The organism is Nocardia sp. NPDC003963, from assembly GCF_053605105.1.
In genome coordinates, this window is record NZ_JBSGIP010000041.1 from 1 (window position 1) to 49,905 (window position 49,905).

Annotated in this window: 44 protein-coding genes; 20 read left to right on the plus strand and 24 right to left on the minus strand. The window is 67.7% G+C overall.

Annotation, left to right across the window (positions count from 1 at the left end):
- Positions 1 to 75 precede the first annotated feature (75 nt).
- The 8 genes from hisG to metH form a co-directional block, all read right to left on the minus strand.
- Complete coding sequence (gene hisG, locus ACWEWT_RS32285) at positions 76 to 927, minus strand: ATP phosphoribosyltransferase (protein WP_452564632.1); 852 nt, start codon at positions 925 to 927, stop codon at positions 76 to 78.
- A 37-nt stretch (positions 928 to 964) separates the two neighbouring features.
- A complete protein-coding gene (locus ACWEWT_RS32290) occupies positions 965 to 1,228 on the minus strand; it encodes a phosphoribosyl-ATP diphosphatase (RefSeq protein WP_452564633.1) in 264 nt (87 codons plus the stop codon).
- Positions 1,229 to 1,636: 408 nt separating this feature from the next.
- Complete coding sequence (locus ACWEWT_RS32295; protein ID WP_452564634.1) at positions 1,637 to 3,451, minus strand: choline/carnitine O-acyltransferase; 1,815 nt, start codon at positions 3,449 to 3,451, stop codon at positions 1,637 to 1,639.
- Between the two features lie 46 nt (positions 3,452 to 3,497).
- The gene (locus ACWEWT_RS32300; RefSeq protein ID WP_452564635.1) at positions 3,498 to 4,319 is read right to left on the minus strand and encodes a class I SAM-dependent methyltransferase; all 822 of its coding nucleotides are present in this window, start codon (positions 4,317 to 4,319) and stop codon (positions 3,498 to 3,500) included.
- Positions 4,320 to 4,366: 47 nt separating this feature from the next.
- The gene (locus ACWEWT_RS32305) at positions 4,367 to 5,227 is read right to left on the minus strand and encodes a HalD/BesD family halogenase (protein WP_452564636.1); all 861 of its coding nucleotides are present in this window, start codon (positions 5,225 to 5,227) and stop codon (positions 4,367 to 4,369) included.
- 206 nt (positions 5,228 to 5,433) lie between these two features.
- Positions 5,434 to 6,132: an HAD family hydrolase gene (locus ACWEWT_RS32310; protein ID WP_452564637.1), complete on the minus strand. Its 699-nt coding sequence runs from the start codon at positions 6,130 to 6,132 to the stop codon at positions 5,434 to 5,436.
- 128 nt (positions 6,133 to 6,260) lie between these two features.
- Positions 6,261 to 7,850, minus strand: coding sequence for a serine/threonine-protein kinase (locus ACWEWT_RS32315; protein ID WP_452564638.1), 1,590 nt, complete (start codon positions 7,848 to 7,850; stop codon positions 6,261 to 6,263).
- A gap of 317 nt (positions 7,851 to 8,167) precedes the next feature.
- Positions 8,168 to 11,764: a methionine synthase gene (metH, locus tag ACWEWT_RS32320; RefSeq protein WP_452564639.1), complete on the minus strand. Its 3,597-nt coding sequence runs from the start codon at positions 11,762 to 11,764 to the stop codon at positions 8,168 to 8,170.
- A gap of 143 nt (positions 11,765 to 11,907) precedes the next feature.
- Here metH and ACWEWT_RS32325 point away from each other — a divergent pair, with 143 nt between their 5' ends.
- Entirely contained in the window at positions 11,908 to 12,795 is an 888-nt protein-coding gene (locus ACWEWT_RS32325) for a PAC2 family protein (protein WP_452564640.1), read from the plus strand.
- Positions 12,796 to 12,826: 31 nt separating this feature from the next.
- On the opposite strand, the gene ACWEWT_RS32330 is transcribed toward ACWEWT_RS32325, so the two are convergent.
- Complete coding sequence (locus ACWEWT_RS32330) at positions 12,827 to 13,132, minus strand: hypothetical protein (protein WP_036513657.1); 306 nt, start codon at positions 13,130 to 13,132, stop codon at positions 12,827 to 12,829.
- Positions 13,133 to 13,347: 215 nt separating this feature from the next.
- On the opposite strand from ACWEWT_RS32330, the gene ACWEWT_RS32335 reads away from it, so the two are divergent.
- On the plus strand, positions 13,348 to 14,580 hold the full coding sequence (locus ACWEWT_RS32335; protein ID WP_452564641.1) for an XRE family transcriptional regulator: 1,233 nt from the start codon (positions 13,348 to 13,350) through the stop codon (positions 14,578 to 14,580).
- Positions 14,581 to 14,645: 65 nt separating this feature from the next.
- On the opposite strand, the gene ACWEWT_RS32340 is transcribed toward ACWEWT_RS32335, so the two are convergent.
- From ACWEWT_RS32340 to ACWEWT_RS32365, 6 genes are all read right to left on the minus strand, one after another.
- Complete coding sequence (locus ACWEWT_RS32340; RefSeq protein ID WP_452564642.1) at positions 14,646 to 15,173, minus strand: M15 family metallopeptidase; 528 nt, start codon at positions 15,171 to 15,173, stop codon at positions 14,646 to 14,648.
- A gap of 110 nt (positions 15,174 to 15,283) precedes the next feature.
- Positions 15,284 to 16,033 carry an HpcH/HpaI aldolase family protein gene (locus ACWEWT_RS32345; RefSeq protein ID WP_452564643.1) on the minus strand — a complete coding sequence of 250 codons (750 nt, stop codon included), beginning with the start codon at positions 16,031 to 16,033 and terminating at the stop codon, positions 15,284 to 15,286.
- Positions 16,030 to 16,842 carry an SDR family NAD(P)-dependent oxidoreductase gene (locus ACWEWT_RS32350; protein ID WP_452564644.1) on the minus strand — a complete coding sequence of 271 codons (813 nt, stop codon included), beginning with the start codon at positions 16,840 to 16,842 and terminating at the stop codon, positions 16,030 to 16,032. Before ACWEWT_RS32350 ends, ACWEWT_RS32345 begins: the two co-directional genes overlap by 4 nt.
- The gene (gene hisD, locus ACWEWT_RS32355; protein ID WP_452564645.1) at positions 16,806 to 18,128 is read right to left on the minus strand and encodes a histidinol dehydrogenase; all 1,323 of its coding nucleotides are present in this window, start codon (positions 18,126 to 18,128) and stop codon (positions 16,806 to 16,808) included. Before hisD (ACWEWT_RS32355) ends, ACWEWT_RS32350 begins: the two co-directional genes overlap by 37 nt.
- A complete protein-coding gene (locus ACWEWT_RS32360) occupies positions 18,119 to 18,853 on the minus strand; it encodes an alpha/beta fold hydrolase (protein ID WP_452564646.1) in 735 nt (244 codons plus the stop codon). The genes hisD (ACWEWT_RS32355) and ACWEWT_RS32360 overlap by 10 nt, the downstream gene beginning before the upstream one ends.
- Position 18,854: 1 nt before the next feature.
- The gene (locus ACWEWT_RS32365; RefSeq protein WP_452564647.1) at positions 18,855 to 19,994 is read right to left on the minus strand and encodes a cupin domain-containing protein; all 1,140 of its coding nucleotides are present in this window, start codon (positions 19,992 to 19,994) and stop codon (positions 18,855 to 18,857) included.
- Between the two features lie 327 nt (positions 19,995 to 20,321).
- Between ACWEWT_RS32365 and ACWEWT_RS32370 the strand changes: the two genes are divergently transcribed.
- From ACWEWT_RS32370 to ACWEWT_RS32400, 7 genes are all read left to right on the plus strand, one after another.
- Positions 20,322 to 21,326 carry a LacI family DNA-binding transcriptional regulator gene (locus ACWEWT_RS32370; protein WP_452564648.1) on the plus strand — a complete coding sequence of 335 codons (1,005 nt, stop codon included), beginning with the start codon at positions 20,322 to 20,324 and terminating at the stop codon, positions 21,324 to 21,326.
- Positions 21,327 to 21,805: 479 nt separating this feature from the next.
- Entirely contained in the window at positions 21,806 to 22,729 is a 924-nt protein-coding gene (locus tag ACWEWT_RS32375) for a carbohydrate ABC transporter permease (RefSeq protein ID WP_452564649.1), read from the plus strand.
- Positions 22,726 to 23,613, plus strand: coding sequence for a carbohydrate ABC transporter permease (locus tag ACWEWT_RS32380; protein WP_452564650.1), 888 nt, complete (start codon positions 22,726 to 22,728; stop codon positions 23,611 to 23,613). The genes ACWEWT_RS32375 and ACWEWT_RS32380 overlap by 4 nt, the downstream gene beginning before the upstream one ends.
- The gene (locus tag ACWEWT_RS32385; RefSeq protein ID WP_452564651.1) at positions 23,610 to 24,998 is read left to right on the plus strand and encodes an ABC transporter substrate-binding protein; all 1,389 of its coding nucleotides are present in this window, start codon (positions 23,610 to 23,612) and stop codon (positions 24,996 to 24,998) included. The genes ACWEWT_RS32380 and ACWEWT_RS32385 overlap by 4 nt, the downstream gene beginning before the upstream one ends.
- A gap of 36 nt (positions 24,999 to 25,034) precedes the next feature.
- A complete protein-coding gene (locus tag ACWEWT_RS32390) occupies positions 25,035 to 26,063 on the plus strand; it encodes an ester cyclase (RefSeq protein WP_452564652.1) in 1,029 nt (342 codons plus the stop codon).
- A 1-nt stretch (position 26,064) separates the two neighbouring features.
- A complete protein-coding gene (locus tag ACWEWT_RS32395) occupies positions 26,065 to 27,147 on the plus strand; it encodes an ABC transporter ATP-binding protein (protein WP_452564653.1) in 1,083 nt (360 codons plus the stop codon).
- Positions 27,148 to 27,468: 321 nt separating this feature from the next.
- Positions 27,469 to 28,452: an ester cyclase gene (locus ACWEWT_RS32400; RefSeq protein WP_452564654.1), complete on the plus strand. Its 984-nt coding sequence runs from the start codon at positions 27,469 to 27,471 to the stop codon at positions 28,450 to 28,452.
- Here ACWEWT_RS32400 and ACWEWT_RS32405 read toward each other — a convergent pair.
- Complete coding sequence (locus tag ACWEWT_RS32405; protein ID WP_452564655.1) at positions 28,446 to 29,387, minus strand: LysR family transcriptional regulator; 942 nt, start codon at positions 29,385 to 29,387, stop codon at positions 28,446 to 28,448. The genes ACWEWT_RS32400 and ACWEWT_RS32405 overlap by 7 nt on opposite strands.
- A 391-nt stretch (positions 29,388 to 29,778) precedes the next feature.
- The gene (locus tag ACWEWT_RS32410) at positions 29,779 to 30,231 is read right to left on the minus strand and encodes a hypothetical protein (protein WP_452564656.1); all 453 of its coding nucleotides are present in this window, start codon (positions 30,229 to 30,231) and stop codon (positions 29,779 to 29,781) included.
- Between the two features lie 192 nt (positions 30,232 to 30,423).
- Here ACWEWT_RS32410 and ACWEWT_RS32415 point away from each other — a divergent pair, with 192 nt between their 5' ends.
- The gene (locus tag ACWEWT_RS32415; RefSeq protein WP_452564670.1) at positions 30,424 to 30,681 is read left to right on the plus strand and encodes a DUF6336 family protein; all 258 of its coding nucleotides are present in this window, start codon (positions 30,424 to 30,426) and stop codon (positions 30,679 to 30,681) included.
- Here ACWEWT_RS32415 and ACWEWT_RS32420 read toward each other — a convergent pair.
- On the minus strand, positions 30,659 to 31,117 hold the full coding sequence (locus tag ACWEWT_RS32420; protein WP_452564657.1) for a hemerythrin domain-containing protein: 459 nt from the start codon (positions 31,115 to 31,117) through the stop codon (positions 30,659 to 30,661). The two genes, ACWEWT_RS32415 and ACWEWT_RS32420, sit on opposite strands and share 23 nt — an antisense overlap.
- Before the next feature lie 352 nt (positions 31,118 to 31,469).
- Here ACWEWT_RS32420 and hisD (ACWEWT_RS32425) point away from each other — a divergent pair, with 352 nt between their 5' ends.
- Complete coding sequence (gene hisD / locus ACWEWT_RS32425; RefSeq protein WP_452564658.1) at positions 31,470 to 32,798, plus strand: histidinol dehydrogenase; 1,329 nt, start codon at positions 31,470 to 31,472, stop codon at positions 32,796 to 32,798.
- A gap of 190 nt (positions 32,799 to 32,988) precedes the next feature.
- Here the strand turns inward: hisD (ACWEWT_RS32425) and ACWEWT_RS32430 are convergent, their stop codons facing one another.
- Positions 32,989 to 33,909, minus strand: a complete 921-nt coding sequence (locus ACWEWT_RS32430; protein ID WP_452564659.1) for an alpha/beta hydrolase — start codon at positions 33,907 to 33,909, stop codon at positions 32,989 to 32,991.
- Positions 33,910 to 33,961: 52 nt separating this feature from the next.
- On the opposite strand from ACWEWT_RS32430, the gene ACWEWT_RS32435 reads away from it, so the two are divergent.
- Positions 33,962 to 34,567 carry a TetR/AcrR family transcriptional regulator gene (locus ACWEWT_RS32435; protein ID WP_452564660.1) on the plus strand — a complete coding sequence of 202 codons (606 nt, stop codon included), beginning with the start codon at positions 33,962 to 33,964 and terminating at the stop codon, positions 34,565 to 34,567.
- Between the two features lie 271 nt (positions 34,568 to 34,838).
- Complete coding sequence (rph, locus tag ACWEWT_RS32440) at positions 34,839 to 37,457, plus strand: rifamycin-inactivating phosphotransferase (RefSeq protein WP_452564661.1); 2,619 nt, start codon at positions 34,839 to 34,841, stop codon at positions 37,455 to 37,457.
- A gap of 73 nt (positions 37,458 to 37,530) precedes the next feature.
- Here rph and ACWEWT_RS32445 read toward each other — a convergent pair whose 3' ends face one another.
- From ACWEWT_RS32445 to mftE, 5 genes are all read right to left on the minus strand, one after another.
- A complete protein-coding gene (locus tag ACWEWT_RS32445; protein ID WP_452564662.1) occupies positions 37,531 to 38,847 on the minus strand; it encodes an acyltransferase in 1,317 nt (438 codons plus the stop codon).
- A gap of 168 nt (positions 38,848 to 39,015) precedes the next feature.
- The gene (locus ACWEWT_RS32450) at positions 39,016 to 39,849 is read right to left on the minus strand and encodes a scabin-related ADP-ribosyltransferase (RefSeq protein WP_452564663.1); all 834 of its coding nucleotides are present in this window, start codon (positions 39,847 to 39,849) and stop codon (positions 39,016 to 39,018) included.
- A gap of 107 nt (positions 39,850 to 39,956) precedes the next feature.
- A complete protein-coding gene (locus ACWEWT_RS32455; RefSeq protein WP_452564671.1) occupies positions 39,957 to 41,633 on the minus strand; it encodes a fumarate hydratase in 1,677 nt (558 codons plus the stop codon).
- 281 nt (positions 41,634 to 41,914) lie between these two features.
- Positions 41,915 to 43,132 (minus strand): pre-mycofactocin synthase MftD, encoded by a 1,218-nt coding sequence (gene mftD, locus ACWEWT_RS32460; protein ID WP_452564664.1) that lies wholly within the window; start codon positions 43,130 to 43,132, stop codon positions 41,915 to 41,917.
- Positions 43,129 to 43,827: a mycofactocin biosynthesis peptidyl-dipeptidase MftE gene (mftE, locus tag ACWEWT_RS32465; protein WP_452564672.1), complete on the minus strand. Its 699-nt coding sequence runs from the start codon at positions 43,825 to 43,827 to the stop codon at positions 43,129 to 43,131. Before mftE ends, mftD begins: the two co-directional genes overlap by 4 nt.
- Positions 43,828 to 43,973: 146 nt before the next feature.
- Here mftE and mftR point away from each other — a divergent pair, with 146 nt between their 5' ends.
- From mftR to ACWEWT_RS32500, 7 genes are all read left to right on the plus strand, one after another.
- The gene (gene mftR / locus ACWEWT_RS32470) at positions 43,974 to 44,591 is read left to right on the plus strand and encodes a mycofactocin system transcriptional regulator (RefSeq protein WP_452564665.1); all 618 of its coding nucleotides are present in this window, start codon (positions 43,974 to 43,976) and stop codon (positions 44,589 to 44,591) included.
- A gap of 116 nt (positions 44,592 to 44,707) precedes the next feature.
- Positions 44,708 to 45,607: an STAS domain-containing protein gene (locus tag ACWEWT_RS32475; RefSeq protein WP_058855554.1), complete on the plus strand. Its 900-nt coding sequence runs from the start codon at positions 44,708 to 44,710 to the stop codon at positions 45,605 to 45,607.
- Between the two features lie 12 nt (positions 45,608 to 45,619).
- Positions 45,620 to 46,012 carry an STAS domain-containing protein gene (locus ACWEWT_RS32480; protein WP_058855553.1) on the plus strand — a complete coding sequence of 131 codons (393 nt, stop codon included), beginning with the start codon at positions 45,620 to 45,622 and terminating at the stop codon, positions 46,010 to 46,012.
- Positions 46,002 to 46,415, plus strand: coding sequence for an anti-sigma regulatory factor (locus tag ACWEWT_RS32485; RefSeq protein ID WP_452564666.1), 414 nt, complete (start codon positions 46,002 to 46,004; stop codon positions 46,413 to 46,415). The genes ACWEWT_RS32480 and ACWEWT_RS32485 overlap by 11 nt, the downstream gene beginning before the upstream one ends.
- Positions 46,408 to 47,055: a SpoIIE family protein phosphatase gene (locus ACWEWT_RS32490; RefSeq protein WP_452564667.1), complete on the plus strand. Its 648-nt coding sequence runs from the start codon at positions 46,408 to 46,410 to the stop codon at positions 47,053 to 47,055. The genes ACWEWT_RS32485 and ACWEWT_RS32490 overlap by 8 nt, the downstream gene beginning before the upstream one ends.
- 16 nt (positions 47,056 to 47,071) lie before the next feature.
- On the plus strand, positions 47,072 to 49,408 hold the full coding sequence (locus ACWEWT_RS32495) for a SpoIIE family protein phosphatase (protein ID WP_452564668.1): 2,337 nt from the start codon (positions 47,072 to 47,074) through the stop codon (positions 49,406 to 49,408).
- Positions 49,409 to 49,451: 43 nt separating this feature from the next.
- Positions 49,452 to 49,790 carry an STAS domain-containing protein gene (locus ACWEWT_RS32500; RefSeq protein WP_452564669.1) on the plus strand — a complete coding sequence of 113 codons (339 nt, stop codon included), beginning with the start codon at positions 49,452 to 49,454 and terminating at the stop codon, positions 49,788 to 49,790.
- The last annotated feature ends 115 nt before the right edge of the window (positions 49,791 to 49,905 follow it).

Consider the following 49,905-nt stretch of genomic DNA (forward strand, 5'->3'; position numbering starts at 1 on the left):
AGCGACTGAGCGGCGGAGTGAAGAACCGGGGTTAATAGGGCCCCACCCCGCGGCGCCGAAGGCGCCGCCGATATCTCAGAAGGCGCGGCAGGAGCGGATATCGGTGGCCAGGATGGCCCGGGCGCCGAGTTCGGCCAGTTGGTCCATCAGTTCGTTGCCCTTCCGGCGGGGTACCAGCGCGCGTACCGCCACCCAGCCGGGGTCGGCAAGAGGGGCGACCGTCGGGGATTCCAGGCCGGGGGTCAGTGCGGCGGCCCGTTCCAGCAGGCTCTTGGGGCAGTCGTAGTCGAGCATCAGATACTGCTGAGCGAACACCACACCCTTGACCCTGGCGATCAGCTGGTTACGGGCCCGGTCGCGCTGGTCGGAGCCGGCGCGTTCGATCAGGACGGCCTCGGAATCGCACAGCGATTCGCCGAAGGCGACGAGATTGTGCTGGCGCAGGGTGCGGCCCGAACCGACCACATCGGCGATCGCGTCGGCGACCCCGAGCTGGATGGAGATCTCGACGGCGCCGTCGAGTCGGATCACTTCGGCTTCGATCCCGCGCCGGAACAGATCGGCCAGCACCAGGTTCGGGTAGGAGGTGGCGATCCGTTTGTCCTGTAGGTCCTCGACCTTCCAGTCCTGGCCCTGGGGGGCGGCGTAGCGGAAGGTCGAGCCGCCGAACCCCAGGGAGAGCCGTTCCTCGACGGGGGCGCCGGAGTCCAGCGACAGGTCCCGGCCGGTGATACCCAGATCGAGTTCGCCGGAGCCGACGTAGATGGCGATGTCCTTGGGCCGGAGGAAGAAGAATTCCACCTGGTTGGCCGGGTCGAGCACCGTGAGATCGCGGGAGTCGGTGCGTTTGCGGTAGCCGGCCTCGGTGAGGATGGCGACCGCGGATTCGGAGAGTGCGCCCTTGTTGGGTACTGCGACGCGCAGCATGGCTGGTCCTTTCGGGTGGGAGGGATGGTCGGGGCGTCTACAGATGTCGGTAGACGTCCTCCAGCCGCAGCCCACGGCCCACCATCAGCACCTGCACCCAGTAGAGCAGCTGCGAGATCTCCTCGGCGAGCGCCTCGTCGCCTTCGTGTTCGGCGGCCAGCCACACCTCACCGGCCTCCTCCAGCACCTTCTTGCCCTGGGTATGGACACCCGCGTCCAGCGCGGCGACGGTACCCGACCCGGCGGGACGGGTGGCTGCGCGATCCTGGAGCTCGGCGAACAGGGTCTCGAAAGTCTTCACGGCAGGTCATTGTTTCAGACGGTGTCGATGGCGCCGCCTCCGGCGTCGCGTGCCGGGGCCCTGTCGACCCCGGTTCTTCACTCCGCCGCTCAGTCGCTCCAGAACCGGGGCGGGCCCCGACTCCATTGACGGCGCCGCCTGCGGCGTCGCGTCGGGGCCTTCGTGACCCCGACTTCGGATTCGGACCATCAGGAGTAGACGGACGGTGTTCGTGAGGTGCGCCTCGGTCACCGTAGGGAGGCGCACGACTCTGCCGGTGCTCGATACTCACCGATCCGTGGACGGCCCGCTGCTCACACTCGGTCGCTTCGGAAAAGCGGGTCGGCCGTACCACCCGCGATACGACTCCGCCCGGGTGGCCACCACTGTGTCGTGGTGGCCACCCGGGCGGGTGGATACGGGACCGGGTCAGGTTTCGGAGAGCAGTGCCTCCAGCTCGGCGACCGCGGCGCGCAGGTGTCCGGCGAAGGCGTGCATCTCGTCGGCGACGGCGGTCGGAGTGGCCAGGTACAGGTTCCACCGGTCGGGCAGCAGCACGTAGGCGATACCGATACATTTCGGGCTGGTGGAGCCGAATCCGAAGTAGCTGATGTTCACCGACGGCGCGGAGCTCGTGCTGAGGTAGTCGTCGCGCATGACGGTCCAGCCCGGGCTGCTGTACAGCGGGATCGGCTCGGTGACCCCCAGTTCGGCGCCGCGGCGCCGCTGGATCCATTCCAGCTCCCACAGGTGCTGTTCGGGCGCTGCCCCCGATTGGCACTGTTTGGCGCGTTCCACATGCGCGGTGGCCGCAGCGCGGGCGGCGGCCAGCTTCGCGGCGGTACCGGCTGCCGGGTCCTGCAGGGTGTCGGCGAAGGTCACCATCTCCGGGGTCACCACCCGCATCGCCTCGGTGCGGCCGTTGCGGTACTGCCTGGTGGCGATGGATTCGTAGGTGGCGCCGGTGCGGCCCTTGCTGCGCCGGTGCGCGAGCTGGTAGCTCAGCTGGGCGAAGGCATCCGGGGAGATACCGAGCTGTTTGGCGCGTGCGGTGCCGAAATCCTCGAACGATACGGTGGTGGTGGCGTTGTCGGCGGCGTACTGCGCGAACGCCGCTCCGGCCGCGACCACTTCGGCCTGCTGGTCGGCGTCCAGCCGGAATTCGATCTGTTCGGCCGAGGGCAGTCCCTGACTCCGGGCCCCGGACCGCTCGGCGTGGTCGCCGACCGATGTTTCCAGCAGGGTGTCGACGAAGGACAGGATGGTGGTGCCGTCCAGTCCGCAGTGTTCGACATTGATCCCGGCGCGGCCGTCGGCGAAGACGATGAACGACACCGATTTGTCGAACCACCGGTTGGCGCTGTCACCGTGCAGCAGCGTATCCGCGGCGTGCAGATCGTCGCGCGGGGCGAAATCCTCGAGGCAGACGGCGAACAGCGCGGTTTCGATGGTGTCGAGGGCCGCGGCATTGTGCGGATCGCTGAGCAGCCGGGCGCGGGCCCGGGCCCAATCGGCACGCGCGGCGGTGGTCAGCTGCCCGACGGCGGTACCGGCCGGGGCCGGTTCGGTGGCGGATTTCAGGATGGCGCGCAGACCGGCGGTCACATCCGCGAAGGCGTACGGATCGCCCTCCGGGCCGACGACCTCCAGCCGGAATATCGACCCGCGGTGCAGGACGAGGATATGCCGGGCCGTCGACGGCCCGGGCTCGGCATCGCTGTAGGGCACCCGCACGGTGTCCTGTTCGGTACCCGGGATCCGGGTCTCGGAGAACAGGTACTTGTTCTGCCACATGGACAGGCGCTGCCCCCGCTGGGTGACCGGCGGGATCTCCTCGCGGTCCAGGGCCAGTTTGTAGTCGACCGCGGCGGAGACCAGGGCGGCGGCGCGCTCGGCCTGGTCGGCCGCGGTCGAACTCGCCAGCGCGGTGTCGTCGCGGAACAGGAAGAAGAAGTTGGCGTTCAGCGCGATCCGGTCCCGCCGGCCGAGATAGCGCGACGGCCAGAACCGGTCCAGCCAGCTGCCCACACCCGGGGTCTCGTCGTATTCGCGCAGCGCGTCGTGCAGGACGCGGCCGGGACCGCCGGGTCGCAGCAGATCCGCGACGGCGTCCTCGGTGACGGCCAGTTGCTCCGCGGTGAGCAGGGGCGTACACCACTGGACGAAACGCGTGCAGCTGTCCTCGAGAGTCGGCAGCGGGACCCTCGGGAGCTGGTCCTCGGCGGCGAAGGTGGGTTCGGTCAAGTCGTTCTCCGGTTCGGTCGTCGGTCGTCGGGTTGCGCCCGGCGGGCTATTCGAGGGATGCGGGCGACGAAAGCGGCCGGGACACATAGAGATTCGCATACAGCCGGCCCTCGTCCTCCAGGCCGGTCGTATCGATCCCGTTATCGGCCAGCGTACCGAGCACCTGTTCGCGCTCGGCCGTCGAGGCGAAGCGGCGCTGGGCGAATTCACCGGGTATCCGCTCGGTGCGATAGCCCAGCGCGTCCAGTTCCGCCTCGATGGGTTCGAAACCGTACATACGCAGGACGAAATGGGCCATCCAGGGGCGCCGCTCGGGATGCGAGGTGGCGATCCGCACGAGCGTCTTCTCGGTGACGTACCCGATACAGCCGGTCGAGATCACCAGATCCGCCGAAGCCAGGACGGCGCGCTGTTCGTCGGTGGGGTCGGTGGCCTCCAGATCGGCGTGGACCACCGCGTCGAGCAGACCCGCCGCGTGCGCGTAGTCCAGCGCGGGTGCGGAGGCATCCATACCGATGAACCGCACCCCCGGCAGTTCGTCCGCGACGGTCAGCCGGGCCCGGTCCCGGGCGGCGAACTCGTCGGTCCCGGTATCCGGGTCCGCATAGGATTCGGCCAGTTCGGCGAGGGTGGTGTCCAGCCGCAGCAGCGCCGCGTTCACACCGTAGGAACAGCCGATGTCCAGCACGCTGGGGGCCGCGCCGGTGGCGGCGCGATATTCGGCGATCTGGGCGCGCAGATGCGGTTTCGCCAGTTCCGGGATGCGGTAGTCCAGTTCCGACATCCGCGCGTAGTAGTCACGAGGATCGGGTCTCGAGTAGATATCGTCGAAGGAAGCTTTCCCGGTGGTGTGCAACGGAACTGGCACGTGGTGTTCCTCTCCTCGGGCTGTATCCGCTCGATCGTGTTCGGAGATCAATCGAGCAGCCGGTCACCCCGGACGGCAGTGGCCGCCGCGTGGTGATCGGTGAGCACCCGCCCGAACAGTTGGCGGGTGCGTTCCACGGTGCCGATGACACCGGGACGGTCGCTGTAGGCGAAGATCGCCGTATGCCGGGCGGCCGCGCCCTCCACCGGGGAGACCCGGTGCAGCGAGAAGCGGCCCTGGAACAGTTGCAGGTCGCCGGGACGGAGTACCAGCCGCCGGACGAGGTTCTCCCCCGATCCGGTCAGTACCGCGTGCACATCCGTCAGGTTTTCGGCCTGCGGCGAACGGATGCCCGGACAGTATTCGAAGACACCGCCCGATTCCGGGGTGGCGGTGAGCATGCTGACGGTGAATTCGTTGGTATCGAAATGCCAGGGATGGGACTGCCCCGGCGCGACCACATTGAGCACCAGTCCCGCCAGCGGATCGGCGAATTCGTGCAACCGATCGCGGCCGAAACAGTCGGCGAGGAACCGCTGGAACAGCTCGTCGGTGTAGAGGCGGTGGATGAGCGCGTCGGCGGGGATCCGATCGCGCGGAACGAAGGCGTTACCGCGTTCGAACACGATCCGGCCGGGGTGATCGTCGGGGAGTTCGCTGTCGAGCGGAATGTTGTAGGCGTTCACCTGCTCGGTGCGGTAGTAGGCGTGCGGTGCCATCCGCTCGCCCTGTTCCGCGAGCAACGCGTGCAGTTCGGGCCGGATGAATTCGCGCAGGACGGTACAGCCGTCCTCGGCGAGATCGGCCCGCGCGGCCGCGACCGCGGCGCGCCACCCGGGCGCACCGGGCTCCGCGAGCGGGTAGCGGGAAGTATCGACGATTTCGTCCAAGGTCACCGTGGCGGCCATAGCGATATTGTTATCGGGCTGTCTGCGACACGCCCGGTATTTGCCGGAGACAGCAGGTGAGTCCGGTCACGGACCGTTCGGTCTTGTTGATGCGCAACACTGTTCGCGCGCCTCCGTTGTCATTGTTCACCGTCGTCAGCGGGTGTACCGCCGAAAAGCAGCCCATGATCGGATGATTCGGCGCGAACTCGGAGAATCGCGGTATATCAGGAGGCAGCGATATCGCCCGCGGCGAATGCGCGGGCAGTCCGCAACACCTGATCGAGATCGGATCGCTCCAATCCGATCAGGCTTTCGCGATGGATCCGGGAGGGATCGACCGGTACCGGTATCTCGCACGGCACCACCAGCACTCCACAGCCCGCGGCGGCGGCCGCCGCCACCCCGGTCACGGAATCCTCCACGGCCACACAATCCCCGGGCGTGAGACCGAGCAGTTCCGCCGCCCGGAGGTACACCGCCGGATCCGGCTTACCGTGCGGCACCTCGTCACCGCAGACCGATACCTCGAACCGGTCGCGCCCCAGCGTCTCGAGGGCCAGTTCGGTCAACGACCGCTTCGTATTGGTCACCAGCGCGCAGGGCAGGCCCGCGGCGCGCACCATCTCCAGCGCCTCGACCGCGCCCGGTCGCCACGGGATCGGCCCGGTCATGAGTTCGGTGACGCGCCGCTCCAGGAAATGCCCGGCCTCGGTCACGGCCGCCGGCTCCAGCGGCAGACCGAGTTCGGTGAACATGATACGCAACGCGTTCGCCCCGGACGCCCCGATGAGCGCGTGCCGGATCTCCTGGGTCATCTCCCGGCCCAACTCCTGGGCCAGCTCCCGGACTCCGATATCCCAGAGCTTCTCCGAATCGAGGAGGGTGCCGTCCATATCCCACAGCACTCCGGCCAGCGGGGTCATCGGTAAGACCTTTCGTCGCGGTGGTTCACGTCACCTGCACCGGCGTCGGCGGCCGGTACGCGAACAGCTACTCCCGGCCGACCGTATCGGCACCGGGGAAACGGATCCGCACCGGCCCGCGACCGGGCTCACTGCAACTGGGACGCGGCGATCACCAACTGCCCGCTCTGCGGCTCCACCTGGAACGACCGGCTCTCCGACTGCGTCGAGCCGTTGCTCATCGTATAAGTGATCGTGGCCACGGCCGCGCCGTTGCCCGCGGGGGTCACCGCACCGACGCTGACGGCCGCGAAGCCCGACCAGAAGCGGGTGTACTCGGCGTAACCTCCGGTGCTGGCCTGGTACGCCGGTGACAACTGGGCCCAGGCGGCCGAGGGATCACCGGGCAGCAGGCCGTAGTAGCCGCGGACGAACTGTTCCACCCGGGCGGGCGTCGGTGTGCCGGTCTCGGCCGGAGTCGTGGTCGGCGGCGCGGTGGTCGTGGTGGTCGAGCGGGCCGTGGTGGACGTATCGGCTTCGGAGGTATCCGGGGCGGGCGCCTGCGAGGTACCGGGAGCGAGCGCGGCCGGATCGTCGGTGTCGCCGCCGGTGAAGTTCGCCAGCGCCAAGCCCGCGATCACCACCAGGACCAGCGCGGCCGCACCCGCCAGTAGCGCGGTCCTGGTGCGTTTCCGGGAGACGTCATCGGCCGGTGGATGTGACGTCGTGGTCGCCGCGGCACCGGGGACGGCGGGACCACTCACACCCTGCCGGGGACCGCGGAAGGCGGGCGGGGTGCCGCCCGGCGGCGGGACCGGCGCCGCTGCCGGAGCATCCGGAGACAATCGAGTGGTCGCGGCCGGCTCGGCGGGCAGGATCTTCGTGGCCGCGGGCGCCGCCGGTTCGACCGGTACCGGAGCACGTCCGGCCGCCACCTCCTCGAGCATCACCTGGGCCTCGTGCATGGTGGGCCGGGTCGCGACCTCGGTGGCCAGCAGCCGCATCAGCACCGGCCCCAGCGCACCCGCCCCGGCGGGCGGTTCGACCTGACCACCGGCCACCGCGTGCAGTACCGCCAGCGGATTGTCACCGTCGCCGAAGGGGGGACGACCGGTATGCGCGTGGTACAGCGTCGATCCCAGTGCGAAGACATCCGAGGCCGGAATGGGCTGTTCGCCGCGAGCGACCTCGGGGGCCAGGTAGGCGGGGGTTCCGGCCAGGAATCCGGTGGCCGTCACGGTGACATCGCCGGTGGCCCGCGAGATTCCGAAATCGGTGATCTTCAACGTACCGTCGTCGCCCACCAGCAGATTCGCCGGTTTCACATCGCGGTGCACGATTCCGGCGTCGTGCGCCGCGGCCAGCGCGGCCGCCGCCTGGGCACCGAGTTTCGCCACCTCCAGTGGGCCCATCGTGCCGTCGAGGTTCAACCGGCTCGCCAGACTCGGAGCGTTCATGTACTCCATGACCAGCCACGGCTGACCGTCCTCGTCGGCGACATCGAACACCGAGATCGCGTTGGGGTGGTGCAGGCGTGCGGCGATACGCCCCTCGCGCAGTGCGCGTTTACGAGCTTCCGAGGTCTGCTGCTCGGTCAGGTTCGGTCCGAGCAGAACCTGTTTGACCGCGACGATGCGCTGGAGCCGGATATCGAGCGCCCGCCACACCACACCCATCGCGCCGGTGCCGATGGGATCCGTGAGCCGATACCGTCCGGCGATCAGCCGATCCTTGGTCATCTCTGTCGTGGCCCCTTCTGTTCGCCGCCGAGTCTTCCAGCACTCCGCGCGTCACAGGCGGCTGCCTACGGCTCCGCTCCGGCCCGGCACGACCGAACTGCCCGACAGCGTTGTCGAGACTTGTGACTCGGCCGAGTTTCTCAGCGGAAATTCCCGGGAATCTTACTCTCCGACACCCGGAAGCCGTGCGGGCAGTAGGGGTTTACCGACGCCCGCGAACCGCGCTCACCTGCTGTTTCGATATCCGGCACGGGCCCGGACCGGCCAGGCGGACCAGGAAGTGAGCACAATCACATCAGGCAAAGGTTTACCCGGACTCAGACATTGAAGTACTTCGCCTCCGGATGCAGCAGGACGAACGCGTCGGTGGACTGTTCGGGATGCAGCTGGAGTTCCTCCGACAGAGTCACCCCCAGTCGCGCGGCGTCGAGCAGGTCCACCAGTTTCGCGCGATCCTCGAGGTCCGGGCAGGCACCGTAGCCGAACGAGTAGCGCGCACCGCGGTATCCGAGTTTGAAGTACTCCGCGACCTCGGTGGGATCGGTCTCGGCGATCGCGTGGCCGTCGAGGGTGAGTTCCTCGCGGATCCGCCGATGCCAGTACTCGGCGAGCGCTTCGGTCAGCTGGACACCGATCCCGTGCACCTCCAGATAATCCCGGTAGTTGTCCGCGGCGAACAGCTCGTTGGCGTAGTCGGCGATCGGCTGCCCCATGGTGACCAGCTGGAAGGGCAGGACATCCACCTGCCCGGTCGCCCGGGCGTGGTCGCGCGAGCGGATGAAATCCGCGACGCACAGGAATCGGTCGCGCTGCTGCCGCGGGAAGGTGAAGCGGTACCGCTGCGGGGCATCGGCTTCCGGTTCGGTGAGTACCACGACATCGTCGCCCTCGGAGACCGCGGGGAAATAGCCGTACACCACCGCGGCGTGCTGCAGCACCCCCTGGGTGCTCAGCTCGTCGAGCCAGGAACGCAATCGCGGCCGACCGTCGGATTCCACCAGCTCCTCGTAACTCGGCCCGTCGCCGCCGCGCTGGCCGCGCAGCCCCCACTGGCCGAGGAACAGTGCCCGTTCGTCCAGCAACCCGGAGTACTCGTGTACCGGCAGGCCCTTGATCACCCGGGTACCCCAGAACGGCGGTACCGGTACCGGCACCTCGGCGGCCACATCCGAACGCGCGGGCACCTCGATCGGCACCTCGGACGCACGGCGCTGTTCGGCGATCCGGCGCGAACGTTCGTGGCGCGCCTTGCGTTCGGCCGCCTTCTCACGTTCGGCCACGGCTTCCGGGCTGTCCGGGTCGGGACCGTCGCCACGTTTACGCGACATGATCTCGTCCATCAGGCGCAGGCCCTCGAAGGCGTCGCGGGCGTAGTGCACATCGCCTTCGTAGACGTCGGTGAGATCGTTCTCCACATACGAACGGGTCAGCGCGGCGCCGCCGAGCAGGACCGGGAACTGGTCGGCCACACCGCGGGAGTTGAGTTCTTCCAGGTTCTCCTTCATGACCACGGTGGATTTCACCAGCAGCCCGGACATTCCGATCACATCGGCCTTCTTGTCCAGTGCGGCGTCGAGGATGGTCGCGATGGGTTGTTTGATCCCGAGGTTCACCACCTCGTAGCCGTTGTTGGACAGGATGATGTCCACCAGATTCTTGCCGATATCGTGCACATCACCCTTGACCGTGGCGAGTACGACGCGACCCTTGCCGCTGTCGTCGGTGGCCTCCATATGCGGTTCCAGATGGGCCACCGCGGCCTTCATGACCTCGGCCGACTGCAGGACGAACGGCAGCTGCATCTGCCCGGATCCGAACAGTTCGCCGACGGTCTTCATCCCCGACAGCAGGGTTTCGTTGATGATCTTCAGCGGCGGGACCTCACGCATCGCCTCGTCGAGGTCGGCCTCCATACCGCCGCGCTCACCGTCGACGATGCGCCGCTCCAGCCGGTCGAACAGCGGCAGGGCGGCCAGTTCGTCGGCCCGGGAGGCCCGGGAATCGGCCGCGGACACGCCTTCGAAGAGCTGCATGAGTTTCTGCAGTGGGTCGTAGCCCTCGCGACGGCGGTCGTAGACCAGATCCAGGGCGGTCTCGCGGTGCTCGTCGGGGATCCGGCTCATCGGCAGGATCTTCGACGCGTGCACGATGGCGCTGTCCAGACCGGCCTGCACGCATTCGTGCATGAACACCGAGTTCAGCACCTGCCGGGCGGCCGGGTTGAGACCGAACGAGATATTCGACAGGCCCAGCGTGGTCTGTACCTCGGGATGGCGCCGTTTGAGTTCGCGGATGGCCTCGACGGTCTCCAAACCGTCGCGGCGCGATTCCTCCTGCCCGGTGCCCAGGGTGAAGGTGAGGGTATCGATCATGATGTCGCTCTCGCGCAGCCCCCAGTTGCCGGTGATATCGGCGATGAGCCGCTCGGCGATGGCGACCTTGTGCTCGGCCGTGCGCGCCTGCCCCTCCTCGTCGATGGTCAGCGCGACCACCGCGGCGCCGTGTTCGGCGACCAGGGCCATGGTCTGCTGGAACCGCGATTCGGGGCCGTCGCCGTCCTCGTAGTTCACCGAGTTCACCGCACAGCGCCCGCCCAGATGTTCCAGGCCCGCGCGCAACACCGGCGTCTCGGTCGAGTCGAGCATGATGGGCAACGTGGACGCGGTGGCCAGCCGGGAGGCCAGTTCCGACATATCGGCGCTACCGTCGCGGCCGACGTAGTCGACGCACAGATCGAGCATATGGGCGCCGTCGCGGGTCTGGTCCTTGGCGATATCGAGGCATTTCGCCCAGTCCTGGTCGAGCATGGCCTCGCGGAATGCCTTGGAGCCGTTGGCATTGGTGCGCTCACCGATCATCAGCACACTCGCGTCCTGCCGGAACGGCACCGCGGTGTACATACTCGAGATACTCGGCTCGGGTTCGGGCGCGCGGCGCTGCCCGATCGGTGCCAGGCCGGTCTCGACCTCACGGACCGCCGCGGCGACCTGGCGGATATGTTCCGGAGTGGTACCGCAGCAGCCGCCGACCAGGGCCAGTCCGTAGTCGGCGACGAAACCGCGCAGTGCCGTGGCCAGCTCCTCCGGAGTCAGCGGGTATTCGGCACCGTTCGCGCCGAGCACCGGCAGTCCCGCGTTCGGCATCACCGATACCGGGATACGCGCATGCTGGGACAGGTACCGCAGATGCTCGCTCATCTCGTCCGGCCCGGTCGCGCAGTTGAGACCGATCAGATCGATACCCAGCGGTTCGAGGGCGGCGAGCGCCGCCCCGATCTCACTACCCACCAGCATCGTGCCGGTGGTCTCCACGGTGACGTGGGTGATGATGGGGATCCGGCGGCCGGCCCGGTCCATCGCCCGGTGGGTGCCGGTGATGGCCGCCTTGACCTGCAGCAGGTCCTGGCAGGTCTCGATCAGTACCGCGTCGGCGCCGCCGTCGAGCATGCCGAGGGCGGCCTCGGTGTAGGCGTCGCGCAGATCCGCGTACGGCGCGTGGCCCAGGGTGGGGAGTTTCGTACCCGGCCCCATCGACCCGAGTACGTAGCGCGGCACCCCGTCGGGACCCGGGCCCATCTCGTCGGCGACTTCACGGGCCAGCCGGGTGCCCTTCTCCGAGAGGTCCCGGATCCGGTCGGCGATCCCGTAGTCGGCCAGATTGGGCAGATTGCAGCCGAAGGTGTTCGTCTCCACGGCGTCGGCCCCGGCCTCGAAATAGGCGCGATGGATATGCCGCAGCACTTCGGGGCGGGTGTCGTTCAGGATCTCGTTACAGCCCTCGAGCCCGCGGAAATCGTCGAGGGTGAGGTCCACGGCCTGCAGCATCGTACCCATCGCACCGTCGCCGATCACGACACGCCTGGTGAGAGTGTCGAGCAACGTGGTATCGAACTCGGCGGAGCGGGAGGCAGACATGGATTCCAGACTAGTGGGCACCTCTGTCACGGTGTCGGCCTGCTTCCCGCCCTGTGTGGGCGGCCACAGCCGCCGGCGGCGCGACAGGCGCGGCGGAACCGATACTGCGCGCCGGTAGCGACCCGCCCCGTAGGCTCACAGGGGTGAGCTCGAGTGAATCTCCGGTGGATCGGGAACTGCCCGCACTGCGCGACCCGGTGCTCGTTGCGGCCTTCGAAGGCTGGAACGACGCTGGTGACGCCGCCAGCGGCGCGGTGGAGCATCTGGAGTTGATCTGGGATGCGCGGCCGCTGGCCGAACTCGATTCCGAAGACTATTACGACTATCAGGTGAACCGGCCGATGGTCCGGCAGGTGGAGGGTGTCACCCGAGAGATCGTGTGGCCGGCGACCGTACTCTCGGTGTGCTCCCCGCCCGGCAGCGATCGCGATGTGGTGCTGTTACGCGGTATCGAACCGAATATGCGGTGGCGCCGTTTCTGCGCGGACCTGCTGGAGTTCATCGATCAGCTCGGTGTACAGACCGTGGTGATCCTGGGCGCGCTGCTGGCCGATACCCCGCACACCCGCCCGGTGCCGGTCACCGGATCCGCCTACAGCAAAGAGGCGGCCGAGCAGTTCAACCTCGAGCAGACCCGCTACGAGGGACCGACCGGGATCACCGGAGTGCTCCAGGACCAGTGTGTGAAGGCCGGGGTTCCGGCGGTGTCGTTCTGGGCCGCGGTTCCGCACTACGTCTCGCAGCCGCCGAACCCGAAGGCGACGATCGCACTCCTGCACCGGGTCGAGGATGTCCTCGATATCGAGGTGCCGCTGCGGGAGCTCCCGCAGCAGGCCGAGGAGTGGGAATCCACGGTGAACGAGATGACCGAGGCCGACGACGAGATCGCCGAGTACGTACGTTCGCTGGAGGAGCGCGGCGATGCCGCGATCGATGTCAACGAGGCGATGGCCAAGATCGACGGCGACGCCCTCGCCGCCGAGTTCGAGAAGTACCTGCGCAGACGAGGACCCGGCGGCTTCGGGCGCTGAGGGGGGTACGCCGGGCCGCCGGGTCCTCGGTTCAGCCGGCCACCGACCAGATGCGGGCGGCGGCGTCACTGGCCAGTTTCGCGATGAGCAGTTCGCGTGGAATCGTCTGGCCGGTGAGGTGATCGAGCGAGGGGACCACCACGTGATGGGCGTCCGCCCGCTGGAGCTCCCGGGTCAGTTCGGCGAATGCCGTCCCGTCACCGGGACGCGATTCGTGGAACGTCGCGGCGAAGCACAGTCCTCGGGCCTCGGCCAGCTCGCGTAGCGCGGCCTCCATATCGTCACCGTCGCCCGCGGCCAGATCGTCGCGTAAATACCCGTACACCAACGCTTCCACCCGAACCTCCTGAATCCTTCCCCGCACGGGGGCGGGGAACCATTTCCTGCTCCGGGATCTCCTCCCCGCATTCGCGGGGGTGTTGCTTGGACCGATACGAAACCGGTCCGATTCGAGCATGACCCAGCACGGGCGACCGCAGAAGAGGTCATGCGGGGGACATCTGGATGCCCTCTGCGGTCCACGAGAAGTTTGCTGGTGCAATACTGGCGACCGTGACTGCTGCTGAAGATCGTCCGCTGTGGGCCATCCGGATGCGCTCGGAACGCGATGCGCGTGGGTGGTCACAGGCAGACGCCGTACGAGCCCTGCGCGCCAAGTCGTCCCATAACCTCCCGACCGACAGCACCCTGCTACGCAATTGGCGGCGTTGGGAATCGGGCGAATCACGTCCCGACGATTTCTATGCCCCGCTGATCGCGGCCGCCTTCGATTCGGTGGCCGCGGCGTTCTTCCCGAAGGCCCGGCCGAGCCGCGACGACGAATTGCTCACCGCCACCGGGATGGACACGCTCGAATTCATGGGACGCCTACGGATGTCCGATATTTCGACCGCCACCCTGGACGCGGTGCGGATCACCGCCCAGCGCCTCTGCTGCGATTACGCCTCCACCGATCCGCACGAACTACACCTCGAGGCATCGGGCTGGCTGCGCCGGATCGCCGCGCTACTCGACAGCCGGCTGACCCTGGCCCAGCACAAGGAGGTCCTGGAGCTGGCGGGCTGGGTGGCGCTGCTGCTCGGCTGCCTCGAATACGATCTCGGCCGGCGCAGCAGCGCCGAGGCCACCCGGCGGGCCGCGCGATCCCTGGGACAGGAGGCGGGACATACCGAGATCATCGGCTGGAGTTCGGAACTGGCCGCCTGGTTCGCCCTCACCCAGGGCAATCATCGCGGGGTCATCCAGGCGGCCGAGGCTGTCCCGGCCGAATGCGCGGCCGGCGGGGTCGGGGTCCAGCTCGCGGCCCAGCGGGCGAAAGCCTGGGCGCGGCTGGGTGATCGGGCGGCGGTGGACGCGGCGCTGGCCGAAGGCCGCACCCTGCTGAACCGGTTGGGCCATCCCGACGATCTCGAGAACCATTTCGTGGTCGACCCGCAGAAATTCGATTTCTACGCCATGGACTGCTGCCGCGTCGTGGGCGACGATACGCACGCCGAAATGTATGCCCGGGCGGTACTGACCGATTCGCTGACACTGGACGGTTCGGTCCGCAATCCGATGCGAGTCGCCGAAGCCCGTCTGACACTGGCCGTGGTGGCCGCCCGCGGACGCGATCTGGAGCTGGCGGTCGCCGAAGGGCGGCGGGCGTTCGAGGCCAAACGGCGTTCCCTGCCCTCACTGCTGTGTATCGGCAGCGAGCTGGCGCACGAACTGGTCGAGAATTTCCCCGGCGACCCGCTGACCCGCGCCTTCCTGGACGAGCTCAGGTCGCTGTCGGGCGTCTGATCCCGGGCACCGGCGCAGCGGACCGGCCGGATATACCCCTGGGCATCGAGGGTCCGGCGATCGCGTCAGCGGTGCGCGGCGTCGGGCACCCGGGCCGGGCATCCGGTCCCGGGGAGGGTGACCAGCTCGAAATGCCACCATTCGTTGTCGAAGGTCCGGCACAGCCCCCAGCGATTCCCGTTGGCCTCCATCCAGGCGGCACCCTCGCGGGGCGCGATATCCACCGCCCGGCCGGTGACATGGGTGGATTCCTCCGGCGGCAGTACCCAGCGCCGGGTTTCCTCCGGGGTTCCGTAGGTGCGCAGCCCGTCCTCCCACATGGCGCGCTGCTCCTCGGGTGTCCGATAGCCGGAGTTGATGGATATCGGCACCCCCTGCGCACGAGCCTCCTGCTCGGCCATCGTGTAGGCCAGGGCCAGCATCGGGTCCAGCCCTTCGGTTCCCGCCGCCGCGACCTCGGTGAGCGGCGGTACCGGGAACCCCGGCGCGGCGCCGGCGGGACCGGCGCCCAGCACCAGCACGGTGGCCGCGGCGGCCAGGATCGCGGCCGTGACACCGGTACGACGGGGCAGGACGCGCGCGGGGTCGATCATGGCGACGATCTTATCGGCGCGGGCCCGCCCTCCCCGACTGAACCTAACCTGAGCTGCACAAATGTGATCCGGAAGCCATGATCCTGTCATCTGCCGGCCGGGCGGAGCGGTCAGCGCACCGAACGCAATCTCGCGAAGGTCTCCATCAGGACATGGCTGAGATTGATCACCACCAGACCGGCGCCCGCGCCGAACGCGGCAGCGGCCCGCTGTTCACTCGAGACGATATCGAGCCGGACCCGACCCTGCTCGGCCACCGCGGCGTGCACCTTCGCGACCTCGGCCGCCACGGCGGGATCGGCCGGGCCGACGACCCCCATGGACACCGCCAGATCGGCCGGGCCCACCATCATCCCGTCGATCCCGGGGGTGGCCGCGATCTCCGCGGTGTTCCGGCAGCCTGTCGTGGATTCGACCATGGCGATCACGATCGTCTCCCGTTCGTCGGCGGCGAGGTGATCCGCGGGCGCGACGGTCCCGTACCGGCCCGCTCGTCCATAGGTCGCGAAACCCCGATCACCGACGGGTGGGTACCGGGCCGCGTGCACGACCGCCGCGGCGCGGCCCGCATCGTCGATATGCGGTACCACGATCCCGGTGGCGCCGTGGTCGAGTACCCGCTGGATCAGTGCCGGTTCGTGCTGCCCGACCCGGACGAGCACCCCCATTCCGTGCACCTGGGCGGCGGCGATGTGCTGTCGCAACGGGATCAGGTCGGCGGGACCGTGCTCGCAATCGATCAGGACATAATCGAATCCGGCGACCCCGGCCATCTCGACCAGTTCCTCGGCCGGCATGCGGACCAGCGCGCCGAGCAACCGGTCCCCGGCGCGCAGGCGCTGTTTCATCGGCGTCGTCACCGGGCCACCATTCCGGCGGACAGATCGATATCGGCCGCGCAGAGACCGGGCATCGCCAGCATCGCGAGCACCGCCCGGGCCACCTCGTCCTCGGTGACCATGCGCCCGAGGGCGGCGCGCGAGACGAATGCCTGCTCGGCCTCCTCGTAGGTGGTCCCCGTCCGTTCCGCCTCGAGCCGGAAATTGCGGTGCATCCGCGCACTGTCCACCGGACCGGGTGACAGCGAGTTCACAGTGACACCCAGCGGCCCGACTTCGGCCGCCAACGTGGTGGTCAGCCCGATCACAGCCATCTTCGACGCGCAGTAGGGGGTCCGGCGGGCCAGCGGCCGCTTCCCGGATACCGACGCGAGGTTGACGATATCGCCCCGCCCCGCCTCGACCATCGCCGGGAGAAAAGCGCGGCAGAGCAGGTACACACCCCGGACATTGACCGCGAAGACATCGTCCCACTGGCCCGGCTCGATCTCGGTGAGCGGAGCGACCGGGCCCGGTACGCCGGCATTGTTGACCAGGATCGACACCTCTTCGTCCGCGAGCTCGCCGGCCAGCGCCGCGACCGACTCCGGCGCGGCGACATCACAGACCGCGGCCCGCATCGACTCCGGACGCCGGGCCACGACGCGGTCGAGTTTGTCCCGATCGCGCCCGACGACGATCACCCGGGCCCCGGCACCGGCCAAGGCCAGCGCGATGGCCGCGCCGAGACCGCTACCACCGCCGGTCACCAGCGCGGTACGCCCGGTGATCGGGCCGGCCCCGGCCACCTCGCTCACGAGGTAGCCCCGGCGGAGGCGTGCTGTGCCCACGGCAGGTCCGCGCCCGCGTACTTGGCGGCCCGCACATCACCGGACCGGGCATGGCCCTCGAACAGTTCGACCCGCGCGGCCCGTCCGCAGACCTCGCCCAGGCGCGCGCTCGACGCCCGGTCCACGACCTCGGAGTAGGTGACCGTCTTCAGGTACTTCCCGACCCACAGACCGCCGGTGTAGCGGGCCGAGCCACGGGTCGGGAGCACATGGTTGGTTCCGATCACCTTGTCGCCGTACGAGACACAGGTCCCCTCGCCCAGGAAGAGGCCGCCGTAATTCGTCATCTTCTCCAGCGCCGCACGCGGTTCGCGGGTCAGCACCTCGACATGCTCGCTGGCGTAGGTATCGGCGAGCGCGTAGGCCTCGTCCAGCGAGTCCACCACGACGATCTCGCCGTGATCGCGCCAGGCCGGGGCCGCGAAATCGGCGGTCGGCATATCCGGCAGCAGCGTCTCGATATGGTCGAGGACCTGCCGACCCAGCGCCGCCGAGGTGGTGATCAGCACCGCGGGCGAATCCGGGCCGTGTTCGGCCTGGGAGAGCAGATCGACCGCGACGACGAATGGATCGGCGTCCGCGTCGGCGATGATCAGGATCTCGGTCGGACCGGCGAACAGATCGATACCGACCTCACCGAAGAGCTGCCGCTTCGCTTCGGCCACATAGGCATTACCGGGCCCGGCGAGCAGATCGACCCGGTCGATGGTCTCGGTACCCCGCGCGAGTGCGCCGATCGCCTGCACCCCACCCAGCAGATAGATCTCGTCGGCACCGGCGAGATGCATGGCGGCGACGGTCGCCGCCGGGATCTCGCCCCGGATGGGTGGAGTACACGCGGCCACGCTCGGCACCCCCGCTACTTTCGCGGTCACGATGGTCATATGCGCCGAAGCGGTGAGCGGGTAGCGGCCGCCCGGCACATAGGCGCCGACCCGGCCGATCGGAATATGCTTCTGCCCGAGATGCACTCCCGGCAGCGTCTCCACCTCGAAATCGGTGAGCGAATCACGCTGGTGCTGCGCGAAGGTGCGCACCTGCCGCTGGACGAACTCGATATCCTCGACGACCTGCGCCGGCAGCGACGCGATGATCTCCTCGATCCGCGTCGGTGAGAGCCGGAACGATTCGGGGCTCCACTTGTCGAACTGTTCGGAGTACTTGCGCACTGCCCCGTCGCCGCCGGTCCGGATGTCCTCGAGGATCGCGGTGACACGTTCGCCGACCTCGGAGCGGTCCTGCCGGACCACCTCGGCCGGGACCGGCTTCTTCAGAACTACGGGCATATCGACTCCTGTGCGATGGTTCGGTACTGAGCGACGGCGGGCAGCCAATCGCTCAGGAGTTCGGAAATTCGTTGCGGCACTTCCCAAGTGCACAGATGACCGGTGCCGGCGATCGTTTCCAAGCGGGAACCCTGTATCGCGCCGGCGATGGCCCGGTGGTATTCGCGGGGGCACAGCGCGTCGTCGTCCGCGGATACGACGAGCGCCGGGCAGCGCACTGCGCCCAGGGACGGCATCGAATCGAACCGATCCGCCTGGGCCCGGAGCTGGCTGTGGAAGCGGGACGGTCCGACGCGCCGGGCCATCTCGACGAAGCGTTCGACCAGCTCGGGTGTGTGGGGCCGGTCGGCGAACATGGTGGGGGCGATGACCTCGCGCACCACGGTGTCGAACTCCCCCCGCGTGGTCCGGAACGACATATCGTGCCAGGACCGGTACTGGGTGGCGGTCGGGGCGTGCGGATTCGTCGATATCGCGCAGAATCCGAGTACCCGGTCCGGGGCCCGGCGCAGGACCTCGAATCCGGCGATCGCGCCCAGGCTGAGCCCGGCCAGGACGAACGGACCGTCCACAGTGCGCAACACCTGGTCGGCCATACCGGAGAGGGACGGCGCGTCGAGCGCACTGTGCACCGCGCGGAACCCGGGGCCCGGCTCCACCTCCGCCCACAGGTGCGCGTCGCACAGCATCCCCGGGACGAAGACGACGGGAATATCGCCGGACATCTCAGCGCCTCCGGCGCGGCACCAGCGCGTACGGCGCGAGGTAGCCGTTGTGGTCGAGGGCGTCACCGGCGTCGGCCGCGGCCTTGACCACCTCGTCGTCCCAGGTCAGCCGGACCCGGCCGTCACCGCTGTTGATCACGAGCAGCAGCGCGGTGGCGGCGCCCACGTTCCGGATGGCCCGGTAGGAATCGGCCGGTACCGACAGCATGTCCCAGGGGCCCAGCCGTACCGTCCGGGCCTCGGCCCCGCGATTGACCGTGACCTCCCATTCGCCGTCCTTGACCATCAGTACCTGGCGTCCGAAATGCCGATGCGCGGAGACACCGGCACCCGGTTCGGCGCGCAACCACGCGATGTTGTGCCCGTGTGGATTGTGGATCCGGGGCTCCTGAGCGACATCCTCGGTCATGCCGTAACCGATCACCAGACCGAGTTCCACCCCGCCGCCGGGGAGCGCGGAGTCGAGCAGGGCGCGCCGCGACCACTGGATATTCTCCGGTGTCGCGATCCGGGCCTGCATCTGCTCGACGGTGAACGGGCGCAGCGCGGCGATCTGTTCGTCGGTGATCGGTTCGACCAGTTCGGTACCCTCCGGGATCTCGTCGCCGGCGACGGTATCGACGAGTTCGTTGTCAGCGGTGAGGTAGAGGCCGTGCCCCTTCGCGTCCGCCAGTACCGACGGTCCCCAGATGATGCCGCCGGTGTCGTCCATACCGAGCGCGGTGAACAGGATCCCGTCGTCCGGACCGATATTGGTGAAGCCGCGGAAGATCCAGGTCGGGATCGAGGCGATCTCCCCCTCACGCAGCACCAGTTCGCCCTGCTCACCCTGTGCTCCCCAGCGCAGCAGATACTCGCCCCGGAAACACAGGAAGACCTCGGCGGTGAAGTGCAGGTGCAGATTGTTGGTGACCCCGTTCGGCATCGCGGCGGCGCCGATCTGGAATCCGTGCGGTTCGCGCACATTGACCACCTGACCGGCGCTCTGGCTGACGCCGCGCCCGATCATCGAGTAGTTCTCCTTGCGGTCCGAGCCCGGCGTCCGGCAATCGATGAATGCCTGGTTACAGGACACGAAGTCGGTGCGCCGGATGGTGTACCGGGCAAGGTCCTCGGCGGTGACAGTGACTTCGGCAGACATCTGACCTCTTCTTCTGGACAGTGGGCGCTCGGCATATCGGGCGGCGCAACCACGCGAACGGCAATCGTGCAATACGACGATGATTTATACGTATGCATCGTGCCGGACCGGCAGCATCGTGTCAACGGCGGATACCGTCGACCTACCGCGACCCACCCCGATTGCGCCGATCATCCGGGGTATTCGGCACCAGGAAGGGCACGCGGCGAGCAGCCGGAATCAGGGACCGGCGAACCCGACCGCATCGACTACGATTCGTATTCACACCACCGGAAGGGTTCCGGACCGGTCGCCGCCGTGGCGACCGCGCACCGACCAGGGAGATCCATGCCGATCACGAGTCGCGATGTCGCACGACTGGCAGGCGTATCGCAGCCGACCGTCTCGCGCGCGCTGCGCGGTGATCCCCGAGTCGCCGCGGAGACACGGGCCCGCGTGCAGGAAGCCGTGGCGGCACTCGGCTATGTACCCAGCGAAGCCGGCCGCAGCCTGGTGACGCGCCGAACGAAACGGATCGGCATCGTGGTCAGCGATCTGACCAATCCGTTCTACCCCCACCTGATCGGCCCGCTGCACGACGAACTCGAACAGCACGCCTACCGGATGATGGTCTTCACCGAGCGATCGGACAACCAGGTTCCACTGGAACAGCTGGTGGACGGTTCCATCGACGGTGCGGTACTGCTGACCAGCAATACCGACTCCCTGCTCCCGGGTGAGCTGCTGCGCCGCCGCATGCCCTTCGTCTTCCTCAACCGCGAGAGCACTCCGCATACCGCCGATGCCGCGGTGGTGGACAACGAACTCGGCGGACGCCTGGCAGCCACCCACCTCACCGAACTCGGCCACCGACGGATCGCCGGGATCTTCGGACCCGACACCACCAGCACCGGCCGCGACCGCGAACTCGGCTTCCGCGCCGCACTCGCCGAGGCCGGGATCGCGCTACCGAGCGGTTTCACCCGCCGCGGCCCCTTCGAGTTCGAGACCGGTTACCGGGCGATGCTCGAACTCCTCGACGCCGATCCGCGCCCGACGGCGGTGTTCTGCGGTAACGACGTGGTGGCGATCGGGGCGCTCAACGCGGCCCTGGCCAGGGGCGTTAGCATTCCCGAGGACGTCGGCGTCATCGGCTTCGACAATATCCCGATGGCCGAGTGGGAGGCCTTCCGCCTGACCACCGTCGGTCACGACCTCGACGCCATGGCCGCGGCGGCCGCCCGCCTGCTCGTGGAGCGTCTGGAAAAAAAGAACAGCGACGACAGCCCGCGGCGCATCGTCATGACTCCGCAGCTGATCGAGCGGGCCACCGTCGCCACAGCGCGCGCCTAGCGGACTCCGATACGGGCGGCCGCAGCGGTGCCACCCGCAGTCCGGCCGACAAGACCCCTGACGACGGGCGGGCAGGCGCGGATCCACCGCGCCTGCCCGCCCCGGCGCGTCGTGCGCGGCAACGACCGCAAAACTGCATACGTATCCTGACCATGCACTACCGAGCCGACCGATCCCCGGATTCAGGTATCGAAGTCCGGTCATCGCACTTCATACGGGTGTAACAACCGGAAACACCACCGGCCACTTCGGCTCGAACCGATCCGAAGCGACCTCTTGTCATTCTCGAATACATACGCATACACTCACCGGACATTGAGAGCCGCGTTACACCTCGCCGCCTCACCCTCCCTCTCCCCGGTCCTGTGGGATCACTATCCGAAGGAGTTCAGAGTGAAGCCGAGCCGCCCCCACCGGGCCGAGCCACTCGCCGACCCCGGCGCCCCGACCTCCTGTCCGCCGCTGCCGCGGACGCGGCGATGACGGCCGCCACCAGCGCGGGTCCCGCCCGCCGCGGCCATTCCGCCTGGCGCCGGATCGGTGTGCCCTACGCCCACCTCGCGCCCGCCCTCGTCGCCATCGTCCTCACCACGATCTACCCCCTGGGGGTGGCCCTGGTGAACAGCTTCCGGCACTGGCGGGTGAACGAGACCCGCGAACCCCAGCAGTTCGTCGGATTCGACCAGTACGCCAAGGCGCTGACCGACGACACCTTCCACAACGCCGTATGGGTCACCCTGCTCTTCACGATCATGTCGGTGGCGCTGTCGGTCGGTCTGGGCCTGGTCATGGCATTGATCCTGAACAAGGCGACCTGGTTGAACGGCCTCACCAAAGCCCTGCTCATCCTGCCGTTCGCCATCGCCCCCGCGCTCAAGGGCTACTCCTGGCGGTTCATGTTCAACCCGGACTACGGCGTCTACGACGATATGCTCGACAAACTGCTGCCGTTCACCCAGGACATCAACTGGCTCGGCGAACCGTTCTGGGCGCTGGTCGTGGTCACGCTGAGCGAGATCTGGGGCTGGGCCCCGCTCATCGCCCTGATGTTCCTCGGCGGTCTCGGCTCCATCTCACCGGAGATCCGCGATGCCGCCCGCGTCGACGGTGCGAACGCCTGGCAGGAGTTCTGGCGGATCAAATTCCCGCTGCTGCGGCCGCTGATCCTGATCGTGGTGTTCCTCAAGGCTGTCTGGTCGGTGAAAATGTTCGACCAGGTCGTCACCACCACCGGCGGCGGGCCGGGCCGGGCCACCGAAACCCTGAACTTCTTCGCCTACGAACAGGGCTTCACCTTCCTCGATATCGGCTACGCCTCCGCCGTCTCGTGGATCCTCGTCGTGGTCCTGGGCGTGCTCGCCACCGGATACCTGATCCTCATGGGTCGGCAGGAGCAGAAATGACCGACACACTCGAATCCGTCACCGCCGCGGCGCCACCTGCCCCGCGCACGGTCCGCCGGGGGCCCTCGTTGCTCGGCCGCGTGGGGAGCCTGCTGCGGCTGCTCGGCACACTCGCGATCTTGTTCTTCGTGATGTTCCCGATTCTGTGGCTCACCCTCACCGCGTTCAAACCCGATCGCGAGGTGTTCTCCACCTCGGTGCTGTTCCGGCCCTCACTGGACAACTTCCGGGCAATCATCGGCGGCCAGAACGACCTGGTCCATCCGATGTGGAACAGCGTCATCGTGGCCGTGGTGACCACGGTGATCGCGGTACCGCTGTCGATGCTCGCCGCCTACGGTTTCTCCCGGTACAAATTCCCCGGCGCCAAGCCGATCCTGCTCGGTATCGTCGCCACCCAGTTCATCCCCGGGGTCGCCATCGCGCTGCCGTTCCTCACCATGTACCGCGATCTGGGGCTGCTCGATACGCACCTCGCGCTGATCATCACCAACCTGGCGATCGTGGTCCCCTACAACACCTGGTTGCTCAAGGGGTTCGTCGACGGCTTGCCCATCGAGGTCGAAGAGGCCGGTCGGTTGGACGGCTGCGGTCAGTTGACCCTGCTGTGGCGAGTGGTCACCCCGCTGGCCGCGCCCGGGATCTTCGTCGGCGTGGTCTTCTCGTTCCTGCTGGCCTGGAACGAATTCCTCTTCCCGACCTTCCTGGCCCGGAGCAACGCGGTCACCCTGCCGGTCTCGCTGATGACACTGGACCAGCCCGACGGTGTGCTGTGGGGCCAGATGGCGGCGGCCGGCCTGCTGGTGATGGTGCCGATGATCGTCCTGGCGACGCTGGTGCGCAAGCACTTCGCGCAGGGCATGACCCTGGGAGCAGTCAAATGAGAACCCTGGCCCGACGATCAGGAGGCACGGTGCGGGCGCGCGCCGTCCTCGCCCTGGTCTTCGCGACCGTGGTGGCCGTGGTGGCGGGTGGCTGCACCAGCGCCCCGGAGACCAAGAGCCTGATGAACCAGGTCGCCGAGGCGCCGGTGGGCCCGGACGGTCTGCTCGACGGCAAACCCTACGACGGCACCACCATCCGCTTCCTCACCTGCTGCGCGACCGTGCCGCAGTTCGCCGCCCTGCACCAGCGGACCGCGGAGTTCACCGAGCGCACCGGAATCGATGTCGAGTGGTCGAATATCCCGTACGCGGCCTTCCTCCAGAAGATCGTGGCCGAGAGCGCCATCGGCGGCGGCACCTACGACGCGCTGGTCTGGCCGGACGCCTGGGGTCCGTCGCTGAAGATCGGGGTCCAGCCGCTGAACGAGGCCATGGCCGCGCACGGGGTGACCATGGACGACTTCTCCGGTCCGTTCGAGGAGGCCGCGGCCGCCGGCGAACCGGGTTCCACCCTCGGTATGCCCATCCGCGGTTTCTCCTACAACCTCTTCTACCGCAAGGACATCTACGCGAAACTGGGCCTGAATCCGCCGAAGACCTGGGACGAGTACTACCGCCAGCTCGAAACCATCAAGAACGCCACCCGCGAATATCCGGTGGCCGGTCAGTTCAACCGCCGCAACGGCCAGAACCTCAACACCTGGCTGGCCATGCTGTGGAGCAACGGCGCCGAACTGCTCGACGAGAACGGCAAACCGGCATTCGACACACCCGCGGGGGTGGCGGCGACCGAGAAATACCTGGAATCCTTCCGCGCCGGATACAGCCCGCCGGAATCGTCGAACTGGGGCGAACTCGAATCCACGAAGGCCTTCCAGAACGGTGACGCCGCCACCGTCTTCACCTGGTCCTGGCATCTGGAGGATTTCGTCAACCCGACGAAGGCGGCCCCCGAGCTGAGCGGAAACGTGGGCGTGGCACCGATGCCGGCGTTCCCGGGGCACGAGGCGCAGAGTTACGCCTACACCTGGCTGGCGGGCGTACTGAACACCTCGGACAATCAGGGCGCGGCCTGGGAATACGTGAAGTGGATGACGAACGCGTCCACCGAACGCGCCATCACGCTGGACAAATCGTCGCCGGCCACCAGCACCGGGATCACCATGCACGATTCGAACATGCTGGATCCCGAGGTCAACGCGGCCAACAACGATCTGCCCGGACTGCAGTACGAGGCACTCCAGTCCGCCCGCGCGATCCCGATGAATCTCGACTGGCCGCGGATCATGGACGTCCTCGCCGTGGCCGTCAGCAATATGGCCAACGGCGCCGATATCCGCGCGCAGCTCACCGACGCGGCACGCCGGATCGACGAACTCGACTGAGCGATCACCCGTCGCTTCCACATGAAAGCCGAATGTATGACTCTGCAAGACAGCGCTTTTCTGCCCTACTCCGACCCGGAGGAGTTCATCGTCGAATGGACCGACCGCATCTGGGTACAGCGCGGGGTCGGGCTGATCAGGGAGAACTACGCACCGGACGCGATCGTGCACGGCGCGTACGGCACCGGGATCGGCGTGGAGCCGGTCGTCGCCTCCACCCTCGCCAAGATCAGCGCCTTCCCGGACCGGGTGGGCCAGGCCGAGGACGTGGTGTGGGAGGCGCGCGGTGACGACGCGTTCCTCAGTTCGCACCGGATCTTCAGCAGCGGCACGAACGCCAAGCACACCGTCTACGGCCCGCCCACCCATCGCCGGTTCTCGCACCGCACCATCGCGAACTGCCTGTACCGCAACGGGATCATGGAAGAGGAGTGGGTGATCCGCGACGAACTCGCGGTGGTCCAGGATCTGGGTCTGGATCCGTTCGAGGTGGCCCGCACCCTCGCCTTCCGCGGGTTCACCGGTTCGGCCACTCGCGAGAACCCGGTGGAACCACTCGCCGCCGGGGATTCGGGCGCCCGCCCCGATACCCACCGCGACGAATGCGCCTTCGTGCTGGACATGTTCGACACCGTGCTGGGCCAGGCGATGTTCCACCGCATCGACGATTACATCGCACGCGACATCACCTGCCACACCGTCGGCAATCGCACCGTCACCCGGCCGCGGAACTACCAGGAATCGTGGCTGGATGTACTCGCGCCGTTCCCAGACGCCCGGATCGAGGTCCGCGACATCGTGGCCCACGATTCGGCATCGCACGGCGGGCTGCGAGTGGGTGTCGTGTGGTGGCTCACCGGCACCTACGCCGGGCTGCCGGTATTCGGCCCGGCCACCGGTTCCCGGGTCGAGATCCTCGGCTCCTCGCAGTTCCGCCTGCGCGAGGGCCGCATCGTCGAGGAGTGGCGGGTCTACGACCAGCTCTCCGTCCTGGCCCAGATCGCCCGAGCCCGCGGCGACGAACCCACCGCGGTGGCGGCCGCCGCCGCCCAGGAAAGGCAGTGACATGGCAGAAGTCAGTTACCAGAAGGCGACCCGCCGCTACGCCGGGTCCGATACCGCCGCGGTCGACAGCCTCGACCTGGATATCGCCGACGGTGAGTTCCTGGTTCTCGTCGGCCCGTCGGGATCGGGTAAGACCACCGCGCTGCGCATGCTGGCCGGCCTCGAGGATATCGACGACGGCACGATTTCCATCGGCGCCCGGGATGTCACCTATGTCGCGCCCAAGGAACGCGATATCGCCATGGTGTTCCAGTCCTACGCGCTCTACCCGCATATGACCGTCGGCGACAATATGGGTTTCGCCCTGAAGCTCAAGGGTGTTCCCAAGGAGACCGTGCGGCAGAAGGTCGCCGACGCGGCGAAGATGCTCGACCTCACCCCGTTCCTCGACCGCAAACCCAAAGCTCTCTCGGGCGGACAGCGCCAGCGCGTGGCGATGGGACGCGCGATCGTGCGCGATCCGGCGGTTTTCCTGATGGACGAGCCGCTGTCCAATCTCGATGCGAAACTGCGGGTCGAGACCCGTGCCAATATCGCCTCGCTGCAACAGCGACTGGCCACCACCACCGTGTACGTGACCCACGATCAGGTGGAAGCCATGACCATGGGGCATCGGGTGGCGGTGCTGAAAGACGGTGTACTGCAGCAGGTCGCCACCCCGCGCGAGCTGTACGACCGCCCCGCCAACGCGTTCGTGGCCGGTTTCATCGGTTCGCCCGGAATGAACCTCACCACCTTGAACGTCTCCGGCGGCGGAGTCGCGATCGGTGACTGCACCGTACCGGTGGCGCGGTCGGCGGTAACGGATCTGCGCGAGATCGTCTGCGGGATCCGGCCGGAAACGCTGCGGTTGATCGGCGAAGAAGACGAGGGCTTCGCCGTCACCGTGGAACTGGTCGAGGAACTGGGCGCGGACGCGTATGTGCACGGCACTGTACTCGGCCCTTCGGGCGCGCACCGGGTGAACGTCCGGGTCGACGGCCGGACACCGCCGCGGATCGGGCAGACGGTGCGGGTCGGCCTGCGCAGCCACGAGGAAGTGCATCTGTTCCATCCGGATACGGGTGCCCGCTTGGCCGCCTGAACCGTGTTCTCCCGGCGCCGGTCAGTGGTGAACTGACCGGCGCCACCCCGCTGTCCGAGGTCACGGCGAGCGACTTTCGCCGCCATCGGTGTCGCCTGCTGTTCTCCGGCAATTCCCGCACCACGGGTTGCCGCGAGCGCGCGGCGGTGAGTTCGGCCCGGCGGCGCATCCGCCGGACGACGAAGGTTGCTGTGACGCGCCCGCGGCCCGCCGACCACCGATGTCCACCTCACCTGCCGGGCGATATCCGGCCGCGAACCCGGCGAAAAATGGTCGCCACACCGTTGCCCTATCCTTGAATACGTATGTATTGTGAGCCTCATGCCACTCGATCCGATTGCCTATCAGCCCTACGCCGACCCCGACGACTTCATCCGTGAGGTCACCGATCACATCTGGATCGAGCGCGCGATCGGCCATATCAACGACAACTACGAGCCGGATTCGATCGTGCACGGCGTCTACGGCACTTCCACCACGGCGAACGAAGTGATCGAGGGCACGCTGATGCGGATCTCGACCACGCCCAATCGCGTGGGCCAGGCCGAGGATATCGTTTGGGAGGCACGCGGCGACGACGCCTTCCTCAGCTCGCACCTGGTGCTCGGCACCGACCGCGAGAACATCGAATACCGCAGCCGTAATATCGCCAACTGCCTGTACCGACGCGGCCGCATGGTCGAGGAATGGGTCGTCCGCGACGCCCTGTCGGTGGCCCGCCAGCTCGGCCAGGATCCCGACGAACTCGCCCGCCGCCAGGCGTTCCGCGGATTCAGCGGCTCCATGGCCGCACCCGCGCCCGCCGATGCGATCGCCGAAGGCGGCAGCGGCCCACGGCCGGACGTTTTCCGGCCCGAGGTGGAGATGGTGCTCGAGTTCATCGACGCGGTGTGGAACCGACGCGAACTGGAACGGGTCGAACAGTTCTGGATCCGCGATCTGTGGCTGAACACGATCGACGACCGCACCATCGCCCGCCCCGAGGGCTACCGCCGCGCACTGCTGCGGATGCTGCGCCCCTTCCCCGGCGGCTCGTTCGATATCCGCGATATCGCAACGAACGATTCACCACGCTACGGTGGCCTGCGCATCGCCGTGACGTGGAAGTTCACCGGAAAATACGACGGTATCGCGGATTACGGGCCCCTCACCGGATCGCCGGTCGAGATCATCGGAATCTCCCAGTTCCTGGTGCAATCCGGCAAGATCGTCAAGGAGACCCGGATCTACGACGATATCGCCACCCGCTCGCAGATCTACGCTCACCGCGGCGACGAACCGTACGTGAGCCAGAACATCTACTGATCGCCGTCCGGGTCGCCGTCACGCTCCGGCACGGCGGCGATCCGGTTGCGTAGCAGCATCTGCCGCGCCATCCGCGCCAGCTCCCGCGTCGCCGGCGACAGCACCCCTGATTCCCGCTGGACCAGTGCGATCGTGTCGTACAGCGGTGGCGCGAAACTCACCACCCGCACCTCGGGCGGACAGGCGGAACTCGACGCGACCGCGCGAGAGATGATCGTATCCCCGATCCCCCGGCGTACCAGGCCGAGTGCCGATTCCACCTGTTCCACCTCGATGAGCGGTTCGATCCGATGCCCGGCGAGCTGAGCACGTTCGGCCAGTTGGCGCCGGGTGGGTTCCTTCCACCCGTAGTGCGCGTCGTAGAGGATGACGGTGGACTGGGCGAACTGCTCGATGGTGACCGCATTCGCCACTCGGTCCGGCGCGGTGGAGGCGTAGAGCACCTCGTCCCGGACCAGCGGTATCACTCGCAGACCTTCCGCGTCGATGGGCAGTACCACGAGTCCGGCCTCCAGCCGCCCCGCGGCGACCTCCGCCGCGACCTCCACCGAGTTCATCCCCACCAGCCGGATCCGCACCTCGGGGAACCGGCGGTGGAACTCCTCGGCCAGATCGGACAGCAGATAGTACGAGGCATTGCGCAGTACCCCGAAGGTCGCGACACCGCCGGTCAGCGACCGCACCGATTTCAGGGCCTGCACCCCGCTGTCGGCCGAGGCCAGCGCTTGTTCGGCATGCGGCAGCAGCGCCACACCGGCCGCGGTCAGCACCAATTTGCGGCCGCCCCGGACGAAAAGGGTCGTCCCGTACTCGTCCTCGAGCGTCCGGACGAGTTCCGATACCGATGCCTGCGCGATCCCCATCGATGCGGCCGCGGCGGTGAACGTTCCGGTCCGGGCGGTGACGAGAAAAGCGCGCAGTTGCCGAAGAGTCACAGGGTGATCCTATGCGAACAGCAATTCCTACCCGGCTTGTCCGTCGCCGGAATCAACCCGGGGTTCGACCTCATGCAGGCTCCCGGACGCGCCATCGATATGCCGCCGTTCGGACCCGTCGGGTTCCGACCCTCCCGCACGGTGGTGAGCAGCCACGGCGTCGTCCCGCTGTCCCCGTCACAGGATGTCGTCGGCCCCGATCAGTCGGACCGTCGGCGATGTGGCGGAATTCACCGACCTGATGACAGCCGACCGGCCGTATCAGCGACCAGCGGAAACCCGCCGGCAGAAGCGATCCGCATCCTGCCGGATGCGCTGCGCCCGCCGCGGCGCCCGGCAACCGATCCCGAACTGCCGCCCAGCGTGCGGGCGTGGCTGTGGCCGGCCTATCTCATCTCCCCGACCGACCTGATCGCCGCTGCGAATTCGAGCGCGCTCGGTCCGGTCGGATCGTGGCGTGGCCGATCCGCCGTCGAACCTCCCGCACCAGTGGGGTCACCCGGAACGTCTCGTCAGGGTCTGCTGCATCAGGACGGGCCCAGTACTCGAACTGCTGCGCTGTGGTCGGCGCCCCGGTGGCCTCGCACACCGCGACCAAGGCACCGATCAGGGGCTCCGTCCGTTTCGGGAGAGCGTCGTTCGCCGATTCGAGTACCAGATCCACCAACCAGTAGGACAGCTCCCAGTCCGTCTTGTGCGCGATCAGCAGATCGACGAACTCATCGAGTCGTTCCGGATCGGCTACCTCGATCGGCCAATCCTGCATCCAGTCTTCGCGCGCCACCTCCGCCAGCTGCGCGGCGCGCAGCATCGATTCCCAACTCGGGTAGATCATGCCGCTCACGCAGCCGAGAGTAGCCGACGCGGGAATCCGTGACGCCCGATCGAGGCGCGCCTCGTCGGACCGCCGCCGGGCTCCCCATTATCGCAATCACACCGGTAGGACGCTCCCGGCGGCTGCGCGGCTCTGGATCTTCTCGCCGCTGGGGCCCATCCGATTTCGGTACCGGAGGTCGGGCCGGGCAGCACGGTCCTCCTGTCGATCGGGCTGTTCTTCCGGGCCTGCAGCATCGGGGAGATCCTGCGCCGGCGCGATTTCGGCACGACGCGTGCTCCCCATGAGGTGGTCTCGATCGCCGCGCCGTTCCTGGCCCGCGCCGGAGCATTCCTGCTGGCGCCGGTTCCGGTCGCTTCCGGTCTGGGTGAACTCGTCGCATCGCATGAGGCTTCGGGTCTCACCGGAAGCGTCGGCCAGGGCGAAGGCCGCCTGGTTACGGTGATCCCAGCACCCTGAGCGGGTCCGCATCGAGTTCGAGTGTCTCCAGGACCGACAGCAGTTGCCGTTCTTCGTAGCGGAAGTGGTTCTCCATGATCGCTTCGATACCTGCGAGATGCCGGGCCGAGTCCGCCGGCGTCGCCGAGGCTCTGAGTGCGGCGTCCAACTCGGTGATGAGGTGCGCGATCATCGAATGGTCCTGCGCCAAGTACCGCAACGTCTCACGCAATTCCGGATGAGCCGCCACGATCGCGGGGAACAGTTCGCGATCCTCGCCCTCGTGGTGGCCGATCAACGCCGCGCAGAAGCCATGGCAGAACGACAAGAGGTCACGACTCGTCTCTGCCCGATCGCCCGCGTCCAACGCCGCCCGCAACGCATTCCGTAGGCGCTCGTGGACTTTACGTATCTCTTCGCTCCAGGCGACCAGCCTGGAGATCTCGCCCTCAGTCACGTGAGGGCGAAGGGAACGACATCATCTCGTCGTACTCCTTCGAGTCCCACGCCTCCATGCCTGGCACAGCCTGCCATCGACACGCGACGCTGCGCCCAATCCAGCACCGCATCACAGCCGTCGACGAAGAGAGCGGAACCCGGGCACGCTGCTGTCGCTCGTCCGAACCGTCCCATCGACGGTCTCCGGCCCCGTACCGCGAGGGTCCGGGTCGCCCGATCCTGCCGAACGTCGTACACACGTCCATGGGTGGTACGCCAGCCCGCCCGCGGACCAATACAGGATTACCCTATATATATCTCAGGATTCCATGGGGTTGTCCATTGCCTTTGGTCGCCATACCGTCGAATCCATGAAGTTCACCCCCGCCCGCCTCGCCGAACTCGAAGGCTCCTTCCAGATCCTCAAGCGCCCCGCCCTGGACCGCCCGGCCGCGCAGCGCGACCCGAAGGTCATCGCCACTGTGTCGGAGATGCTGTCAACGATCGAGAAGGGCGGCCTGGACGCGGTGCTGTCCTACGCCCGCGAACTGGACGGATTCGAATCCACAGCGGTCGAGCTCGGCTCGGCCGAACTGGCGCGTTCGGGTGACTCGCTCTCGCCCGAGCTGCGGGCCGCACTGGAACTCGGCCATGAGCGCACGAGCGCTTTCGCCCGCGAAACCCGTTCGCATCTGGTGGATTTCGAAACCCAGCTGGCACCGGGACTGACCACCGGCGTGCGCTACGTGCCCATTTCCCGGGTGGGCGCCTATGTCCCGGCCGGTCGTTTCCCGCTACTCGCCGGTGCGTTCATGACCGTCGGCGTGGCCGAGGTCGCCGGGGTGCCGACCGTCCTGGCCTGCACTCCCCCGCGCCGTGACGGCACCGCCGACCCCGCCGTGCTCTACTCCTGCCATCTCTCCGGCGCCGACCGCGTCTACGTCCTGGGTGGCGTCCAGGCACTGGCCGCCATGGCGTTCGGACTGCTCGGCGAGCCGTCGGTGGATATGCTCGTCGGCGCCGGGAACGCCTATGTGGCCGAGGCGAAGCGCCAACTCTTCGGCAAGGTCGCCATCGACCTGCTGGCCGGCCCGTCGGAGGTCGCGGTGATCGCTGACGAGACCGCCGATCCCGCCACCGTCGCCGCCGATCTGCTCGGCCAGGCCGAACACGGCACCGAATCCCCCGCCGCCCTGGTCACCACCTCGCGCCGACTGGGCGAAGCGGTGATCGCCGCGGCCGACCGGCAGCTGGAAACGCTGAAGACCCGCGATATCGCCGGACCGGCCTGGCGCGACTACGGTTCGGTGACCTGGGCCGAGGATCCTGCGACCGCCGCCGCGCTGATGGACGACCTCGCGCCCGAACATCTGGAGATCCAGACCGCCGACGACGAGTACTACCACAACACCCTGCGCAACTACGGCTCGATCTTTTTGGGACGCTGGAGCACCGTCGCCTATTCCGACAAGGGTATGGCCGGGACGAACCATGTCCTGCCGACCGCCGGTGGTGCCAAGCACAGTGCGGGCCTGTCCGTTTCCCGCTTCCTCAAGCCGCTGACCTACCAGCGCGTCGAACGCTCGGCCACACCCGAAGCAGCCGGTGCCGTCGAAACCATCTCGCAGTACGAAGGTATGGCCGCCCACGAGGCGACCGCGACCCTGCGCCTCGACGCCTACCGGGCCGACGAGGCCTGACGCGCACGGCCGGGCGGGCCACCCGCTCACCCGGCCGTTACCGGAGGAGATGCCCCACCTCGGTGTCCAGGGCGCCACCGGCTGTCAGGGCATCGACCGTTCACCGCGCCGGACGTGGTGAACGGTCCCGCACGGAGGCGGGTCGCCGAGGTGCAGCAGTAGCTCACAGCGGTGGCTGCGTTCGGTCGGGTTACCGGTCGGGGGTGCCACCGGAAGCGACCTCCGCGTGCAGGTCGGCCAGGGTGCGGGCAAGCTGATGGATTCCAGGGGTTTCGACCGGGTAGTGGCCTGCGTTGTCGAGCACGGTCAGCCTTTTCGGCGCGGCGATTCGTTCGAAGAACAGCTCGCTCAGTGGCAGTGGCGTCCAGGCATCCGAGCCGGGGTGAACGAGCCATACCGGGCAGGTGGTGAACTTTTCGGGTTCGATATGCGGTACCGACGCGAGATAGGTCCGTAAGAACCCCAACGGCATCGAGGCCCCACCGCCGTGGGGGTCGGTGACGACCAGACGGTTCAGCTCTGGATCATCGGACATGGCAGCCATATTCGCCATCCACCGCATCGGAACCCGGACACGGTCGGCTACGGGTGAGAGCAGCCGTGGACCGTGGCGGCCCAGCCACGGTCGCCGAGCGATCGCGCTACGTACCTGCGGTAGCCGCGGATCGAGCAGACAGGTCGCGGCAACGGCGGCGGCCAGCCCGGTACGGGCGGCGACCTCGTAGGCGAGCATTCCACCCATACTGGCCCCGAGGATCACCAGCGGCCGGGGATCGACGCCGTGCTGATCTCGGATCATCTCGGTGAGACAGTCGGCCCAATCCGGGTATCGGATGTCGTGTCGATCATGGACTCGCGTGCGGCCGTAGCCGGGTAGGTCGGGTACCGCCACGTCGAAGCCCCGCCCGGCCGCCATGGTCGCGAACGGCCATACGGCCGCGGCGTGACCGCCGGCTCCGTGTATCAACAGCATCCGTACCCGGGCGTCCGAGCGGACGATACGTTCGATGTGTACCTCGCCGCCCCGCCAGTTCCACCATGTCGACTCGGGTCGCAGCGCGGGATCCGGTTGCAGGTCCGGGGGAAGGAACTTCAGATAGGAGCTGCGCATGTCACAATAATTCGAGTAATCCTCGGTTTTGACAACTCGACTTCGGGACCCGATGTCCGTTCCTCGTAAAACCCCGCGCCAGCAGCGATCGGAGTTCACCTTCGACGCGATCCTGGACGCGGCTGCTCGACTTTTCCAACAACACGGCTACACCGGGACCACCACCAACAAGGTCGCCGAACTCGCCGGCGTCTCCATCGGCACGCTCTACCACTACATCCCCGATAAGGACGCCCTGCTCTACGCACTCGCCGATCGTCACCTGCGCGACGCCGCGACGGCACTGCTCACCGAAACCACAGCACTGCGCTCCGAAGGCCCACCACTCAGCGAAATCGTGCACCGGTTGATCAGCGCGGTCGCGCAGCTACACCACGCGCAGCCACATATGCACCGATTGCTGTTCGAGCAGGCACCTCGAACACCCGAGAGCATCGCCCAGTTCCGGCAGCTCGAACAACGCCTCGCCGCCGAGGTCGCCTACCATCTGCACCGGCTCGACCTCGGCGGCCCGGACGCCGACCTGACCGCGCTGCTCTTCGTACAAGCCGTCGAAGCGCAAGTCCACGGCGCAGTCCTCCACCCGCCACCGGGCCGGACCACCGAACAATGTGTGCAGACCGTGATCGACTTCTGGATCCGATCGCTCACCGACTGACACCGCCGCCTATCGCTGCGACTCGCACGCTCCACCCTCGCCGGGCGATCGCCCGGCACTCGGGACCCGAGGTCCAGCGCGGGCGGGAACCCGGCATCGTGCCCGCGAGCTGTCCTGTCCTGGGCGTCGCGGCGCGGGAATATCGCCGGTCGTGATGATGTGCTGCTCCCCGTCCCCCTCCTACGTTATACACGATTCGCGGCTCTCATGAGGCGCCGAATTGTGGTCCATAATCGCCCCCGTACGCAGGAAACCACAGGTGAGGAGCGGAATGGTGTACGTGCTGGGCTTCCCGGAGATCGACCGGACACAGGTCGCGGTCGTCGGCGGCAAGGGCGCGAACCTCGGGGAACTGTCGCGGATCGCGGGTATCCGGGTGCCGGACGGTTTCTGCGTAACCACGGCCGCCTTCCAACGGGTCGTGGCCGACGCGCCGGCGATCGACGAGTTGCTCGACCGGCTGTCCCATCTCGAACCGGACGACCTGGAGACGATTCGCGTGCTGAGCGCGCAGATACGGCTGGCGATCGAGGAATCGGCCGTTCCCGGCGAGGTAGCGGCGGCGATCTCCGATTCGCTCACCCGGCTCGGGGAGCATGACGCCTGCGCCGTCCGATCGAGTGCGACGGCCGAGGACCTGCCCCATGCGTCCTTCGCCGGTCAGCAGGACACCTACCTGAACGTCGTGGGCCCCGACGCCGTGCTCCGGGACGTCCGCCGGTGCTGGGGTTCACTGTTCACCGAACGGGCCGTCGTCTACCGGCTGCGCAACGGCTTCGACCATCGCAAGGTACAGATGGGGGTGGTCGTACAGCGGATGGTGTTTCCGGACGCGGCCGGGATCCTGGTCACTGCGGACCCCGTCACATCCGACCGGAAGGTGGTGTCCGTGGACGCCGGCTTCGGACTCGGCGAGGCCCTCGTGTCCGGCCTGGTGAACGCGGATGTCTACCGGGTGCGCGGCGGCGCGATCACCGATAAGACCGTCGCCACCAAACGGGTCGCCGTCGTGCCCGCGCCGGCGGGCGGCACGCGTATCCGGGAGATCGCGGACGAGCGGCAGAACCAGCAGGTGCTGACCGATGGGCAGATCATGGACCTCGCGCGACTGGGCCGCCGCATCGAAGCGCATTTCGGCAGCCCGCAGGATATCGAATGGTGCCTGGTCGACGACGATTTCCGCATTGTGCAGAGTCGGCCGATCACCACCCTGTTCCCGATTCCCGAGGCCGCCGACGACGCGAACCGCGTCTACGTGTCCGTCGGCCACCAGCAGATGATGACCGACCCCATGAAGCCGCTGGGAATCTCGATATGGCAGCTGACCAGCCGGGCGCCCATGCGTCATTCGGGTGGTCGGCTGTTCGTCGATGTCACCGAACGTCTGTCGGCACCGGGGACGGCTGCAGCGGTGATCGAAGCGCTCGGCAAATCCGATCCGCTCATCGGGGATGCCCTGCGGACCGTGCTCGAGCGTGACGACTTCATCCGGCAGGGTCCGGACCCGGCACCCGCTGCGCCGTCGGCGGGTGGCGCCCCCGACCCGATCGAGACCGATCCGGCGATCGTCACCGAACTGATCGCGGAAAACCGGGCCTCCGTGGCCGCGTGCGAGCGTGCGATCGGGACCAGATCCGGTGCCGACCTGCTCGACTTCATCACGGCCGATATCCGTGAGATGCAGCGAATCCTGTTCGATCCGCGCAGCCACCAGGTGCTGATGGCGGGTATGGAGGCCACCTGGTGGCTCAACGAGCACCTCCAGGAGTGGCTGGGCGAGAAGAACGCGGCCGATACGCTCGCACAATCGGTGCCGCACAACATCACCGCGGAGATGGGCCTGGCGCTGCTGGACGTCGCCGACGTGATCCGGCCACACCCGGAGGTGGTGGCGTTCCTGCGGGGTGTCGGGGACGCGGGTGACGAAGGCAGGAGCTTCCTCGACGAGTTGCCGGCGGTGCCGGGCGGCCGCGAGGCAAGGGCGGCCATCGACGCCTATCTCGACGAATACGGTATGCGCTGCGCCGGCGAGATCGACCTCACGCGGCCGCGCTGGAGCGAACGTCCCGCCGCACTCGTGCCGACGATCCTCGGCAATATCGAGAGCTTCGGGCCGGGCGCGGCGCAGCGGCGCTTCGAGGACGGCCGACGTGAGTCGCGGCAGCAGGAAGAAGAACTGTTGACACGGCTTCGTGCCCTGCCGGAGGGGGAACGGAAAGCCGAGGAGACCGCGCGAATGATCGATCGCGTCCGTACCTTCTCCGGGTATCGGGAATACCCGAAGTACGGCATGGTCAGCCGCTACTTCGTGTACAAACAAGCATTGTTGCGCGAGGCCGGCCGCCTCGTGGCGGACCGGGTACTGAGCCGGCGCGAAGATATCTTCTACCTGACCTTCGACGAACTGGATCAGCTCGTACGCACCCGGCACCCGTATGCGGAACTCATCCGCGAGCGAAGGGCCGCATTCCGCTCGTATCGAGCGCTCACGCCGCCCCGGGTGCTCACTTCCGACGGCGAGGTCCTCACCGGAGCGTATCGGCGCACGGACCTGCCGGACGGCGCGCTGGCCGGAATGCCGGTGTCCACCGGGATCGTCGAAGGACGGGCCCGCGTCGTCTCGGATATGGCGCAGGCCGACCTCGGGACCGGCGACATCCTCGTCACGGCCTACACCGATCCGAGTTGGACTCCCCTGTTCGTCGCGATCAAGGGCCTGGTCACGGAAGTGGGTGGACTGATGACCCACGGTGCGGTGATCGCCCGGGAGTACGGCCTACCTGCCGTTGTCGGCGTCGAATACGCCACCCGGTCGATCCGCGACGGACAGTGGATCCGGGTGAACGGAACGGACGGATACGTCGAGATCCTGCCCCAACGGGACGAGTGAGATCCGGAGCCGACAGCCTCCTGGCCGGCAGGCGTGCTCCACGAACTCCGAATCGACTCCCGGAGAGACGAATTCACTCGGCCGTCGCGGCCTTCTCGGGGAGCGGGCTCGCCACCACCGAGTCGATCGCCACGGCTGCGACGGGGGCGGGGCCACCGGTATCGCTCGCCGCGGCAACGTCGTCGACCGGCGCCGGGGCAGCGGTCCCGGCTCGCGGCTTCCGCCCCCACAGCGGTCGGCGCGGACGGGCGACCAGAACACTGCTCAACGGCGTACGCAGGGCGATCTCGACCACCGCGAGGCTTACGGCCAACACGATCACGGTGAGCACCGTGGAGCGCAGATGCGGCACCGGATCGAGCAGCAGGTCCACCGGCAGCACCCGGTACACGACGTCGATCATCATCGGGTGCACCGCGAATACACCGAACGCGCGCAGCGCCCCGTAGCTCACCACCCGCGCGACCGGACCCGTACCGTCGCCCCGATGGTCGTTCCAGGCCATCCCGACCAGGTAGAGCAGGATCAGCGCGCCCACGAACAGCGGAAGGAACTGGGGATTCCATGCTGCGGAGGTACGCACCGGGTCGATACCCTCGGCGCTCACATCGCGCAGATGCCCGGCGATACCGTACGCGCAGCCCACGGCGGCCGCGCCGACGACCAGGGGCAGATTCGCGCGTATCCACGCGTCGGCACGCTCGAAATGAACTGCGAGCAGTGCGCCGATCACCGCGAACAGCGCGTACATCGGGATGGTATTCCACAGGTGGAGATAGGCGCTCCAGCCGAGCAACTCGGGAGCTCCGGGCCAGTCGAAGAACGCGAACATCGCCCATTGCACGGCGAGGGCGCCGATGAGCAGTTCGAGATGATGACCGGTCGTCCGGTCGATCAGCCATTGCAACGCGGGGAACAGCAGATAGATCTGCATCGAGATGAGCAGGAAGTACAGGTGGTACCGGCCGTCGCCGGTGAGGACGCTGTGTGCCGAGTCCCGGGCCAGATCCCGGGGCCCCGGCATCGGCGTGGAATCGTCCCACCAGAGCAGGAACACGGTGTAGAGCACCGACCACGCCAGATACGGTAGGACCACCTGGCCGAAGCGCCGCCGCCAGAAGGCCAGCGGAGAGACCTTCCGGCCCGAATAACCCAGGAACAGAACGAAAACGGTGATCGCGACGAACCCGTACCGGGTGGTGTGTGCCACGGTCGCCATCAGTCCGGTGCCGCCGGCCACGTCCGGGGTGGTGCCGTGCGTATGTGAGGCGACTACCAGTGTGAACAGGGCTACCCGCACAAAATCCGCGGTGTGATTGTAGGAACGGATCACCGGTGCAGTGGACGCCCCGGCTACATCCGCATGCGTCTTCGCCAGCGTGTCGACCACGAAAAAACCTTACCCATGCTTATGAGACCGGAACTGTTTACCGCACCCGGGCATCGGGCAGCAACCCGGTGTACCGCGTCGCCCTGCCGATCGAGGAACAGTGGGCGGGTCAGGCAGGCCGGAAGGCAGGGTTGAGCCGGATTCCCGCATCGATGTTCGTCGGGTCGTTCAGAACACCTTCACCTTGTCGACCGGAATCCCGCCCATGAATACGACTTCCTCGTCCAAGACCCAGTCGTAGTCCGGACCGAAATGGTCGTTCATATCCGTTGCCCCACGAGCATCTTCGACGACGTACACGAAACCGCTGCCCTCGCCCGACACGAATTTCGCCGCGATCTCGGGTTGTTCGGTGGTGTAGACGTAGTTCCGATCCGGAGGCCAGCGGGGACTACCGCCGGACTGAATCGTTGTGTTCTCGCCCCACGGCTGGAACCCTTCCGCGAACACGGTCTCCGCCGAGCGGGTGTCGCCACGGTAGACGGGCCGCGTATACGGCTCTCTGCTGCTGATCTCCGACAGCGACTCCAGCGGTTCGTCCAGCGCGCGGGCTTCGCGGCGGAGCTCATCCTGCCATTCCCACAGGGCCCGGGCTTGTTCGCGCGGCGCACGGTTCTGCTCGGCCAGATGGTCTCGCTTGATCGAAACCGCTCTGTCCCAGGTCCGGTCGGCCACCCATTTCCGGCCCGCGTCCGAGTGCGGGTCCATCGCGGCGGGCATTTCCCGTCGCCGGACGTAGTCGCGGATCTCCCGGTATCCGAGCCCGTAGTGTTCGAGTGCGGAACGCAGCGGGATCGACCCGAGCATCGGTGTGTCATCGGGTATTCCACCGAGCCGGGCGACCGACCGAGCCTCGACCGCCGCTACGATATCCATCCCGTCGCGCACGGTATCGCTCGTAGCGTGCATCTCCGTGCCTCGATGACGGGTGAACTTCCGGGCCGCACCGCCGAAGCGTGATTTCACCATCGTCATCAGGTCAGCGAGCCGACCGCTGGACAAAGCCGACCTCCATGGTCGGCCACCGGACCGGCAGTACAGATAGATCGTCGATCAGTACGTGGAGCGGGCGCGTCCCGGTGCGGCACCGTAAGGCGCCGGCAGTGGGCTCAGACCCGTTCCTCGGACCGCGTGCGCACGCGCAGCGCGATCGGCTTCTGGGTTTCCGCGAAGAAATCGTTGCCCTTGTCGTCCACCACGATGAACGCCGGGAAATCCTCGACTTCGATTTTCCAGACCGCCTCCATACCCAGTTCCGGGTATTCGAGGACCTCCACCGATTTGATGCAGTCCAGCGCGAGCCGGGCGGCGGGACCGCCGATGGAACCGAGGTAGAACCCGCCGTGCTCTTTGCACGCTTTGGTGACCTGGGCGGAGCGGTTGCCCTTGGCCAGCATCACGAACGACCCACCGGCCGCCTGGAACTGGTCGACATAGGAGTCCATCCGGCCCGCGGTGGTGGGCCCGAAGGAACCCGAGGCGTAACCGTCGGGGGTTTTGGCCGGACCCGCGTAGTAGACGGCCATATCGCGCAGGTACTGCGGCATCTCCTCGCCCGCGTCCAGCCGTTCCTTGATCTTGGCGTGCGCGATATCGCGGGCCACCACCAGCGGACCCGACAGCGAGAGCCGGGTCTTCACCGGGTACTTCGACAGTTCCGCGCGGATCTCGTCCATCGGCCGGTTCAGATCGACCTGCACCACATCGCCGCCGAGGATCGAATCGGTCTGCTCGGGCAGGTACTGCGCGGGTTCGCGCTCGAGCTGCTCCAGGAACACACCCTCGGGGGTGATCTTGGCAAGCGCCTGCCGGTCGGCGGAGCAGGATACCGCCAGGGCCACCGGGCAACTCGCGCCGTGCCGGGGCAGCCGCACCACGCGGACGTCGTGGCAGAAGTACTTACCACCGAACTGGGCACCGATCCCGAAGGACTGGGTCAGTGCGAAGACTTCCTGTTCGAGTTCGAGGTCGCGGAAGGCGTGCCCGCTCATCGACCCCTCGGTGGGCAGGTTGTCCAGGTAGTGCGCGGAGGCGTATTTGGCGGTTTTCAGCGCGAATTCGGCACTGGTACCGCCGATCACCACGGCGAGGTGGTAGGGCGGGCAGGCCGCGGTGCCCAGCGAACGGATCTTCTCGTCCAGGAACTCCAGCATCCGGGTGGGATTCAGAACGGCCTTGGTCTCCTGGTAGAGGAACGACTTGTTGGCCGAACCACCACCCTTGGCCATGTACAGGAACTTGTAGGACGGTGTCGCGGGATCGCCGGGCGCGGAGTACAGCTCGATCTGGGCCGGCAGATTCGATCCGGTGTTCTTCTCGTCCCACATGGTGATGGGCGCGAGCTGGGAGTACCGCAGGTTCAGCTTCGTATAGGCGTCGAATACGCCGCGGCTGATCCATTCGGCGTCGTCGACGCCGGTGAGCACACCTTCGGATTTCTTGCCCATCACGATGGCGGTACCGGTGTCCTGGCACATGGGCAGAATGCCACCGGCGGAGATATTGACGTTCTTCAGCAGATCCAGCGCGACGAAACGGTCGTTTCCGCTGGCCTCGGGATCGTCGATGATATTGCGCAGCTGGGACAGATGCGCGGGCCGCAGGTAGTGACTGATGTCGTGCATCGCCTCGGCGGTCAGCATCCGCAGGACCTCCGGATCGACCTGGAGGAAGGTCCGGCCGCCGGATTCGAAGGTGCTGACGCCCTCGGTGGTGAGCAGCCGGTACGAAGTGTCGTCGGCGCCGATCGGGAGCAGGTCTGAATAACGGAACTCGGGCGCGGTCACCGATCGCACTCCTTTGGAGGTGGGCTGCGGGTCGAACACGGCGCAGCCGCCGGTGAAGGCCACTGCGTCGGGGGTCTGGCACAGCGAGCGTAGCGACCGGCGGCCGCCCCACCTGGAGTTAGGCAAACCTAAATCGTAACCCGGCGCTCGCGCGTACGGGTGAGTCGGCGAATCCGCGCCGGCCGGCCCGGGGCGACGCGGGCCGGCACCGCGGGGAAAGCGGTGGTCGAACCACCGCCTCCGAACGGACCCGGCCGCCCCGGCGCCCGACCGTGACCGCGCTACACCGCGTCGGCGGCGGAATCGGGTACCCGCAGCTGTGCCGACGCGTCGACGCCCAGCCGCCGCTCGAAACCCTCGGGGATCACGATGTCGGACCGGTCCAGCTCGGTGACCGCGGTCCGGCGCAGTCCGAGCAGCGCGGAATCGATCCCGCCGCGCAGGATGTCCAGGACGTTCTCCACCCCGGCCTGCCCGTTCGCCGCCAGACCCCACAGGTACGCGCGGCCGATCATCACCGCCCGCGCGCCGAGCGCCACGGCCTTGACCACATCGCTGCCGCGGCGGATACCACCGTCGAGCAGGATTTCGATCTCGTGGCCCACCGCGTCCGCCACCACCGGGAGCGCCCGGATCGAGGCCGGGGTGCCGTCGAGGTTGTTGCCACCGTGGTTCGACACCGAGATGGCGGCGACACCGGCATCCACCGCGCGCCGCGCGTCGTCCACCCGCATCACGCCCTTGAGCATCACCGGCCCGTCCCACTGCGCGCAGACCCAGGCCACATCCGCCCAGTCCGGCGGCGGCGTACCCATCCACTCACCGTAGGCACCGAAGAATCCCGGTGCCGGTGCCTCACCCAGCGCCATATTGGGCGCGGTGAGATCGGGCAGCGAACCCGACTTCAGATATGTGGTCAGCCAGCGCGGTTTCGTCACCACCTGCGGCGCGAAACTCGCCATCGTCTTCAGATCCAGCTTCTCCGGGATCGTCGGGCTGCCCCAGTCACGACCGTGCGAGAACGACCAGTCGAGAGTGAGGATCAACCCCACCGCGCCCGCGGCCCTGGCCCGCGCCATCCGGCCGGCGATATCGTCTTTGCTTCCGCACCAGTACAGCTGGAAGAACGTGGACGGGTTGGCGGCGACGACCTCCTCCACGGGTTTGCTCGCGAACGAGGAGAGCCCCATCGCGGTCCCGCGGGCCGCGGCGGCACGGGCCACGGCGACCTCACCGTCGGGATGTACGGCCTGGACGCCGGTGGGCGAGATGATCACCGGCATGGAGATCTGCTGGCCCAGCACGGTGGTGGACTGGTCGCGTTCGCCGATCGGTCCGGCGACATGGGGGGCGAAACCGAGTTCGCCGAAGGCGGCCTGGTTGTCGTCGATGGTCAGACCGCGTTCGGATCCGGCGACCAGCGCGCCGTAGACGGATTTCGGCAGCCGTTTCTTCGCGCGCCGATGCGCTTCGGCGACGGTTTCGAACCACGGATTCATGGTCGGATCCTTTCCCTTGGTTCCGGCCACCACTGCCGGATCTGTTCGGACAACTGGGAGATGAGGTACTCGAGCAGCCGGGCCCCTTCGGCGGCGGTGGCACCGACGGGATCGCCGAGGATCCCGTTGCCGCTGACCGCGCGTACTCCGCCGGCCCGCAGTTCCGGCAAGATCTCGGCCAGCGGGCGGGTATTTCCCGGTTCCACGCGCCCGGTGCGCACCCGCTCCGGCGAGAGCGCGAGCTGGAGGGAGGTTTCGGTGCGGCCCGCGTGCGCGTCGCCGTCGTAGCGCGGCAGGTAGAGGCGGATATCGCGGGATTCGCCGCGCAACCGGGTGACCGCGCGGCGCAGCGGCTCCACATTGCCACCGTGACCGTTGACCAGGACGACGCGCTCGAAGGTATCGGTGGCCGACCGGCACAGTTCGACGATCACCAGTTCGAGCGCCGCCTGGCCGATCGAGAGGGTCCCCGGGAAACCGGCGTGCTCGCCGCTGGCGCCGTAGGCGAGGGCCGGAGCCACCACCACCTCCGGGGACCGGGCGGCCAACCCGGCGGACAGTGCGACGGCGAGGTCGGTATCGGTCGACAACGGCAGCTGCGGACCGTGCTGTTCGGTCGACCCCACCGGTACCGCCAGCACCGGACGGGCCGCCCGGAGGGCACCCACTTCGGGCCATGTGAGGTCCGCCACCATCATGCGGCGACATTAACGTCAGCGACTGACATAATCAAGGGACCGGGTCTCCCGGATCCCTCGCGTGGGCGTGGCGGGCACGCGTCCGCGGGACAGTAAAGGGGCCCCGAACCACACGGCGCCGGAGGCGGCGCCAAAATTACAGCGTGACGGCACAGCATTCCCGGGGCCGGCCCCGCGGAACCACCAAGCGCGAACTCGAACTGATCGCCATGCGGTTGTTCAGTGAGCAGGGTTTCGACGAGACCACCGTCGAACAGATCGCGACCGCCGCGGGGATCAGTGGGCGGACCTTCTTCCGCTACTTCCCGGGCAAGGCGGAAGTGCTCTGGTATTCGTTCGACGACGAGGTGACCGCGTTACGGGCCGCTTTCGCGACCGTGCCCGACGCCGAGCCGATGATGGCGGCGGTGCGCCGGGTGGTGGTGAACGCCAACCGGTACCGCGCCGAGGATGTCCCGGAACTCCGGATCCGGATGAAACTCGTGGCCTCGGTACCGGCCCTGGCCGCCACCGCCGGCACCCACTACGACGCGTGGGAACGTGCCGTCGGCGAATTCGCGGCCTCCCGGCTGGGCGAGCCCACCGACACCCTCATCCCGATGGCAGTCGGACGGTCCACCCTGGCCGCCGCCCGCGCCGCCTTCGATGCCTGGCTGGCCCGCGCCGACGCCGATCTGACCGTTTACCTGGACCGCGCGCTGGCGGCACTGGAGCGGGGTTTCGCCACCTCGGACGCGAATCAGGTCACATCCGCCCCATGAACTGGACCAGGAGGTTTCACCGGCGGCGGCGGAGGGGTATGACTAGGCTCGGTATCGGCACGACCGCCGAAGTAACTACGATGTACCGGACCGCCGTCGAAAGGGGCACAAGTCACATGTCCGAGGTGTCCACGAGCTTTTCGGCGGACTCACTGGCCCGGCCCGTCGACAAACTGTTGCCACAGCTCGTCGAACATCTGCGGCAGAACCGCACCGCACTCCGCGAAGAATGGGCTCGGCGCATCAGCGAGGCGCGGCTGCTCACCGCGATGACGCCGGAGGAGGTCTTCTCCGAAGCGACCTCCACCTACGACTACTACGTGGAAGTGCTGGAGACCGGCAGTGTCGAAGCGCTGCAGGCCTACGCGCGCGACCTCTCGGAGCGCATCATCCCGAGAGGAGTCGAAACCGACGAGATCCTCGGCATGGTGCTGCTGTTGCGGGATGTGCTGGCCCGTTCACTGTTCGAGAAGTATCAGTCCAATTTCGAGTTACTCAACGCCGTCCTCGATGCCTACGAACCCGCGGCGAACCGGATCGCCAACACCGTGGGTGTTTCCTTCGTCCAGGAGCGCGAGCGCGTCATCCGGCAGCAGCAGGAAGCGATCCGCGAGCTGTCCACGCCGGTGCTCCAGGTCCGCGAACAACTGCTGATCCTGCCCATGATCGGGGTGCTGGACAGCCAGCGGGCCCGCCAGCTCACCGAACAGTTGCTGCGGGCGATACGGAACAACCGCGCCAAGGTCGTCGTCATCGATATAACCGGTGTACCCGATATCGACTCCACCGTGGCGAACCACCTGGTGCAGACCGTGGACGCCTCCGGATTGATGGGCGCGAGCGTCATCATGACCGGCTTGTCCTCCGATATCGCGCTGACGCTGGTGACCATCGGCCTGGACCTGTCGAAGGTGAACGCGGTCGGCGACCTGCAGGGCGGTATCGAAGAAGCGGAACGGTTGCTGGGCTACGAAGTATCCCGCGCGACCGATCGCAACGAACGCGATTCGCGTTAAGCCGGAACAGATATGCCGGTACCGATCCTCAAACAGGGTACGTATCTGATCGCATCGGTGCAGTCGGCGCTGACCGACGCCGATACCGAGCGACTACAGGACGACTTGATGAACCAGGTCAGCAAGTATCGTGCACAAGGCATCATTGTGGACGTTACTGCTATCGACGTAATGGATTCCTTTGCCGCCAGATCATTACGGACCATCGCCCATATGACGCAGCTGCGTGGCGCCGAAACCGTTATCGTCGGACTGCAGCCCGAGGTCGCCTTCGCTATGGTGCAACTCGGCCTCACCTTCGAGGATATGCACACTGCTCTGGACCTCGAGGAGGGCTTGGCTTGGCTGAACCGAAAGGCTTCGGCCCGGCACCAACGCCGGGATGGTCGTGGCAGTGGCCGCTGACCAGGTGGTAATCGCGGTGACGATGTCCAACGACATCGTGACCGCGCGTCAGGCCGGGCGGGACCTCGCGGAGGAGCTCGGCTTCACGCTCACCGACCGAACCATGATCTCCACCGCGATCTCCGAGGTCGCGCGGAATATCACCAGTTACGCCAACAGCGGCGAAATCCGACTGCAAGTAGCCGAGCGCGACGGCCGTCGCGCTCTCGTCGTCCAGGCCAAGGACCAGGGTCCGGGGATCATCGATATCGCCCGCGCCATGGAAGACGGTTATTCGACCGGTCTGGGTCTGGGCCTGGGACTGCCCGGAGCGAAACGACTGATGGACGGTATGGCCATCGAATCCGCTCCCGGCCGGGGCACATTGGTGGAGATGTGGAAGTGGGTACCCCACGGTGCATGAGGACGGGTTCATCGGCCGGATCGAATGGGCGATGGCCGGCCGCGCCCTCCCTGGACAGGAGGTGTCCGGAGACCGCTGTCTCGTCCTCGACATCGGTACCGGGACTGTGTTGTTCGCGGTACTCGACGGACTCGGCCACGGCGCGGCGGCGGCCGCCGCGGTGGACCGGGCGGCCCGGGTGCTCGCCGAGAACCGGGCCGAACCGCTGGATGTCCTGATGGTGCTGTGTCATCGCGCCATGGCCGATACTCGCGGTGCCGCGGTCACCCTGGCTCTGTTCGGCGCGGAGGAAACGCAGTGGCTCAGTGTGGGCAATGTCGAATCGCATATCCTCACCGCGAGTCCCACCGGCCCCCAGGTCAGTGCCAGTGTCCTGCAGAGCGGGGGGATCGTGGGATATCGGCTGCCGTCGCTGCTGCAACCGCAGACGGTGCCGGTCCGGCCGGGCGATCTGCTGCTGATGTCCACCGACGGGGTGGAGGTGGAACCCGGGCACGGTGTGGACCTCGCGAAATCGACCGCGGAGATCGTGCAGGATCTGCTGGACCGGCACGCCAAGGACACCGACGATGCCCTGGTGCTCGCGGCCAGAGTGCGCGGCGTCGCGAACGGAACCCCCCAGCGGGAAGTGTCGTCGTGATCCGGCAGGGCCGGCGATGAGCACCGTGCTCACGGCCTTCCTCGACGCCTACGCCGACGCATTGCGCCGCCACCTCGCCGCGCCCGAGGGCGACGGCCTGGCCGAGGGGCACGAACTGGGCCGCCGCGCCCTGGTCGAGGGCATCAGCCTGCTCGACCTCACCGAGCATCACTTCCGCGTGGTGAAACAGGTGCAGGCCGAGACCGGCGCCACGGTCCCGGCCGCGCCACCGGACAGTGCTCTCCCCGAGCATCCACTCGCCGAGGACGCGCTGGAATTCCTGCTGCAGACGTTGATCACGCTGGACGTCGCGACCCGCGGCTACCTCGACGGCACCCGCCGGTACGAACAGCAGCGATCCCGCGCCGACGATCTCGCCGGCCGCGACGAATTCCGCACCGCGCTGGTCGAATCGCTCCAGGACGGCTTCTTCGTCGCCGACGCTCGCGGCACCATCATCGAAGTGAACAAGGCGTTCGGCGAGCTCACCGGTTACGGCGCGGCGGCGGTGCCCTATCCGCTGCCGCATCCGTGGTCGATCCCGGAGGGCCCCCGCTATCCGGATCTGGGTACCGAGGCGTCCCGTTTCGTGGTCCCGGTCCAGCACCGCGACGGTCGCCGCCGCTGGATCGCGGTGAGTACCAGCGCACTGGTGAAACCCGACGGCGAGGAACATATCTTCGTCGGCACCGTCCGCGACGTCACCGCCGAACACGACGCACAGGCCCGCGATCAGGCCGCCAACCGGCTGGCCACCGCACTGGCCGCGGCGACGACGGTCGCCGAGGTGCTCGAGGTGGGGCTGGACGAGTTGCGGCGCACGGTGGGCGCGGAGACCGCGGTGGTGGCGGTATGGGCCGGCCTCACCGCGCCCGAGGTCTACATTTCCGGTACTCCGCCGGTCGCCGCGGCGGAGGCCGGGCTCGATCCCGCGACGGAGGCCGTTCTGGAACGCGCGCGCGTACGGCCCGGCCGCACGCTCATCGCTGTTCCCGAGGGCGCGGGCAGCGCGCAGGGCATCGTCGCGCCGCTCGGCGAGAAGAGCGATGCGGCGCTCTGGCTGCGCTTCGCCGTACCGCGCGTCGTCGACGCCGCCGACTGGACCCTGTTCTCGCTGCTCATCGGGCATCTCAGCCTGGCGGTCCAGCGGGCCCGCAACTTCGATCAGGCACGTTCCACTTCACTCACCCTGCAACGCGCCATGCTCGGTCCCATCGAGCTCCCGCCGCGGTTCTCGGTGCACTACGAACCGGCCCTGCCGCCGCTCGAGATCGGTGGCGACTGGTACGACGTGGTACCACTACCCAACGGCACCATCGGGGTGGTGGTCGGCGATTGTGTGGGCCGTGGCCTGTCGGCGGCCGTGGTGATGGGTCAGTTGCGCACGGCGGCCCGCGCGCTGCTGTTGCGCGGTGCCGGACCGGCCCAGCTGCTCACCGAACTCGACCCGGTGGCGGCGCGGATCCCCGGTGCCCTCTGCACCACCGTATGCGCGGCGGTCCTGGATCCGGTGCGCGGGCTGGTGCGCTACAGCAACGCGGGCCATATGCCGCCCATCCTGGCCGATGTGGACAAGGCCGGGCGCATGCTGGAGGGCGGCCGGTCGGTACCGCTGGCCACGTTCGAGACCGCCCGCCGGCCGGAGGCGACCACTCCGCTGCCGCCCGGCGCGACACTCGTGCTGTTCACCGACGGCCTGGTGGAACGCCGCGGTGAGGATATCGACGAGGGGTTCGCGAAGATCGCCGCCATCCTGGCCGATACCGCCGAGAAACTACCCCGTCAGGTCGCCGATTCGGTGCTCTCGGCACTGCGGCCCGACGGCGGCTACGACGACGATATCGCCATGGTGGTCTACCGGCAGCCGCCCGCCCCGCTGCGCCTGGATGTACCGGCCCGGCCGGACCGGCTGGCCATGCTGCGCCGTACCCTGACAGCGTGGCTGTCGTCCGCGGCGGTACCGCACCACCTGACCTCGGACCTGGTCGCCGCCACCAACGAGGCGTGCAGCAACAGTATCGAGCACGCCTACCAGAACGGTGGCGGCGATACCGAACGGGTCGTGCTCACCGCCGAATGTGTCGGCGACCGGGTGGTCATCGAAACCACCGATACCGGGACCTGGCGTCCGCGTCCGGCCGATCCGGGGCCGCGTGGCCGCGGGATCGATATGATGCGGGCACTGACCGAAGAACTCGAGATAGATCACGACCTGGGGCCCGGAACCCGGGTACGGATGTCGGTGACACTTCCGGCGATCACGTTCCCGGTGGCCAGCGCCCTGCGCGGGACGGCGAACCGGTCCGGCGGGGATACGATGCAGCGAGATCGAGAGACTCATGGCAGATTGTGAAGATGTGACCAATACTCCTCCAGACGCGAATCTCACGGATACGATGACGACCTCGATCGCCGACCACGACGGGGTCACCGTGCTCACGGTTACCGGGGAGGTCGACCTCGCGACGGCCCCCGCCCTGGAGACCGCGATCGATGCGGCTCTCGACGCCGGCCCGGCCGGCCTGGTCGTCGATCTGGTCGCGGTGAGCTTCCTGGCGTCGGCCGGGATGGCCGCGCTGGTCGCCGCGCATCAGCGGGCCGGCGACAAGACCACGATCGCCCTCGTGGCCGACGGGCCGGCCACCAGCCGTCAGCTGAAGATGACGGCCCTGGACCAGGTCTTCGCCCTGCACACCACCCTGGATGCCGCACTGGCGAGTTTCCGGGCGGGCTGAGCAGCTACCCGAGCACCCGAGAATCGGGCCGGGCCACACACGGGACTCCGCGGAATGTCTTGGTGATCGGGTTGGTGCAGTAGTCGTCCGCCGGCGCCCGGCAGCAGGGACACGG

Coding starts and splice junctions, on each gene's coding strand:
- ACWEWT_RS32305 (WP_452564636.1), bottom strand. CDS start 5,227: ATGGCCGCCACGGTGACCTTGGACGAAATCGTCGATACTTCCCGCTAC.
- ACWEWT_RS32430 (WP_452564659.1), bottom strand. CDS start 33,909: ATGCGCAGCTCCTATCTGAAGTTCCTTCCCCCGGACCTGCAACCGGAT.
- ACWEWT_RS32375 (WP_452564649.1), top strand. CDS start 21,806: ATGACGGCCGCCACCAGCGCGGGTCCCGCCCGCCGCGGCCATTCCGCC.
- ACWEWT_RS32365 (WP_452564647.1), bottom strand. CDS start 19,994: ATGTCTGCCGAAGTCACTGTCACCGCCGAGGACCTTGCCCGGTACACC.
- mftD (WP_452564664.1), bottom strand. CDS start 43,132: ATGAATCCGTGGTTCGAAACCGTCGCCGAAGCGCATCGGCGCGCGAAG.
- ACWEWT_RS32380 (WP_452564650.1), top strand. CDS start 22,726: ATGACCGACACACTCGAATCCGTCACCGCCGCGGCGCCACCTGCCCCG.
- hisD (WP_452564645.1), bottom strand. CDS start 18,128: ATGCCCGTAGTTCTGAAGAAGCCGGTCCCGGCCGAGGTGGTCCGGCAG.
- ACWEWT_RS32435 (WP_452564660.1), top strand. CDS start 33,962: ATGTCCGTTCCTCGTAAAACCCCGCGCCAGCAGCGATCGGAGTTCACC.
- ACWEWT_RS32500 (WP_452564669.1), top strand. CDS start 49,452: ATGACGACCTCGATCGCCGACCACGACGGGGTCACCGTGCTCACGGTT.
- ACWEWT_RS32340 (WP_452564642.1), bottom strand. CDS start 15,173: ATGATCGACCCCGCGCGCGTCCTGCCCCGTCGTACCGGTGTCACGGCC.
- ACWEWT_RS32390 (WP_452564652.1), top strand. CDS start 25,035: ATGACTCTGCAAGACAGCGCTTTTCTGCCCTACTCCGACCCGGAGGAG.
- ACWEWT_RS32360 (WP_452564646.1), bottom strand. CDS start 18,853: ATGTCCGGCGATATTCCCGTCGTCTTCGTCCCGGGGATGCTGTGCGAC.
- ACWEWT_RS32310 (WP_452564637.1), bottom strand. CDS start 6,132: ATGACCCCGCTGGCCGGAGTGCTGTGGGATATGGACGGCACCCTCCTC.
- ACWEWT_RS32495 (WP_452564668.1), top strand. CDS start 47,072: ATGAGCACCGTGCTCACGGCCTTCCTCGACGCCTACGCCGACGCATTG.
- hisG (WP_452564632.1), bottom strand. CDS start 927: ATGCTGCGCGTCGCAGTACCCAACAAGGGCGCACTCTCCGAATCCGCG.
- ACWEWT_RS32370 (WP_452564648.1), top strand. CDS start 20,322: ATGCCGATCACGAGTCGCGATGTCGCACGACTGGCAGGCGTATCGCAG.
- ACWEWT_RS32400 (WP_452564654.1), top strand. CDS start 27,469: ATGCCACTCGATCCGATTGCCTATCAGCCCTACGCCGACCCCGACGAC.
- ACWEWT_RS32385 (WP_452564651.1), top strand. CDS start 23,610: ATGAGAACCCTGGCCCGACGATCAGGAGGCACGGTGCGGGCGCGCGCC.
- ACWEWT_RS32395 (WP_452564653.1), top strand. CDS start 26,065: ATGGCAGAAGTCAGTTACCAGAAGGCGACCCGCCGCTACGCCGGGTCC.
- mftE (WP_452564672.1), bottom strand. CDS start 43,827: ATGGTGGCGGACCTCACATGGCCCGAAGTGGGTGCCCTCCGGGCGGCC.
- metH (WP_452564639.1), bottom strand. CDS start 11,764: ATGTCTGCCTCCCGCTCCGCCGAGTTCGATACCACGTTGCTCGACACT.
- ACWEWT_RS32480 (WP_058855553.1), top strand. CDS start 45,620: ATGCCGGTACCGATCCTCAAACAGGGTACGTATCTGATCGCATCGGTG.
- ACWEWT_RS32475 (WP_058855554.1), top strand. CDS start 44,708: ATGTCCGAGGTGTCCACGAGCTTTTCGGCGGACTCACTGGCCCGGCCC.
- ACWEWT_RS32315 (WP_452564638.1), bottom strand. CDS start 7,850: ATGACCAAGGATCGGCTGATCGCCGGACGGTATCGGCTCACGGATCCC.
- rph (WP_452564661.1), top strand. CDS start 34,839: ATGGTGTACGTGCTGGGCTTCCCGGAGATCGACCGGACACAGGTCGCG.
- hisD (WP_452564658.1), top strand. CDS start 31,470: ATGAAGTTCACCCCCGCCCGCCTCGCCGAACTCGAAGGCTCCTTCCAG.